54 protein-coding genes and 6 pseudogenes (2 of these 60 cut by a window edge) are annotated in these 56804 nt (G+C 69.5%); 38 read left to right on the top strand and 22 right to left on the bottom strand.

From position 1 onward, the window contains the following. Positions 1-499 carry the 3' portion of a LysE family translocator gene (locus ACI791_RS06280; RefSeq protein ID WP_456585252.1) on the top strand. The gene continues 131 nt to the left of window position 1, outside the view, so only the last 499 of its 630 coding nucleotides appear in the window; the start codon falls outside the window, past its left edge; it ends in the stop codon at positions 497-499. Positions 500-797: 298 nt separating this feature from the next. Next, positions 798-1664 carry a hypothetical protein gene (locus ACI791_RS06275; RefSeq protein ID WP_456585331.1) on the top strand — a complete coding sequence of 289 codons (867 nt, stop codon included), beginning with the start codon at positions 798-800 and terminating at the stop codon, positions 1662-1664. Between the two features lie 13 nt (positions 1665-1677). Here ACI791_RS06275 and ACI791_RS06270 read toward each other — a convergent pair whose 3' ends face one another. The 3 genes from ACI791_RS06270 to ACI791_RS06260 are packed head-to-tail and all read right to left on the bottom strand — an operon-like array spanning position 1678 to position 3899. Then, a complete protein-coding gene (locus ACI791_RS06270) occupies positions 1678-2814 on the bottom strand; it encodes a geranylgeranyl reductase family protein (protein ID WP_456585251.1) in 1137 nt (378 codons plus the stop codon). A gap of 46 nt (positions 2815-2860) precedes the next feature. After that, entirely contained in the window at positions 2861-3433 is a 573-nt protein-coding gene (locus ACI791_RS06265; protein WP_456585250.1) for an LOG family protein, read from the bottom strand. A 7-nt stretch (positions 3434-3440) separates the two neighbouring features. Next, entirely contained in the window at positions 3441-3899 is a 459-nt protein-coding gene (locus tag ACI791_RS06260; protein WP_456585249.1) for a MaoC family dehydratase, read from the bottom strand. 153 nt (positions 3900-4052) lie between these two features. On the opposite strand from ACI791_RS06260, the gene ACI791_RS06255 reads away from it, so the two are divergent. From ACI791_RS06255 to ACI791_RS06225, 7 genes are all read left to right on the top strand, one after another. Then, positions 4053-4529 (top strand): NUDIX domain-containing protein, encoded by a 477-nt coding sequence (locus tag ACI791_RS06255; RefSeq protein WP_456585248.1) that lies wholly within the window; start codon positions 4053-4055, stop codon positions 4527-4529. Between the two features lie 190 nt (positions 4530-4719). Continuing rightward, positions 4720-5607 carry a 1,4-dihydroxy-2-naphthoyl-CoA synthase gene (locus ACI791_RS06250; protein WP_456585247.1) on the top strand — a complete coding sequence of 296 codons (888 nt, stop codon included), beginning with the start codon at positions 4720-4722 and terminating at the stop codon, positions 5605-5607. A 14-nt stretch (positions 5608-5621) separates the two neighbouring features. After that, positions 5622-5954 (top strand): hypothetical protein, encoded by a 333-nt coding sequence (locus ACI791_RS06245; protein WP_456585246.1) that lies wholly within the window; start codon positions 5622-5624, stop codon positions 5952-5954. 137 nt (positions 5955-6091) lie between these two features. After that, entirely contained in the window at positions 6092-6685 is a 594-nt protein-coding gene (locus ACI791_RS06240) for a TetR-like C-terminal domain-containing protein (protein ID WP_456585245.1), read from the top strand. A gap of 46 nt (positions 6686-6731) precedes the next feature. Next, positions 6732-7109 (top strand): alcohol dehydrogenase catalytic domain-containing protein, encoded by a 378-nt coding sequence (locus ACI791_RS06235; RefSeq protein ID WP_456585244.1) that lies wholly within the window; start codon positions 6732-6734, stop codon positions 7107-7109. Next, positions 7073-7204: a hypothetical protein gene (locus tag ACI791_RS06230; protein WP_456585243.1), complete on the top strand. Its 132-nt coding sequence runs from the start codon at positions 7073-7075 to the stop codon at positions 7202-7204. The genes ACI791_RS06235 and ACI791_RS06230 overlap by 37 nt, the downstream gene beginning before the upstream one ends. A gap of 42 nt (positions 7205-7246) precedes the next feature. Beyond that, on the top strand, positions 7247-7918 hold the full coding sequence (locus tag ACI791_RS06225; protein WP_456585242.1) for an HAD family hydrolase: 672 nt from the start codon (positions 7247-7249) through the stop codon (positions 7916-7918). Positions 7919-8074: 156 nt separating this feature from the next. On the opposite strand, the gene ACI791_RS06220 is transcribed toward ACI791_RS06225, so the two are convergent. Then, a complete protein-coding gene (locus ACI791_RS06220) occupies positions 8075-8914 on the bottom strand; it encodes a glycerophosphodiester phosphodiesterase (RefSeq protein ID WP_456585241.1) in 840 nt (279 codons plus the stop codon). Positions 8915-9009: 95 nt separating this feature from the next. Beyond that, on the bottom strand, positions 9010-9975 hold the full coding sequence (locus tag ACI791_RS06215) for a glucosyl-3-phosphoglycerate synthase (RefSeq protein WP_456585240.1): 966 nt from the start codon (positions 9973-9975) through the stop codon (positions 9010-9012). A 201-nt stretch (positions 9976-10176) separates the two neighbouring features. Between ACI791_RS06215 and ACI791_RS06210 the strand changes: the two genes are divergently transcribed. From ACI791_RS06210 to ACI791_RS06155, 12 genes and pseudogenes are all read left to right on the top strand, one after another. Continuing rightward, positions 10177-10413 (top strand): hypothetical protein, encoded by a 237-nt coding sequence (locus tag ACI791_RS06210; protein WP_456585239.1) that lies wholly within the window; start codon positions 10177-10179, stop codon positions 10411-10413. Positions 10414-10443: 30 nt separating this feature from the next. Beyond that, positions 10444-10683: a hypothetical protein gene (locus ACI791_RS06205; RefSeq protein WP_456585238.1), complete on the top strand. Its 240-nt coding sequence runs from the start codon at positions 10444-10446 to the stop codon at positions 10681-10683. Between the two features lie 191 nt (positions 10684-10874). Then, positions 10875-14168: pseudogene (gene fdh / locus ACI791_RS06200) on the top strand (formate dehydrogenase). Positions 14169-14196: 28 nt separating this feature from the next. Continuing rightward, a complete protein-coding gene (locus tag ACI791_RS06195; protein WP_456585237.1) occupies positions 14197-15261 on the top strand; it encodes a 4Fe-4S dicluster domain-containing protein in 1065 nt (354 codons plus the stop codon). 1 nt (position 15262) lies between these two features. Beyond that, on the top strand, positions 15263-16324 hold the full coding sequence (gene nrfD, locus ACI791_RS06190) for an NrfD/PsrC family molybdoenzyme membrane anchor subunit (protein WP_456585236.1): 1062 nt from the start codon (positions 15263-15265) through the stop codon (positions 16322-16324). A gap of 936 nt (positions 16325-17260) precedes the next feature. Further along, a complete protein-coding gene (locus tag ACI791_RS06185) occupies positions 17261-18094 on the top strand; it encodes a glycosyltransferase (RefSeq protein WP_456585235.1) in 834 nt (277 codons plus the stop codon). Next, the gene (locus ACI791_RS06180; RefSeq protein WP_456585234.1) at positions 18088-19509 is read left to right on the top strand and encodes a glycosyltransferase family 4 protein; all 1422 of its coding nucleotides are present in this window, start codon (positions 18088-18090) and stop codon (positions 19507-19509) included. Before ACI791_RS06185 ends, ACI791_RS06180 begins: the two co-directional genes overlap by 7 nt. A 73-nt stretch (positions 19510-19582) precedes the next feature. Beyond that, positions 19583-21133 carry a hypothetical protein gene (locus tag ACI791_RS06175; RefSeq protein ID WP_456585233.1) on the top strand — a complete coding sequence of 517 codons (1551 nt, stop codon included), beginning with the start codon at positions 19583-19585 and terminating at the stop codon, positions 21131-21133. 371 nt (positions 21134-21504) lie between these two features. Continuing rightward, complete coding sequence (locus tag ACI791_RS06170) at positions 21505-21870, top strand: DNRLRE domain-containing protein (RefSeq protein WP_456585232.1); 366 nt, start codon at positions 21505-21507, stop codon at positions 21868-21870. A 177-nt stretch (positions 21871-22047) separates the two neighbouring features. After that, positions 22048-22509, top strand: a pseudogene (locus tag ACI791_RS06165) (beta-galactosidase); the annotation flags it as partial. Positions 22510-22702: 193 nt separating this feature from the next. Beyond that, a complete protein-coding gene (locus ACI791_RS06160; protein WP_456585337.1) occupies positions 22703-23284 on the top strand; it encodes a hypothetical protein in 582 nt (193 codons plus the stop codon). A gap of 672 nt (positions 23285-23956) precedes the next feature. Further along, positions 23957-24940 (top strand): IS30 family transposase, encoded by a 984-nt coding sequence (locus ACI791_RS06155; RefSeq protein WP_456585330.1) that lies wholly within the window; start codon positions 23957-23959, stop codon positions 24938-24940. Between the two features lie 67 nt (positions 24941-25007). On the opposite strand, the gene ACI791_RS06150 is transcribed toward ACI791_RS06155, so the two are convergent. Further along, entirely contained in the window at positions 25008-26315 is a 1308-nt protein-coding gene (locus ACI791_RS06150) for a metallophosphoesterase (RefSeq protein WP_456585231.1), read from the bottom strand. 458 nt (positions 26316-26773) lie between these two features. On the opposite strand from ACI791_RS06150, the gene ACI791_RS06145 reads away from it, so the two are divergent. From ACI791_RS06145 to ACI791_RS06130, 4 genes are all read left to right on the top strand, one after another. Further along, positions 26774-27526, top strand: coding sequence for a glycosyltransferase family 4 protein (locus ACI791_RS06145; protein WP_456585230.1), 753 nt, complete (start codon positions 26774-26776; stop codon positions 27524-27526). A gap of 163 nt (positions 27527-27689) precedes the next feature. Next, positions 27690-29096 carry an oligosaccharide flippase family protein gene (locus ACI791_RS06140; RefSeq protein WP_456585229.1) on the top strand — a complete coding sequence of 469 codons (1407 nt, stop codon included), beginning with the start codon at positions 27690-27692 and terminating at the stop codon, positions 29094-29096. Beyond that, positions 28991-30280, top strand: a complete 1290-nt coding sequence (locus tag ACI791_RS06135; RefSeq protein ID WP_456585228.1) for a glycosyltransferase family 4 protein — start codon at positions 28991-28993, stop codon at positions 30278-30280. Before ACI791_RS06140 ends, ACI791_RS06135 begins: the two co-directional genes overlap by 106 nt. A gap of 102 nt (positions 30281-30382) precedes the next feature. Then, complete coding sequence (locus tag ACI791_RS06130; protein ID WP_456585227.1) at positions 30383-31858, top strand: ArnT family glycosyltransferase; 1476 nt, start codon at positions 30383-30385, stop codon at positions 31856-31858. Positions 31859-31915: 57 nt separating this feature from the next. Here ACI791_RS06130 and ACI791_RS06125 read toward each other — a convergent pair whose 3' ends face one another. From ACI791_RS06125 to ACI791_RS06100, 6 genes and pseudogenes are all read right to left on the bottom strand, one after another. Beyond that, entirely contained in the window at positions 31916-32938 is a 1023-nt protein-coding gene (locus tag ACI791_RS06125) for a hypothetical protein (protein WP_456585226.1), read from the bottom strand. Between the two features lie 377 nt (positions 32939-33315). Continuing rightward, positions 33316-33801 (bottom strand): metal-dependent hydrolase, encoded by a 486-nt coding sequence (locus ACI791_RS06120; protein WP_456585225.1) that lies wholly within the window; start codon positions 33799-33801, stop codon positions 33316-33318. Positions 33802-34391: 590 nt separating this feature from the next. Beyond that, a pseudogene (locus ACI791_RS06115) lies at positions 34392-35390 on the bottom strand (IS481 family transposase). A 110-nt stretch (positions 35391-35500) separates the two neighbouring features. Next, positions 35501-36292: a hypothetical protein gene (locus tag ACI791_RS06110; protein WP_456585224.1), complete on the bottom strand. Its 792-nt coding sequence runs from the start codon at positions 36290-36292 to the stop codon at positions 35501-35503. Between the two features lies 1 nt (position 36293). Continuing rightward, positions 36294-36686, bottom strand: a complete 393-nt coding sequence (locus ACI791_RS06105) for an S-adenosylmethionine decarboxylase (RefSeq protein WP_456585223.1) — start codon at positions 36684-36686, stop codon at positions 36294-36296. Positions 36687-36774: 88 nt separating this feature from the next. Continuing rightward, positions 36775-39093 (bottom strand): putative bifunctional diguanylate cyclase/phosphodiesterase, encoded by a 2319-nt coding sequence (locus ACI791_RS06100; RefSeq protein WP_456585222.1) that lies wholly within the window; start codon positions 39091-39093, stop codon positions 36775-36777. A gap of 74 nt (positions 39094-39167) precedes the next feature. Between ACI791_RS06100 and ACI791_RS06095 the strand changes: the two genes are divergently transcribed. From ACI791_RS06095 to ACI791_RS06070, 6 genes are all read left to right on the top strand, one after another. Beyond that, a complete protein-coding gene (locus ACI791_RS06095) occupies positions 39168-39620 on the top strand; it encodes a hypothetical protein (RefSeq protein WP_456585221.1) in 453 nt (150 codons plus the stop codon). A 356-nt stretch (positions 39621-39976) separates the two neighbouring features. After that, on the top strand, positions 39977-40174 hold the full coding sequence (locus ACI791_RS06090; RefSeq protein ID WP_456585220.1) for a hypothetical protein: 198 nt from the start codon (positions 39977-39979) through the stop codon (positions 40172-40174). Between the two features lie 36 nt (positions 40175-40210). Continuing rightward, positions 40211-40678 (top strand): hypothetical protein, encoded by a 468-nt coding sequence (locus tag ACI791_RS06085; protein WP_456585219.1) that lies wholly within the window; start codon positions 40211-40213, stop codon positions 40676-40678. 36 nt (positions 40679-40714) lie between these two features. After that, positions 40715-41068, top strand: coding sequence for a hypothetical protein (locus tag ACI791_RS06080; protein ID WP_456585218.1), 354 nt, complete (start codon positions 40715-40717; stop codon positions 41066-41068). A gap of 154 nt (positions 41069-41222) precedes the next feature. After that, complete coding sequence (locus tag ACI791_RS06075; protein WP_456585217.1) at positions 41223-42173, top strand: glycosyltransferase family 2 protein; 951 nt, start codon at positions 41223-41225, stop codon at positions 42171-42173. A gap of 27 nt (positions 42174-42200) precedes the next feature. Beyond that, on the top strand, positions 42201-42680 hold the full coding sequence (locus ACI791_RS06070) for a hypothetical protein (RefSeq protein ID WP_456585216.1): 480 nt from the start codon (positions 42201-42203) through the stop codon (positions 42678-42680). On the opposite strand, the gene ACI791_RS06065 is transcribed toward ACI791_RS06070, so the two are convergent. Together ACI791_RS06065 and ACI791_RS06060 are read right to left on the bottom strand one after the other, a co-directional pair. Next, positions 42665-43000: a glycoside hydrolase family 16 protein gene (locus tag ACI791_RS06065; RefSeq protein WP_456585215.1), complete on the bottom strand. Its 336-nt coding sequence runs from the start codon at positions 42998-43000 to the stop codon at positions 42665-42667. The genes ACI791_RS06070 and ACI791_RS06065 overlap by 16 nt on opposite strands. 43 nt (positions 43001-43043) lie before the next feature. Beyond that, positions 43044-43484: pseudogene (locus tag ACI791_RS06060) on the bottom strand (glycoside hydrolase family 16 protein); the annotation flags it as partial. Between the two features lie 551 nt (positions 43485-44035). Here ACI791_RS06060 and ACI791_RS06055 point away from each other — a divergent pair. Both ACI791_RS06055 and ACI791_RS06050 read left to right on the top strand, forming a co-directional pair. Continuing rightward, positions 44036-44251: a hypothetical protein gene (locus tag ACI791_RS06055; protein ID WP_456585214.1), complete on the top strand. Its 216-nt coding sequence runs from the start codon at positions 44036-44038 to the stop codon at positions 44249-44251. Between the two features lie 155 nt (positions 44252-44406). Next, positions 44407-45894 (top strand): hypothetical protein, encoded by a 1488-nt coding sequence (locus tag ACI791_RS06050; protein ID WP_456585213.1) that lies wholly within the window; start codon positions 44407-44409, stop codon positions 45892-45894. Between the two features lie 600 nt (positions 45895-46494). Here the strand turns inward: ACI791_RS06050 and ACI791_RS06045 are convergent. The 6 genes from ACI791_RS06045 to ACI791_RS06020 all read right to left on the bottom strand — a co-directional run bounded on the left by ACI791_RS06045 (position 46495) and on the right by ACI791_RS06020 (position 52266). Next, the gene (locus tag ACI791_RS06045) at positions 46495-47793 is read right to left on the bottom strand and encodes an oligosaccharide flippase family protein (protein ID WP_456585212.1); all 1299 of its coding nucleotides are present in this window, start codon (positions 47791-47793) and stop codon (positions 46495-46497) included. After that, entirely contained in the window at positions 47790-48623 is an 834-nt protein-coding gene (locus tag ACI791_RS06040) for a hypothetical protein (protein ID WP_456585211.1), read from the bottom strand. Before ACI791_RS06040 ends, ACI791_RS06045 begins: the two co-directional genes overlap by 4 nt. A 94-nt stretch (positions 48624-48717) precedes the next feature. Further along, positions 48718-49635: a DUF6492 family protein gene (locus ACI791_RS06035; protein ID WP_456585210.1), complete on the bottom strand. Its 918-nt coding sequence runs from the start codon at positions 49633-49635 to the stop codon at positions 48718-48720. Beyond that, positions 49632-50228 (bottom strand): glycosyltransferase, encoded by a 597-nt coding sequence (locus ACI791_RS06030; protein WP_456585209.1) that lies wholly within the window; start codon positions 50226-50228, stop codon positions 49632-49634. Before ACI791_RS06030 ends, ACI791_RS06035 begins: the two co-directional genes overlap by 4 nt. Positions 50229-50828: 600 nt before the next feature. After that, a complete protein-coding gene (locus ACI791_RS06025) occupies positions 50829-51737 on the bottom strand; it encodes a glycosyltransferase family 2 protein (RefSeq protein ID WP_456585208.1) in 909 nt (302 codons plus the stop codon). After that, positions 51730-52266 carry a WecB/TagA/CpsF family glycosyltransferase gene (locus ACI791_RS06020; protein ID WP_456585329.1) on the bottom strand — a complete coding sequence of 179 codons (537 nt, stop codon included), beginning with the start codon at positions 52264-52266 and terminating at the stop codon, positions 51730-51732. Before ACI791_RS06020 ends, ACI791_RS06025 begins: the two co-directional genes overlap by 8 nt. On the opposite strand from ACI791_RS06020, the gene ACI791_RS06015 reads away from it, so the two are divergent. After that, positions 52237-52410 (top strand): hypothetical protein, encoded by a 174-nt coding sequence (locus ACI791_RS06015; protein ID WP_456585336.1) that lies wholly within the window; start codon positions 52237-52239, stop codon positions 52408-52410. The genes ACI791_RS06020 and ACI791_RS06015 overlap by 30 nt on opposite strands. A gap of 101 nt (positions 52411-52511) precedes the next feature. On the opposite strand, the gene ACI791_RS06010 is transcribed toward ACI791_RS06015, so the two are convergent. Then, positions 52512-53579: a glycosyltransferase gene (locus tag ACI791_RS06010; RefSeq protein WP_456585207.1), complete on the bottom strand. Its 1068-nt coding sequence runs from the start codon at positions 53577-53579 to the stop codon at positions 52512-52514. Between the two features lie 252 nt (positions 53580-53831). Then, complete coding sequence (locus ACI791_RS06005) at positions 53832-54623, bottom strand: FkbM family methyltransferase (RefSeq protein ID WP_456585206.1); 792 nt, start codon at positions 54621-54623, stop codon at positions 53832-53834. 141 nt (positions 54624-54764) lie between these two features. On the opposite strand from ACI791_RS06005, the gene ACI791_RS06000 reads away from it, so the two are divergent. The 4 genes and pseudogenes from ACI791_RS06000 to ACI791_RS05985 all read left to right on the top strand — a co-directional run. After that, positions 54765-55070 (top strand): transposase, encoded by a 306-nt coding sequence (locus ACI791_RS06000; RefSeq protein ID WP_456585205.1) that lies wholly within the window; start codon positions 54765-54767, stop codon positions 55068-55070. Between the two features lie 105 nt (positions 55071-55175). Next, a pseudogene (locus ACI791_RS05995) lies at positions 55176-55851 on the top strand (IS30 family transposase); the annotation flags it as partial. A 7-nt stretch (positions 55852-55858) separates the two neighbouring features. Continuing rightward, positions 55859-56154, top strand: a pseudogene (locus ACI791_RS05990) (integrase core domain-containing protein); the annotation flags it as partial. A 168-nt stretch (positions 56155-56322) separates the two neighbouring features. Next, positions 56323-56804, top strand: partial view of a polysaccharide biosynthesis tyrosine autokinase gene (locus tag ACI791_RS05985; RefSeq protein WP_456585204.1) — the 5' portion only. 1018 nt of this gene lie beyond the right edge of the window; the window shows 482 of its 1500 coding nt (coding positions 1-482); it begins with the start codon at positions 56323-56325; its stop codon lies beyond the right edge, outside the window.

Raw genomic sequence — 56804 nt, 5'->3', positions numbered from 1 at the left:
CGGCGTCGCCGGCGCAGCCGCAGTGCAGGGCATCGCCGCCGTCGCGGGCCTCGGTGCGGCGATCACCCATGCGCAGCCGCTGTTCCGGGCGATCACCTGGGCGGGCATCGCCTACCTGCTCCTGCTGGCCGCCCAGGCGATCCGGTCGGCGGTCGTCGCGACGTACCCGCCCCTCGACCACGGGACCACCGCTCCGAGCCGGGCCGCGTCGTCCGGCTGGCGGGAGGGCTTCCTGGTCAACATCACCAACCCGAAGGTGCTCGTCTTCTACCTCGCGGTGCTCCCGCAGTTCCTCGGCCCGCACTCCGGACCCGTCGCGATGGGCACGCTGTCCCTCACGCACGCGGCGCTGACGTTGCTGTACCTGCTGCTCCTGGTCGCCGGACTGCACCGGGCCCGGCATGTCCTCGGCCGTCGCCGAGTGCGCCGATCGCTCGATGCGGTCACGGCGGCCGCGCTGCTCGGCTTCGGGATCCGGCTGGTCGCACAGAGCCCGTAGGCCGGGGGCCGGACCCGCCCGCGGCACCCGTCCCGACATGCCGGGCGAGCCCGCCGTACGGGGATGACCGCACGCACGCGAAGGCGCGTCCGCGCTGGTCAGGGCAGCACTTGTCGACATGGCGGTGTCGCGGGGAAGGGGTCACCGGGCGCCGCGGGGGCCGGTCGCAACGATCGGGTGACGGCCGGTTCCGGGATGTCCCGGAACCGGCCGTCCGCGCCGGTGCGGCGACGTAGCTTCGCTCCTGACCGCGGTACTTCCCCGCCGCGCGAACGCACCGAGGAGCACCCACGTGATCATGGACGCGATGCTGCTGTGGCCGACCGTCGCGGTTGTCGGATTCCTCCTCTGCACCGCTGTGGTGGTCGCCCTGGGCGCCAGCTCCACCGCCCGCTACGAGTACGCGCGCGCCGGGGCGCAGCAGAGCGCGCAGCGCTCGGCCGCCCGCACCGCCGGCACCCACCCGGCGGGGCGCCGGGCCGCAGCCCACGCCGGCGGGAGCGCGCAGCCGCCGGCCCGCCGGGAGTCGGTCGTCCTCGCCGCCGAGCCGGTGCCGGCGACCGCGGCCGCCGCCCCGGCGTCCGCGCCCGCCGCCCCGGCGGCCCCCGCGCTCGGGTGGCTGATGGTCGACGACGCGGCGCGGGTGCTGGCCGGCCCGTTCGACGACCGGATCGACGCCGAGTGGGCCGCCCTCGCCGGCGGCCTGCCCCCCGTCGCCGTCGCCGTCTTCGGCCTTCCGCGCCCCGACGGGACCGTCGCTCCCCGGCCCACCCCGGCCGACCAGGCGTGGCTGGCCGAGCTCGGCGACCAGCTGGACCGGCTGCCCGAGGACTGGGACGCGCTGCTCACCGACACCGACCCGCTGACCACCCTGGTGGTGGAGGTCGCCGCGGCGCTGGCCGAGGCGGGGATGCCGCTGTACGACGCCGCCTCGGGTGCCTCGGCCGGTGGCGTCTGCCTGGTGCCCGAGACCGGCTCCTGCGGTGTGCTGGTCAGCTGGCGGACGCACGACCGGATGAGCGTCCTGGGCTCCCGTGGGGAGTCGGCGCAGACCGCGGTGCAGGAGCTGATGAACACCGCGGTCGCCGACACCCTCGCCGAGCTCGGGTTCGTCGTCCAGACCTCCGGATCCACCGGGGTCACGCTGGTGACGGCGCTGCGCTGACCGGCGCGGGGCTCTACTCCTCCGCCGACGCCGGCGGGCGCAGGTGGCGGGCGGCGCCGGCCAGCGCCGGCAGGGTCAGCCGGCCGTCGGCCAGCCCCAGCACCACCACGTCGTCGAACACCCGCTGGGACGCCGCGGCGGCCCGGAAGACCGCGTCCATGAACACCGGCCAGCGGCTGAGACCCGACGCCACGGAGGAGTGCCTCAGGTGGCGGCCGAGCCGGCCGGCCAGCGCCCGCCGGTAGACTGCACCGGCGTCCGCGCCGGAGCCGGCGGCCCCGCCGGCCAGCGCACCGGAGAGGACGGCGTAGAAGATGCCCTCGCCGGTGAGCGGGTTGATCAGCGACGCCGCGTCGCCGGCCAGCAGGACCCGGCCGTCGGGCTGGCGCGGGCGGCCGGTGCTCAGCGGCAGCCGGTGCGCGCGGAGCTCGTCGACCACCACCCCGGGCAGCAGGCGCTGCAACCCGTCGACGAGGGCGGCGCGCGTGGCCCCGCCGGAGACCAGCTCGCCGTACCCCACGTTGGCCCGCCCGTCCCCGAGCGGGAACGACCAGGCGTAGGCCGGCCACCGCTGCTCGGTCGTGGTGATGACCTGGACGCCGCGCTGCCCGGGCGGCTCGGGTGCGTAGCCCCGGATGGCGACGGCCAGCTGGTCGGGGCGGTTGCGACCGACGTCCAGGGCGCGGCGGACCACCGACTCCGCGCCGTCGGCGCCGATCAGGACCCCGGCCGTGACGGAACCGTCCACCTCGACGGCGTCGGGGTGGACCACGACGGACCGGACCACCTGGCGGCGCAGCACCGCCCCGGCCTCCTGGGCGGCCGCGATCAGCCGCGCGTCGAGCACCGCCCGGGGAATCACGTACGAGGGCCGGGCGGTGGCCCGCTCGACCGTCGCGCCGCCGGGGGAGCGCAGCCGCAGCCGGGGCACGGCCGGACAGCCGTCGGTGACCGTCGTGGGATCCACGCCGAGCCGGGCGAGGACGTCGAGCGCCTCCGCGGCGATGCCGTCGCCGCACACCTTGTCGCGGGGGAAGTCGGCCCGGTCGAGCACCAGCACGCGGGCCGAGGGGCGGGCCCGCCGGGCGGCCAGTGCGGCGGCTGCGCCGGCCGGCCCCCCGCCGACGACGACGACGTCCCAGTGCTCCACGGCCCCGACGCTAGGCAGCCTGGCGGCCGGGCGCACGCCCCGCCGATCAAGGCGGCGGCGGGGCGGTCCACTTCCGCGCTGGGTGCCGGTAACCCTCGGTGAACTCCAGCAGCGCGCCCGCGTCCTGCACCACGCCCAGCGCATCGAGCCGGGCGCCGTCCAGGTAGCCGTCGTCGACCATGCGCCGCAGCTGGGCCAGCAGCGGCTGCCAGAACCCGTCGACGTCGAGCAGGGCGGTGGGCTTGGCGTGCAGCCCGAGCATCCCCCACGTCCAGGCCTCGAACAGCTCCTCGAGCGTGCCGGCCGCGCCGGGCAGCGCGACGAACGCGTCGGAGAGCTCGGCCATGCGGGCCTTGCGCTCGTGCATCGAGTGCACGACCTCCAGCCGCGGCAGACCCGGATGGGCCAGCTCGTCGTCGACCAGGTGCTGCGGGATGACCCCGACCACCTCGCCGCCGGCGGCCAGCGCGGCGTCGGCGACCACGCCCATCATCCCGACGTGCCCGCCGCCGTAGACGATCCCGACGCCGGCCCTCGCCAGCCCGGTGGCGAAGGCCGCGGCGGCCTCGGCGTGCGCGGGCGGACCGGCGTGGGACCCGGTGAAGACGGCGATCCGCACGCGCGGATCAGCCGCGGTAGTAGCGGAAGACCGGCTCGGCGATGCAGACCGGCTTGTCGCCGCCCTCGCGCTCGATGACGGCGGCCAGCGTCACCTGCAGGCCGCCGGCCACCTCCTCGACCGACTTCGCGGTCGCGGTGAGCCGCACCCGGGAGCCGACCGGCACCGGGGACGGGAAGCGCACCTTGTTCAGGCCGTAGTTGACGGCCATCACCGTGTCGGAGACGGCGAGGACCTGCCCCGAGAGCGTGGCGAGCAGCGACAGCGTGAGGTAGCCGTGGGCGATCGGGCCGCCGAAGGGGCTCTCGGCCTTGGCGCGCTCGACGTCGACGTGGATCCACTGGTGGTCGCCGGTCGCGTCGGCGAAGAGGTTCACGTGCTCCTGGGTGACCTCGTGCCAGTCGCTGGTGCCCAGCTGGGTGCCGACGAGTCCGGGGACCTCGGCCATGGTGGTGGTGGTGCTCATGCGCGCAATTCCTCCGTCGGACGTGCGGATGCCTCCCTGCAACCTAGTCCCGCGGGACGTCGGTCTCTGCTTCGCAGGGGGAGCAGAGACCGACGGCCCGCAGGACACCCCCTGGCCTCGCGGGGAGGCCGCGGGACCGGGTTCACTGGGCGGGTGCTCGCCTCGACCGACGGCTGGACCGCCTGCAGCCATGGGCACCGCCACTGGGGGCGGGCGGGCGCCGCCGGCCTGCTCATCCACCGCGACGGCCCCGACGGCGTCGAGCTGCTGCTGCAGCACCGGGCCTGGTGGTCCCACCACGGCGGTACCTGGGGGACGCCGGGTGGCGCGCTGCACACCGGCGAGTCGCCGGCCGCCGGTGCGCTGCGCGAGGTGGGGGAGGAGCTCGGCCTCGCCCCCGGCGACGTCGTCCTGGGCGCGCAATCGGTCGACGACCACGGCGGCTGGGCGTACACGACGGTGCTGGCCCGGCCGGCGCGGCCGTTCGAGGCGTCGGACCTCCGGCTGGACGGCGAGAGCGACGGCGTGGCGTGGGTCCCCCTCGCCGGGCTCGTCGCCGTGCAGCTGCACCCGGGCCTGGCCGCCTCCCTCGACCGGCTCCGCCCACTTCTCGCGGGCGACGACGCGTAGACCGGGGTGGCGCGGGGCACAGGCGGTGCCGATGCCCCGCCCCGGCGGAGCTGCGTCCCCCCACGACGAAGGAGCCGGCCCTGTTCCGCCACCGCGCATCCCGGACCGCACACCGCGGGACCGCGTCCGCCCTGGCGGCCGGTGACCCGGCGGCCGCGAGGGCCCCCGGCGAGGGCGTTAGGTTCGGCGCATGAGCGCGCGCGACGACGTCTCCGAGATCTTCGACAGCTCCGCGTGGCGGCCGGTCGAGGGCTTCGACTTCGCCGACATCACCTACCACCGGGCCGTCGACGCCGGCGTCGTCCGCATCGCCTTCGACCGGCCCGAGGTGCGCAACGCCTTCCGGCCGCAGAGCGTCGACGAGCTGATCACCGCCCTGGAGCACGCCCGGCTGTCCACCGACGTCGGCTGCGTGATTCTCACCGGGAACGGGCCCAGCCCGAAGGACGGCGGCTGGGCGTTCTGCTCCGGTGGCGACCAGCGGGTGCGCGGGAAGTACGGCTACGAGCACGCGCAGGGCTCGAGTGGCCGGCTGCACATCCTGGAGGCCCAGCGGCTGATCCGCTTCATGCCCAAGGTGGTCATCTGCGTCGTCCCCGGGTGGGCGGCCGGTGGCGGGCACAGCCTGCACGTCGTCTCCGACCTCACGCTCGCCAGCGCCGAGCACGCCCGCTTCAAGCAGACCGACGCCGACGTCGGCAGCTTCGACGGCGGCTTCGGGTCGGCGTACCTGGCGCGGCAGGTCGGGCAGAAGTTCGCCCGGGAGATCTTCTTCCTCGGCGAGGAGTACACCGCCGCGGACGCCCACGCCATGGGCATGGTCAATCGCGTGGTTCCGCACGCGGAGCTCGAGGCCACCGCCCTGGAGTGGGGGAAGACGATCGTGGCGAAGTCGCCCACCGCGCAGCGGATGCTCAAGTACTCCTTCAACCTGATCGACGACGGCCTGGTCGGCCAGCAGCTGTTCGCCGGTGAGACCACGCGGCTGGCCTACATGGCCGAGGAGGCCGTCGAGGGCCGGGACGCCTTCCTCGAGAAGCGTGACCCCGACTTCACCCGTTTCCCCTGGCACGTCTGAACGAGGAGGACCGCATGATCGTCGAGGTGGTGACGGGCGCCGACGAGCGTCCGGAGGCGCGGGTGGTCGACGTCGACGACCTCGGTCGGCTGCACCTGGCACTGGGCGCCGTGACCGACGAGGAGGCCGCCGAGGCCCTCGAGCGTTCCGGACTGGGCCGGCTGCGGGACGCGGACACCGCGGTCCTCGACGTGGCCGCGCTGCGGGCGGCCGCGGAGCCGCGGGCGAGCGCGGAGAACTGGTCGACCCGGTGGGACGCGATGATCGGCGGCGCCCGCGGCAAGGGCTGGCTGTCCGCGGACGGGGCCACCCTCCAGGTGCGCGTGGAGAGCGCCGCAGGCGCCTGAGCAGGGCAGCCGCCGCCGGGCCACCCGGTCCGCCCCGGGTAAGTAGCTGTAACCCAAAGGCATCAAATCGTTGTGGTCGCACCGCTGAGCAGCAAGTATGTGCGGGTGCATACGACGAGCCGGGACGGAACGATGTCATGAGCGGCACCCCGGGGCGGCCGCTCAGTGCGGAGCTGTCCGAGCAGCTGCTCGCCGTGGCCGTCGACATCCTGGCCGAGGAGGGGTGGGGGCGGCTCAACAGCGACCGCGTCGCCGCCCGCGCCCGCGCGGGCAAGGCGGGCATCTACCGCCGGTGGCCCACGATGGCGGCGCTCGCCCGCGCGGCGGTGAGCCGGTTGGAGCTGGTGGTGCTCCCCGAGGACGGCGGCTCGATGCGCGCCGATCTGCTGGGGCTGCTCACCGAACGCTGGTCGCAGCCGCTGAACCGCGAGGAGCGGGCGGTGGCGAGCCTGGTCGGCGCGGCCCGGCACGACGAGGAGCTGCGCGCGGGCCTGGACGAGGCGCTCGTCCGGCCGCTGGAGGCGGCCGTGCAGGAGATCGGCGCGCGCGCCCAGCGACGGGGCGAGGGCGTCCGGCTCGAGCGGCTGCGGCTGCTGAGTTCGGTGCTCGAGGCATTCTGGTGGCAGCGCTACCGGATGCCCGAGCCGTTCGCCGCCGAGCAGATCGGATGCCTCGTCGACGAGGTGCTGGTGCCGCTGCTGCGGCCGGCCGGGGAGACCGTCGCCGCCTGAGCGCCGGAGCCGCCAGGCACGATGACCGGTGGTCAGCCCGGCTCCGATGCCGACGGCGCCCGACCACGACCCGAGGAGCAGCCGCCCGGTGCGGACGAGAGCTGCGGTACTGCGCGAGCCGGAGACCGAGTACGAGATCGTCGAGTTGGAGGTCCTCGACCCCGGCCCGGGCGAGGTGCTGGTCGAGATGGCCGACGCCGGGCTCTGCCACTCCGACGAGCACCTGCGGCACGCCAACCCCGGCGGGCGGTACCCCATCGTCGGCGGACACGAGGGCTCCGGCGTCGTCCAGGCCGTCGGGGCCGGCGTGACCGGGGTGGCCCCCGGCGACCACGTCGTCACCAGCTTCCTGCCCGCCTGCGGGCACTGCCGGTACTGCGCCCCCGGATGCACGAGGAGGGCCGGCTGGAGCTCGACCGGCTGATCACCCGCCGGTACTCCCTCGACGAGGTCGACCAGGGCTACCGCGACCAGGCGGCCGGCGAGACGGTCCGCGGCCTCCTCGTCCACTCCGGCTGACCCCAGGGTTCAGGCGCGGCGGCGGTGGGCAGCCCGTGGCGCATGAGCTCCCCGCGCATCGCCGTCCTCGACGTCGACGGCACCCTCGTCGACACCAACTACCAGCACGCCCTGGCCTGGTACCGGGCCCTGCGGTCGCTGGGGGAGACGTTCCCGGTCTGGCGGATCCACCGGCTGATCGGCATGGGCGGCGACCGGCTGCCGGCCGCGCTCGGGGGCGACGACGTCGAGGAGCGCATCGGCGACCAGGCCCGCGAGCGGTGGACCGAGGAGTTCGACCGGCTGATCGACGAGGTGGCGCCGCTGCCCGGTGCCCGTGAGCTGGTCCAGGCGTTGCGCGAGCGCGGTCACCGCGTGGTGCTGGCCAGCTCGGGCAAGGCCAAGCACGTCGACCACTCGCTGGACCTGCTCGACCTGCGGGACCTGGCCGAGGCCTGGACCACCAGCGACGACGTCGAGTCGAGCAAACCCGCGCCCGACCTGCTCGAGGTGGCGCTGGAGAAGTTGGGCGAGCCCGCGGACGCGCCGAGCGTGATGATCGGCGACTCCGTCTTCGACGTGGAGGCGGCGAGGAAGGCCGGGATGCCGGCGCTGGTCGTGCGGTCCGGGGGGTTCGGCGACGAGGAACTGCGCGACGCCGGTGCGCTCGACGTCTTCGACACCCCTGGTGACCTCGCGGCGGCGCTGGACCGGCTGGACCTCTCCGCCGGCTGACCGGATCCCGCGCCGGGGTCCGGTGGTCTGCCCCACGGACAGTCGGTCTCTGCTTACCCCGGTAAGCAGAGACCGACTGTCTCCGGATGCACCGCCCGGCCCGCAGCCTCACGCTCGTGGCGGCTCCGCCGGTCGCTGCCCGCTCTCGGCCGGCCGTCAGGCTGCGGGGGTGGTTCCGCGGCCCAGCCGGCGGAGCGCCTCCTCCGGCCGGTCGGTGATGACCGCGTCGACGCCGAGGCCGACCAGGAAGTCGATGTCGGCGGCCGTGTTCGCCGTCCACACGACGACCTCCTTGCCGGCGGCCTGCGCCGCCGCCACGTACCCCGGATCGGCGCGCAGCAGCGCCAGCCCCGGGCCGACGGCGCTCATCGAGCCCGCCAGCAGCTCGGTGCGCACCGGGCGCAGCCGCTTCCCGATGAGCTGCACGGTGGGCACGCCGGGGGCGAGCGCGTGGACGCGGCGCACCGCGAGCTGGGAGAAGCTCATCACCCGGAACGCCGGCTTCCCGCTCCACTCCGCCGGACGGTCGCCCTGCAGGAGGCCGTAGCGGCGCAGTGACCGCACCAGCTCCTGCTCCACGCGGTTGGTGTGCCGGGTCGGGTGCTTGGTCTCGATGGCGAGTCGGACGGGCTCGGGCGTCGCGGTGACGTACTCGAGCAACCGGTCCAGGGTGAGCACCAGACCGTTCTCGACGTCGGGCTCGTCGGTGACGGCGGTGATCGTGTCGTCCTTCCACCGGTCCAGCCGGCCGCGCCGGGCGCCGAAGCGGAACTGCTCCAGCTCGGCGAGGTGCAGGGCGGAGACGATGCCGCGGCCGTTCGAGGTGTGCCGGACCCGCCGGTCGTGGACGCAGACGAGCACGCCGTCGCGGGTCATCCGGACGTCGCACTCCACCGCGTCGGCGCCGAGGACGGCTGCGTTCCGGTACGCGGCCAGCGTGTGCTCGGGCGCCTCCGCGGTGGCCCCGCGGTGGGCGACGACCTCGGGCCCGCTCACCGGTGCGGACGGGAGGGACGACGGGCGGGACGGTCGAGCGGCACGCGGGGATCATCCCCGCTCGCGGCGGGCTCCGCGACCGAGGGTGCGAGCGGTCAGCCGGCGAGGCGGGCGCGGTACTCGGGGACGGTGGCCATCGGCGGGCGCTCGTCGACGGCGACGGCGCTGGTACGGGGCACGAAACCCGCGCCGTCGTGCCGGAACTGGGTGAGCAGCCCGCTCGGCTCGCGCTCGGCAGCGGCGCGGGCGAGCACGGTCGCGACGACCTGCCCGGCCATCTCGCCGAGCGCCTCGACGCTCTGCGATGTGTGCCGGCGCTCGCCGAGGTCCACCTGGGCGAGCGAGGAGAGCCCGCCCCGCCGCAGCAGGTCGACGAGCAGGCCGACCTCCACCCCGTAGGCGGAGACGAACGGCACCTGCTCGAGGGCGGAGCGCCGGCCGGCGTACTCCCCGCCCAGGGGCTGGACGAAGCCGGCGAGCTCGGGCCACAGCGCGTTGAGCAGCGGGCGGGCGGTCAGCTCGGTCACCCGGCCCCCGCCGGCCGGCTGCTCCACGCCGCCGACCTGGAGGGGGCGGGTGTAGCAGCCCTTGACGTAGTCGACCTGCGGGTCGGTGAGCAGCGGGCCGAGCAGGCCGGGCACGTAGTGGGCGACGTCGCCGAGCAGGTCGGCATCGAGGAAGACGACGAGGTCGCCGGTGGTGGCGGCCAGCGACTTCCAGAGCGCCTCCCCCTTGCCGCGGCGGGTGCCGTGGCCGGGGAGCAGGTCGGTGGTGGCGACGACGTCGGCGCCGGCGGCCCGGGCGACGGCGGCGGTGGCATCGGTGCTGTCGGAGTCCACGACCACGAGCTCGTCGACCAGGGGCACCTCGCGCACCCAGCGGGCGTGCAGGTCGGCGACGAGCCGGCCGACCGTCGCCTCCTCGTTGCGGGCGGGCAGGACGACGCTGACCCGGTGGCCCGCGTGGCGCTTGGCCTGCAACAGGGCGACCGGATCGAGCTGCGCGAGGGAGCGCGCGGCGGTGGTGCGGTCGGCGAACCAGGCGCGGGCGTCAGGTCTCACGCCCACACTGTCGACCAGCCGGAACGCCCGCACCAGCGTGCCACCCTGCTGTTCACCAGGCCGTCACAGGACCTTTCCCGGCCGCCGCGCGACCACCATCCCGCCAGCGGGCCCGGCGCCGACGCCGAGCGGGGTCCCGGCCGGGTCGGGTCCCGACCGGGTCGAGTCGCGGCGCCGCCGGGCAGCCCCCACGATGCGGGCATGACCTCAGGGCAGCTGCCCGACCGGGGGCCCCTCCCGCACGTCAGGGGCGAGCAGCGACGGCGGGTGGCGCTGCTGCTCGAGACCGCCGACGTCCTGGCGGAGCGGGCCCGGCGCACCGACGACCTCGTCCAGGCCCAGGTGCTGCGGCGCCGGTCGGCGCAGCGCCGCGCGCAGGCGGCCCGCCTCGCGGCCGGCGACGGGCACCCGGCGGGGCGTGGCACCGACCGCGCCTGAACGCCACTCCATTGCCGCTACGGTTGGTCGATGCTCCGCTGGCTGTGCGCCCTCGTCGCGGGAGCGGTGGTGTCCGGCTTCGCCTTCCTGCTGATCACCGGTCAGTACAGCAACGACGGTCCGGTGCTGCTGAGGCTGAGCGGCGACCACGGGCTGCACGCCGGCGACCTGTTCGTCCTGGCGGGGTGGGCGGTCGCCGTCCTCGCGCTGCTCGCGCTCGCCGCGATGCCGGCCCGGCGCCCCGGCAGCGAGCTCCCGCCCCGCGGCTGACGCCCCGTTCCCGACCACCTGCTGACCACCGTCTCCTTCCCTCGGGCGCGGGTGATGGGCTGCGCCGGCAGTCCAGCGCCCCGGCGTCCACGTTCACCGCAGCTCAGCGCGGCGTCGTCCGGGGGAGTCGCGGAGCAGACACCGGGCCCGTCAGCGCGCCGCGCCGCGGATCGGGTGGCAGAGTGACGCGTGTGAAGACCTGGCTCGAGAGCTGGCCGGTGTACCGGCAGCTCACCGGTTCGGACCCGTTCGGGCGTGGCGTGGCCGCGCGCAGCAAGGCGACGGAGGCCGTGGTGTCGCGCACCGCGACCGCCGACCGCGTCGTGAAGAGCGTCTGCCCGTACTGCGCCGTCGGCTGCGCGCAGAACGTCTACGTGCAGGACGAGAAGATCGTCCAGATCGAGGGCGACCCGGACTCGCCGATCAACCGCGGCCGGCTGTGCCCCAAGGGCTCGGCCAGCAAGCAGCTGGTGACCAGCCCGACGCGCCAGACCACGGTGAGGTACCGCCGTCCCTACGGGACGGAGTGGGAAGACCTGGACCTCGACACGGCGATGGAGATGATCGCCGACCGCGTCCTGGAGGCCCGTCGCAAGGGTTGGCAGGACACCGATGACGCGGGCCGGCGGCTCGGCCGGACGATGGGGATAGCGAGCCTCGGAGGGGCGACCCTCGACAACGAGGAGAACTACCTCATGAAGAAGCTCTACAGCGCTCTGGGCGCGATCCAGATCGAGAACCAGGCGCGCATATAGCACTCTTCGACGGTGCCCGGTCTGGGCGCCTCGTTCGGTCGTGGCGGTGCCACGAACACCCAGCAGGACCTCTCGAACGCCGACTGCATCGTCATCGAGGGTTCGAACATGGCCGAGTGCCACCCGGTGGGGTTCCAGTGGGTGGTCGAGGCCAAGGCCCGCGGTGCCAAGGTCATCCACATCGACCCGCGGTTCACCCGCACCAGCGCGATCGCCGACCTGCACGTCCCTCTGCGGATGGGCACCGACATCGCCTTCCTCGGTGGGCTGATCAACCATGTGCTGAGCAACGACCTGTACTTCAAGGAGTACGTGGCCGCCTACACCAACGCGGCCGCGATCGTCAGTGCGGACTTCGTCGACTCGGAGGACCTCGACGGCCTGTTCTCCGGCTACGACCCGGAGACCGGCACCTACGACGAGTCCAGCTGGCAGTACGAGCCGGAGGAGGCGCCGCACTCGGGCTCCGACGACCCGGCCGAGGCCGCCGAGCAGCAGCGCATCGAGCAGGACCCGAGCGTCCAGCGGGCCGACCACGCCCAGGCCGCCGGCAGCGGTGGGCCGCCGATCGCCAGCAAGCCCAAGCGCGACGACACGCTCCAGCACCCGCGCTCGGTGTTCCAGATCCTCAAGCGGCACTACGCCCGCTACACGCCGGAGATGGTGGCCGAGGTCTGCGGCATCGAGCCGGCGGTGTTCGAGCAGGTCGCCCGGTGGGTCACCGAGAACAGCAACCGCGAGCGGACCACGGCGTGGGTGTACTCGGTGGGCTGGACACAGCACAGCGTCGGCGCCCAGTACATCCGCACCTGCTCGATCCTGCAGCTGCTGCTGGGCAACATCGGCCGCCCGGGCGGCGGCATCCTGGCGCTGCGCGGCCACGCGAGCATCCAGGGCTCCACCGACGTCCCGACGCTGTTCAACATCCTGCCCGGCTACCTGCCGATGCCCCACGCCCTGCAGCACCAGACGCTGGAGGACTACGTCGCCGACGCCGCCGGCAAGGCCGGCTTCTGGGGCAACAAGCCGTCCTACATGGTGAGCCTGCTCAAGGCCTGGTGGGGCGATGCGGCGACGGCGGAGAACGACTTCGCCTTCGACTACCTGCCCAGGATCAACGGCGACCACAGCTCGTACCGCACGATCGCCGACATGATCGAGGGCAAGGTCTCCGGCTACTTCCTGGTCGGGGAGAACCCCACGGTCGGGCACCCGAACGGCCGGATGAACCGGTTCGGCCTGGCCAACCTCGACTGGCTCGTCGTCCGCGACCTGCAGATGATCGAGTCGGCGACCTTCTGGAACGAGTCGCCGGAGATCGAGACCGGGGAGCTGGCCCCCGAGACGATCGGCACCGAGGTCTTCTTCATGCCGGCGGCCACGCACGTGGAGAAGGAAGGCACCTTCACCCAGACCCAGCGGGTGCTGCAGTGGCGGGACAAGGCGGTCGATCCGCCGAACGACGCCCGCAGCGACCTGTGGTTCTACTTCCACCTGGGCCGCATCCTGCGGGAGAAGCTGAAGGACTCCACCGACCCCCGCGACCGTCCGCTGCTCGACCTCACGTGGGACTACCCGACCCACGGCCCCGAGGGGGAGCCCAGCGCCGAGCACGTGCTTCGCGAGATCAACGGCACCGGGCCCGACGGGCGGGCGCTGTCGTCCTACATGCAGATGAAGGACGACGGCTCGACGACCGGCGGCTGCTGGATCTACTGCGGCGTCTACGCCGACGAGGTCAACCAGGCCGCGCGCCGGAAGCCAGCCGACGAGCAGGGCCCCGCCGCCCTCGAGTGGGGCTGGGCCTGGCCGCTCAACCGGCGCATCCTCTACAACCGCGCCTCGGCCGACCTGGACGGCAAGCCGTGGAGCGAACGGAAGAAGTACGTGTACTGGGACGAGGCCGCCGGTGAGTGGACCGGTCTCGACGTTCCCGACTTCGAGAAGAACAAGCGGCCGGACTACGTGCCGCCGGAGGGTGCCAGGGCGCAGGACGCCCTCGCCGGAAACGACCCGTTCGTCATGCAGGGCGACGGGAAGGGCTGGCTGTACGCGCCGGCGGGGCTGGTCGACGGCCCGCTGCCGACGCACTACGAGCCGGTCGAGTCGGTGGTCGAGAACCCCCTGTACCAGCAGCAGGCGAACCCGACCGTCCAGCGCATTCCGGGGCCGTGGAACCGGGAGAACCCGTCGCGCAGCGAGATCTTCCCGTTCCAGGTGACCACCTACCGGCTCACCGAGCACCACACGGCCGGCGCGATGAGCCGCACGCTGCCCTACCTCGCCGAACTGCAGCCGGAGTTCTTCGTCGAGGTCAGCCCGGAGCTGGCGGCGCTGCGCGGGCTCACCCACGGCGACTACGCCACGCTGGTCAGCGCCCGGACGGCGATCGAGGCGAAGGTGCTGGTGACCGAGCGGATGCGGCCGATCAGGCTGCGCGACGGCCAGGTCGTGCACCAGATCGGCATGCCCTACCACTGGTCCTACAACGGCATCTCCACCGGCGACTCGGCCAACGACCTGCTGGGCATCGTGCTCGACGCGAACACGCACATCCAGGAGGACAAGGTCAGCACCGCCGACATCGTCCCCGGCCGGCGCCCGCGCGGCCCGGAGCTCCTCGAGTTCGTGGAGGACTACCGCCGGCGGGCCGGGGTGGAGTCCGGGCGGGTGGGGGTCAACGGCCGCGATCCGGTCGCCGCCGACGCCGGAGAAGGGTCGACCCTGTGAGAACTCCGATCGCAGCGAAGGGCGCGGCATGACGATCAGCTCGGCGAGCGCGGCGTTCACCGGCCACGACCCCGGTAACCGGCTGTACGGTCCGGTGCCCGACGTGACCGGTCAGTCCGGGTACGAGGACGACCACCCCAAGCGGGTCGGGTTCTTCACCGACACCTCGGTGTGCATCGGCTGCAAGGCCTGCGAGGTGGCCTGCAAGGAGTGGAACACCCTCCCGATGGACGACTCCCACGGCGTGCGGGACGCGATCGGGATGTCCGGGATGTCCTACGACAACACCGGCCAGCTGGGTGCGAACTCGTGGCGGCACGTGGCCTTCATCGAGCAGAGCCGCGCCGTCGACCTGCCGATGCCCACCTTCGGCCGGCCGGGGGACGACCGGCAGGGCAGCGGTCCGTCGCCGGCGGAAGCCGGGGAGGACGTGAGCCTGGCGAACGCCCAGCAGAGCAGCGTGCTCAACGCCGAGGCGCTCAGCGAGTTCGACCCGCAGACCGGCCAGAGCGGCGCGGACAAGCAGGTCCGCTGGCTGATGAGCTCCGACGTCTGCAAGCACTGCACGCACGCCGGCTGCCTCGACGTCTGCCCGACCGGGGCGTTGTTCCGCACCGAGTTCGGCACCGTGGTCGTGCAGGGGGACATCTGCAACGGCTGCGGCTACTGCGTGGCGGCCTGCCCGTACGGCGTGATCGACCAGCGCAAGGACGACGGCCGGGTCTTCAAGTGCACGATGTGCTACGACCGGCTCACCGATGGCAAGGAGCCGGCCTGTGCGACGGCCTGCCCCACCCAGTCGATCCAGTTCGGCGACCTCGACGAGCTGCAGGCCCGGGCGGACGCGCGGCTGGCGACGCTCAAGGAGCAGGGCGTGGAGACCGCCCGGCTGTACGGGCGGGACGAGCATGACGGCGTCGGCGGGGACGGGGCGTTCTTCCTGCTGCTCGACGAGCCGGAGGTGTACGGCCTGCCGCCGGACCCGATCGTGACGACGCGGGACCTGCCGGCGATGTGGAAGGCGGCCGGCAAGGCCGCGGCGATGATGGTCGGGGTCGCCGTCACGGCGATCGTCGGCTCGCGGCGGAGGTGACATGACCGGCGGGATCACCAGTCCGGGCTCAGGCTGGCGCCAGGCCGACCGCGGCCCGGCGACGCAGCGCACCGGCAAGAAGAAGCGGCGCGGCGGCGGGTGGCGGGGCCGCGGCGAGGTCTCGATGGTCGACGACGTCGAGTTCACCTCCTACTACGGCCGCCAGATCGTGAAGACGCCGGTGTGGAAGTCGCCGGACGTGCCGCTGTACCTGTTCCTGGGCGGGGCGGCCGGGTCCTCGGCGATCCTCGGCGCGCTGGCCGACGTCACCGGCCGGCCGACGCTGACGAAGGTGTCCCGGCTGACCGCCGGCGCCGGGTCGATCGCGTCGGTGGGCTGGCTGATCCACGACCTCGGGCGGCCCGAGCGCTTCCTGCACATGCTGCGGGTGTTCAAGGTGACCTCGCCGCTGTCGGTGGGCACGTACATCCTGGCGCCGTTCAGCGCGGCGGCCGGGGCGACGGCGGCGGTGGAGCTGCTGGGCTGGTTCCCGCGGCTGAAGCGGTTCGGCGGCGTGGTGTCCGCGCTGTTCGGCGGGCCGCTGGCCACCTACACCGGGGTGCTGCTGGCCAACACGGCGGTGCCGTCGTGGCACGCGGCGCACACGCAGCTGCCCTACGTCTTCGGTGGCTCGGCGATGGCCGCCGGCGGGGGCATCACGATGATGTTCACGCCGGTGGAGGAGGCCGGGCCGGCCCGGAAGATGGCGATGGCCGGTGCCGCGATCGAGCTGGCCGTGGTGCACAAGGTGGAGAACGACCACGGCATCGTCAGCGAGCCGTTCCACGAGGGCCGGCCCGGAACGTTCATGCGGGCGGCCCGGACGTGCACCGCGGTGGGGGCCGGGCTGACCGCCGTCGCCGGGCGCACCCGGCTGGGGGCCATCGCGTCGGGGACGTTGCTGGCCGCGGGGTCACTGCTCACCCGCTTCGGCGTCTTCGAGGCCGGCATCGCCAGCACCAAGGACCCGAAGTACGTGGTGGTGCCCCAGCGCCTGCGCCTGGCGGCGCGCGAGGCGGGCCGGCCGGTCGGCGACGGAGCATCGAGCACCATCACCCGCTGACCGGCTCCACGACGGGTGCACAGCCCGGGCCCCGGGGCCTTCGACGCCGAGCTGGCTGGCCCGCGCCCGCGGGTACACCGTCGTCCCACAGCGGGAGCGGTTGGCGGCGGGGGACGCCGGTCGTCCGGCGGCGACAGGCAGCCGCGCTCGGTCGTCCGCAGAGGGCCGGTACCCGAGCAACGTGCGGCGGTCGACCGGGTCTGAGGGTCGGTCACACGCGGCCGTTGTCGGTGACCTGTTGCCAGATCATGTCGTCGGGCACGGCATCCTTCCGCAGGTCGTCAACCTTGCTCACCTCCGACGATGCTCATGTTCGGTGCCTTCTGCGGGTCACGATCATGATCATGTCCGGGAGCGGCCAGGCGTCCACCGCTCACGGACCTCGCACTGGCCGTGGTCGGCGGTCCGACACACCCTGCCTGGCAGTTACGTCAGAACGCCTCTCGCCGCAGGGTCGCTGCTGAACCGCGTCTTCCAGGCCAGCACGGCCAGCGCCTGCGGCGACGGTGCCCCGTCGTGCCCCCCAGTGGCAATGGATGGCTGCCGGCTGAACGTGCGCGTCGACGGCGACTCGCCGATCGGTCCAGGATGTGCGAATGGCGATCGTCGGCTGCGACGGATCCATGGCCGCTCCTCACTCTGACACCCACGTCATGTCCGATGAACCCAGATGCGAGGCCGTAGGCCTCCAAAGGTACGCCACTCAGCGTAATCAGACCAGATCGTTCCGAAATGATGGTCACCGGCCTACCTGCCAACTTCCCCCAAGTTTCACCACTGAACGTAGTCGCATGAGGCCTTGTTGGCCATGGCACACCGCCGGTTCATCGTTGCGCTACCAACAGGCAACCTCTCCGTTGTGCCCTATCGAAAGCCGTGGTGAAGTCCTTTCCCTCACGCGGGGTGGAGCGCCGGTGGAGGCCTGAGGAGGAAATCGTGGCACCGTCCAACAGTGGGCTTGATGTTGCAACCGATGAAAAGCGAGGAGCGTCAGGTTCCACAGCGTGGTCCCTCTTCGCCAGGACGATCCGTCCGGCGGTGGATCTCGAGGTGGTCATCCCTGTCCTCAACGAAGAGGCGCGGCTGCCGCGGACCCTTGACCGGACGCTCGAGTATCTCGCGGCGCAGTCGTACTCGTCGGCCGTCGTGGTGGTCGACAACGGCAGTGTGGACGGGACCAGCGAGGTCGTGCGGGCAGCAATGGGTGGTTCGGTCCCGGTGCACCTGATCGGCTGCCAGCGGGCGGGCAAGGGGAGTGCCGTGCGGCGCGGCTTCGCAACAGGCCGGTCCCGTTACGTCGGCTTCATGGATGCCGACCTGGCGACGCCGATCGAAGCCCTCGACCAGGTCGTGCCCCTCCTCGTCTCCGGCGCTTCCGCGGTGATCGCGTCCCGGTACCACGCGTCCGCCTATCAGGCGGTGCGCCAGCCCGCGCTGCGGAGGATCGGTAGCACCGCCTTCCGGCTGGCCGCCAGGTCGGTGGTCCCGGGGCTGAGCGATACCCAGTGCGGCTTCAAGTTCTTCTCAGGTCCTGTAGCCCGACGGGTCTCCGCGGACTGCCAGTTGTCGGGGTTCAGTTTCGACGTCGAGTTCCTGGGCCGGGTGTTGGCGGCCGGTCACAAGGTGGTGGAGTTCCCGGTCGTGTGGACAGATGTCGAGGGCTCGACCTTCCATCCACTGCAGCACGGTCTTGCCAGCTTCCGGGATACCGCTCAGCTGCGACGTCTGCTCGCGGCTAAGAAGCTCCAAGCAGTACCGGCTTCATGCTGAAAGACCTCGCGGGCTGCCGAGTCCTCCTCCTCAACTGGCGAGACCGCAGTCATCCGCTGGCGGGTGGGGCCGAGGTGTACTGCGAAGAGATCGGTCAGCGCTTCGCTGCTGCCGGCGCAGCTGTGACGCTGTTGACGACGAGGTACAGCGGCGCGGCCGGCCGGGAGAGACGGCGCGGGATCGACATCCTGCGCCGTGGCAGCAAGTACAGCATCTACGTCGAAGCCGTCAAGCACCTACTCCTCGGGCGCAACGACTATGACGTGGTGGTGGATTTCCAGAACGGCATTCCGTTCTTCTCGCCGTTGTTCGTCCCACGCCGCACGGCCGTCGTCCTCGTCGTCCATCACGTCCACCAGGACCAGTTTGCCCTCCACTTCTCGCGGCCGCTGCGCACCCTGGGTCGCTTTCTCGAAGGCCCGGTCAGCCGATGGGTGTACGGGCGTCGGCCGGTCGTGACCGTGTCCCCGTCTACGCGCCGGGAAGTGAGGAAGCGCCTGCGCCTTCGAGGTCCCGCCTACATCGTGCCCAACGGTGTGAGTGGCATCCCAGATGCCCTGAGCGAGGGAGAACCCGCGTCCCCGTTGCCTCGGTCCGCCCACCCTCGCATCGCAGTGGTGAGCCGTCTGGTCGCGCACAAGCGTCTTCACCTGCTGATCGAGGCCCTGCCTGGGCTTCGTCGGACGTGGCCGGGACTGCACGTAGACATCGCCGGAGACGGGCCGGCCCGGCCGTCGCTGGAGGAACGGGCACGTGCGGTCGGCGCGGACGCCTATGTGACTTTTCACGGGTTCGTCCCCGAGGCCGAACGGCTGAGCCTGCTCGGGCGGGCATGGCTGACCGTGTGCCCGTCGCAAGCGGAGGGCTGGGGCCTCACCGTCCTCGAGGCGAACTCGGTGGGGGTGCCGGCGGTCGCGTTCAAAGTCGTGGGGCTCCGCGATGCCATCGTCAACGGCGTGACCGGGTGGCTCGTGCCTCCGGACGGCACGCTCGAGGACACGATCGATCGAGCGTTGCGGCGACTGGAGGAGCCGGAGGTGGCTGAGTCGATCAGTCACGCGTGCCTGGGCTGGTCCGCGAGCTTCTCGTGGGACGCCACCGCCGAACGGCTGGCCGGCATCCTCGCCGCTGAGGTCGCCCGGTTGCGCAACCCGGCCGCCAGGGGACGTGCAGTGTCCGACGTCGCCGTTCGCGTGGAGCTCGGTCTCGACATGGCGTCCGAAGTGGCGGATCGAATTCCCCGGGTTCTCCGGCGTACAGACTTGTGGTGGCGACGCGACGACCGGGTGAGCCTTCTGCTCATGGGGTGCGATGAATCCGGGGCCGAGCGGGCCTTGGACCGAATCGGGGCGGTCCAGGTCCTCGACGTGGCCGTCGCCGACGGTGGCGATCTGCTGGTCGGGTGTGGTCCGTGACTGCGTGCAAGACGCCGGCGACTGACATGGTGGGGACTGGCAGAGGGTGAGCCGCGCTGGTCCGAAGGGACCCATGAGCACCGTCATCGCGGCCGCCTGGCCCGGCAGAAATCCAGCGGAGTTCGACCCTGACCGTGTGGAGCAGGTGCGGGCGCTGGCGAAGCTGAACCAGGTCGAAGGTGCTGTTGCCCGCCACTATCGGGACTGGCTGTCCGACGACGTCGCCACAGTGGACGAGGCGACGGCGGCCTTCGATGCGAACCTCGAGGAGGCAGCAACTCTTCTTGACCTAGCCGGGATTCGACCGATCCTGATCAAGTGCGTCCCCGGGGTCGACCACGTCTACTCCAACTTCGACTTGGTGGTAGGCGACTCGCTCCCGGAGGCGGTCCAGGCTCTGGCCGGTTGGGGAATCCGGACCTCGACCCATCCTCTCGAACACTCGAAGGTGTTGGTGTACCCCGCCGCTGGGCCGGCGGCACATCTGCACACCGCGGCAGCCTGGTGGGACGTGCCGGCAGTCGACACGGAGCGATTGCGCGCCCGTGCCACCGGGACCGGGCCTTGGCTGATCCCTGCCGAGTCAGATCAGCTCCGCATCTGGGTGGCGCATGCGGTGTTCCAGAACCTGGCCTTTGACCTGTCGGAACTTCTTGCCCTGCGGTCGCTGCTCCGTCAGGACGTGATCGACGCTGCGGCACTCGAATGCCGACGCGAGGGCTGGGAGGGGCCATATCGGCGGGCGTTGCGCGTGGCCGAGCGCACGGTGGACATGCTCGACCGGGGGGAGAACCCCCCTCTCCCAGTTGCGCTACCGGTGCGCGACTCGCTCGCCATCGCAGAACACGTCCGTTACCTGGCGACCGCCGGCCAACCTCGTGCGGCGCTGCGAGAACTCGTCCTGCGTGCACCGCTTGTCCTCGCCAAGAAGCGGCGGGCACGGAGGAACGCGGCACTGGCGAGCGCCGATCCGGCGCCCGCTGCCGCGGTGGTCGTGGGGTTCTCCGGCCCCGATGGATCCGGCAAGTCGAGTCTTGTGGAGGCCGTTGCTCGGGCGGCGGAACGGCAGGGGGCGGTGGTTCGGCGTACCTATCTCTTCGGCTGCGTGGTGTGTCGAAACGTTCGTGCGCCGGCTTTGAGCGGAGGTGCCCTCTCCGGGCGCGGCGCCGTCGGACGGCGCGCGGATCACGCAACTCCTCGAGCTGTCCTGACCCCGGCACAGATCGTGCACGCCTACGTGGACCTGCTTGAGTCGAAAGGGCGTCTGTGGTGGTCCGTTCGGCAGGCTCAGCGGGCACAGGCTCGCGACGGGCGCCTCGGTTATGTGCTCGCGGACCGGACGCCTCTGGACAGCATGGTGAAACACGATCTCCCCGCAGGCCGCGCGCTGGATCGGTGGAGGTCGCTCGCCGGCCGGTTCACCATGATCGCAGTCCTCGACGCGCCGAGCGAGGTCCTCTCTCGGCGGGACGGGCAGCACCGCGCGGACGATCTCGAGGTCGCCAGGTCGCGTTTCCGTCACCGGTCGAAGGAGATGGACAACGTCGTCCACCTGGCGTCGGGCGACGCGAGCAGCGAGGTCCTGGCAATCGGTCTGCTCAGCCGACTCCAGTCTCCTGACTGAGTGCTGGTCGCTCCGCCAACCTGCTCTCGCCGCGCGGGCCCGGTGCTGCATCGGCTCGTGTGAGCTGCTCGACGCTTCCCAATGTCGTCACAGTTGTCGCATCAGACGCATTGACCACACGAGCTGCAGTGTAACAACTATGTAGCGTGCACAATCGGCAGGACAAGTAGGCGCGAGCCGTCTCATCCATGTGTCCTGACCCTCGCTGTCATAGCGATATCCGCGCCGGGAGGAACATTCGGGAAATTCATGTCCCTGCTGCATTCCACCATCGCTGCCACCGCCTGTGCGATGACCATTGCGTCCGGGTTCGTTATCTCCGGGATCGCCGACGCCGCCACGGCCACGTACGACGCCGTTGCAGATACGTCGTGCAAGCCGACCGTCCCGCCGCCCGCTTCGGCAGTGCTCCCCGCTGGTCGGTTGACGGGCAGCCGGCCGGACGTCGCGAAGCGTTGCTCCGCTTCGGCGTGCGCGTACCGACTGGTCAGGAGGTGCGGTCGGCGATGTTGCGCACGTACCCGACCTCGAAGGTTCCCGCAGGGCGCATATCGGTGCATGCAGCCGACGGCGACTGGGACGAGACGACGACCTGGCTGACATCACCGTTGCCGGGCGCCTGGATAGCCGACTCGAGCGTGGTGGAGGGGTGGGTGGAGTGGGACGTGACCACTGCCGTAGCGGCGGCAGGGGGTCCGGTCAACCTGTTGCTGCGGTCGTTGGTCGACGAGCGGTGAAACCTGGCCAGCCGGGAGCACCCGACCGGCGAGCGCCACCCTCAGCTGGTCATCGAGACGGAGTCCGCCGATCAGCCGTCCGCGACACCCGTACTCACCCCGTCGTCCGTTCCGGCGACCTCGTCGGCACAGGCGGGTGAGGCTACGACCAGCGCCCAGGCTCCCGCTTCCACCCCGGTGCCCTCGGAGTCGAACTCGCAGGCGCCGTCCACGACGAATGCGGCTCCAGCCGGCCCGGCGGCGACCACTGGCGCGAGTGAGTCGACGGCCGCCCGCGGGAGCGTGACCCCCGTTCGCAGGTACGGCACGCTCCAAAGCACGACCTCTCGACTGGCGGACAACGTTGCAGCGGGCATCAATCTGGTCACCCTCGACGTGTCCTGGAAGCGCTTCGAGGCAGTCGAAGGACAGGTCAGCGCGACCTACCTGGCCGAGCTCCTCGACCGGCTGCGCCAGTTCCGTGCCCAAGGCGTGGATGTCGTGCTCAACATGGGAGTGCACCATCCCCCGGACTGGATCTTTGCCTATCCGAACAGCCGGTTCGTCAACCAGCACGGAGACGTCTACGCGCCCACCCAGACCGGCAAGAAGATCGCCAACATGGTCTTCAACCAGGTGCTGCGCGATAAGCAGGAGCGGTATGTGACGAGTCTCTTCGGCGCTCTGGGCACCGACTTCTACACGGTCCGTCTCGGTGGAGGCTGGTTCGGGGAATTGCACTACCCCGAACGGGACTACAACGGTCGGACGAATGGCTATTGGGCCTACGACGCCGTCGCCAGGGGGCCGTTGAAGGCCTTCCGCCCGGCATCCCGGCCAACCCCGCCGCCGGATGGGTCCCGGCACGCCCTCGCCCAACAACGAGTCGGCCCGCCTCTTCATCGAGTGGTACCTCGCGAGCCTGGACAACTATCAGGGCTGGCAGATCGCCGTGGCCCGCAGATCGTTTCCTGGCCGACTCTTCATGCTCTACCCCTCGTGGGGCATCCGGCCGGGACAGGTAGAGGCAGCGGTTGGGCAGGACCTGTCAGGGCAGACGCCGTTGGAGCTCACCGGCAAGATCCAGGAGGGCAACGACTTCGCGCGGTTCGTCGGCGGGATCGAGGACCCGGGCGTCGTCGTCTACACGACGTGGCTCAACGCGGACGCCTCCGGAGACAGTGGTACGGACCCACGACGCTGGAGCTTGATCAAGTACCTCACCACGCTCGCAGCAGACCGCCCGGTGCCCCTGGCTGTCTCCGGTGAGAACGGCGGGCGGGACACACCGGCCGAGATGCACCTGGTCTTCCAACAGGCCCGCAGATACGACCTGGAGGCCCTGGTCTGGGCTTTCGAGTCGGACCTGTACGGCACGAGGTACGCATCGATCGGCGACCCCGCCGGCGAGATCGCGAGTGACAGGCCGTCCTGACCGGATCCTCCGTCGCTGTGCCTCTGGGAACCGCGGCGCAGCTCCGACAGGCTCCCTTCGGTCGGATGAGATGTCGGACGTCGTACGCGCCGCGACAAACACCCTCCAAATCGACGCCATCTCCGTCGGCGCCCGCCGGGAGGACTGTGCCGAGCCCAGCATGAGGCCCGAAGGGCCAGTCAGCCGACGATGCCGACCGTGTCGAACGGGGAGATGAACGGGCTCGCCGCTGACGAGGATTGGCTGTGCAGGTGGCTGATCGTTGAGCGGCGTCGGTGCACCGTCCCGATACACGCGGTATCCCGCGATGGGTTTCGCCCCGGCCGTGCTCGGCGACCAGGTCAAGGACACCTGGTCGAGTCCGAGGCGGCACTGGCGCGGAGGTCCGACGGTGTCAACGACGGTCCAAAGCTGACCCTCTAGCGACGGGCGGGTTCCCCGGCTTGTCGCAACACTCCTGGTATGCGAGGGGTGTGCGAGTGGGACGGCGGGGCCGGAAGCGTCAACTTGATCTCGAGTCCGAGTACTGGAAGCTCCTGGAGTCCGGCGTGGGCACCGTCGCCGCCTGCAAGCTGCTGAGCATCGGCCGCAAGACCGGCTACCGGTGGCGAGCGGAGAACGGCGGGCTGCCACCGGCCCGGCTGGCCGAATCAGCCCCGCTCCGGCCGCTACCTGTCCCTGCTCGAGCGGCAGCGCATCGCCAGCCTGCGCGACCGCGGCCTCGGGGTATGCGAGATCAGCCGCCGACTGGGCCGCTCGGCCTCAACGATCAGCCGGGAGCTGCGTCGCCACCTGCGACCGCACGACCGCGGCATCTACGACGGCGACCTGGCCCACGCCCGTGCCCGTGAACGCCTTCGTCGGCCGCGACGGCCGCTGCTGTCCCGTGAGCCGGAGCTGCGGCAGATCGTGCAGGACAAGCTCAAGGAGGAGGAGTGGAGTCCGGCGCAGATTGCGGCGGATCTACGGGAGGCCTATCCCGATCGGCCGGAGTGGAATCTGTGCCACGAGACCATCTACCAGGCCCTCTACCACGGCGGAAAAAGCGGCCTGAGCAGGGCGTTCACCAAGAAGCTGCGCACTGGACGCCCGCTGCGCAAGCGCCGGCGCAGCCCGATGGCGCGCACGCCGCGCTTCGTCGCGCCGGGCCGACTGCTGCACGAGCGCCCGGCGGTGGTCGAGGAGCGCGCTCGGATCGGCGACTGGGAGGGAGACCTGATGGTCGGCCGGGCCAGCCGCTCGGCGATCGGCACCTTGGTCGACCGGCGCACCGGCTACCTGCGACTGGTGCACCTGCCCCACGGGCACAGCGCGGAGCGGCTGCGCGTCGCCATGCTGCCGGTCCTCACCGATCTGCCCGCCCTCGCCCGGCAAACGCTGATTTGGGACCAGGGTTCGGAGATGGCCTATCACCACCTGCTGGAGGAGTACTTCGCCGACGGCATCTTCTTCGCCCCGCCGGCCAGGCCGTGGCTGCGGGGTACGAACGAGAACACCAACGGCCTGCTCCGCCAGTACTTCCCCAAGGGCAGCGACCTGCGAGCGTTCACGCTCGACGACCTGCGGACCGTCGAGGACCGGATCAACGGCCGACCGTGCAAGCGCCTCAGCTGGCGGAGCCCCGCCCATGTGATGGAGGCCGAACTGGCAGGCTGAACCCGTCAGCGTTGCGACGACCACGCGAATCCGCCGTGGAACCCGCCCGTCGCCAGGGGGTCAGCTTTCAGGCGCCGTCGACAGACGGGACCGACGGAGGCGATGCCGAGTGACAGTTGATCGAGCCGCCATCGGTCCAACTCGACCCGGCAACGGGAACGAAGTTGTAGTCGTAGCTCGATTCGTGCAGCGCAAGCCGCAGAACACCGAATGTGGAACTTTGCCCGACCTCGCGGTTGGGCGCAGGGGTCGACGCAGATACGAGCGTGCTACCACCTGTACCGACGACGAACTGTCGAGGGCCCTGCGGGTTCACCACTCCACCAGACGACTGAGGTGCGAATCGTTCGTAGATGTGGTTGTGGCCGCTCAGGACGATGTCCGCGCCGAACTCCTCGAGAGCCTGCCAGAAGGCCTTGAGCCGCGTGTCACCGCCCGCGGAGCTAAACATCGGTCGGTGCCAGTAGGCGAGCGTGCAGCGGTTGGGGTGTGCAGCAAGATCCGCGCGCAGCCACTGCTCCTGCGGTGATCCGGCACCGCACCCTCCGACATAGGAGCACTCGGAGTTCAGCGCGATGATGTGCCACGCGCCGATGTCCCATGAGTAGTAGCCCTTCGAGCGCTCGCCCGCCGCGGTGCCGAAGTAGTCGTAGTAGCCGGACGCAGCGTCGGTCGCGTACTCGTGGTTCCCGGGAATTGGGTGGCTGATCGACCTATGACGTCCCCATGAGGGGTCGTAGACCGTCTGGTAGGCAGGCAGGCTCGCATCGTCGTGCATCTGGTCGCCGAGGGGCAGCACGGCATCCGGCTGCAGCGCGCCTATGAGGTCCGCCGTGTCGCCGTACCGGCATGAGTCCGAGGTCCTGGCCCTACCGGGAGCGCATCCGATGTCCCCTGCGGCCACCAGCACAGGATCAGCGGCCAAGCCCTCTGGCGCTGCGGCCAAGCCCTCTGGCGCTGCGGCCAAGCCCTCTGGCGCTGCGGCCAAGCCCTCTGGCGCTGCGGCCAAGCCCTCTGGCGCTGCGGCCGGGCGCGATGGCGCTGCGGCCGGGCGCGATGGCACTGCGACGGAGAAGCCGGCCACCACGAGGGCGGCTGCCGCCAGCAGTCGGACCGCCGTGCTGAAGGCCCGGAGTCCCAGCGGGCGGACCGACCTCTTCCGATGCCGCGCACCCTTGAAAGAGTGGGTGCATGCCAGCGGGCGTGCACCGCTGGGAACCGACCTGTGTGCCACCGGTCCGATGCCTCTCCGCTGTCGTTCCGAGCCACCGGACGGGTGGCATCGAAATCGGAACGTACGGGAGACCGGTCCCCAGCAACATAGGTTGCACCCATCAATGGGCGAGGAGTCAGGAAAGTTGAGTTCATGGCTCATCGAGATGGCACGGGGTCACCGCAGGATTACGCACAGCTTCCAGAGCAGCCGCCTGCGTCTGCTCAAGTGGAGTACCGCATGCTGTCCCGATGGTCGGCCGCTGAATATGGATGGCCCTTGAGCGGAGCGGGAGCATGCGACAGGTTCTTCTTCTGACCAGTCATCCCATCGACGGTCGCGACGGCGCGGACAAGGCCGTGGCCGTCGCGCTCGCCAGCGGCATACCCGAGGTCCGCTTCACTTACTTCAGCCGCGTCTTGCAGCCTCGTCCCGCACCCGGTCGGCGGATCCCAATTCTGTCCCGGCAGTCCCGTCCAGGTCCCTTCGTGCGTGCGCAGACCGCATTGCTGGGTTCCGCCCTCGGACGCACCACGGATCTAGTGCATGTCGTGATGACCGTGGGTCCGCAATTCGCTTCGTGGTCCCGATCCCCCCTCATGCCTCGGCGACGACCCCTCGTGCTGACCGTCCCGGGCGTCGTGTCGTCGGGGGCCCTCGTGGACAGTCGTCCGGCCGATGTGGCGGTCGCCTTCTCCGAGAAGACGGCGACGTGGCTGACGTCTGCTGGGTACCCGGACGTCCGGGTCGTCCCTCCGGGCGTCGACCTCGAGCGGTGGAGGCGTGAGCCCCGGCAGACCAATGACCGGCCAGTTCTGTTCTTCGCCGGACACACGAGCCAGAACGGCGGAATTCGGGAGGCCATCGAGGTCGCCGCCCGAGTGGAGGCGAGCGGAAGGTCGGTGCATCTCCTCGCGGCCATGCGCACGCGTCGTGGACAGCAGACCGGTGAGGAGCTGGCTGCCGTGGCGTCCATGGCTCGCGCAGCCGGCCTGACCTCAGTCGAGGTCCACGGCAGGGTCCATTCCATGCCCGCGCTCGTCAGGCGCGCGGACGTGGTCCTCTTCGTCCCACCGGTCTTGGAGGGAGGCAAGGCGGACCTGCCGCTGGTGGTCCTGGAGGCGCTCGCCGCCGGGCGCCCCGCTGTCACCACCCAGCTGCCCCAGATGCGGGCGCTGAGCTCGATCACGGATCAGGTTCCAGTCGGCCAACTGGACCGCGCCGCCGAGGCAGTCTGCGCGCTGCTCCAGGACCCGGGCCTCTGGGAACGCCGGGCGGATCTCGGACGTCAGACCGTCGAGCGGGACTACAGCTGGGCGCGGATGTGCCGGACCTACCTCGAGCTGTACGAGGAGCTCACACCCAGCGTCTGACGTCTGGGCTACGCAGTCGAGCGAGAGCCACTCGATCGGCAGGTCGACGGCCACGGTGGGTGTGAGCTCCTTCGGACGAGGTGGCGCGATTGCGCCAGTCGTTAGCCTTTGGCCGAACGCTCGTGCAGGGCGACTGGCAGCACCGCCGGAGGAGGGACGTCGCTTGACCAGGACCACCGGTGCGGTTGCAGCGGCCACGAGCACCCGTGGCGGTCGACCCGCCCGGACGCACGCCTATCTCTCCGCGGCGTACGTGGCCACCGGGATCGCAAACTACGGCTTCGCCATCGCCCTGGTCAACGTTCTCACCAGCGACGACTACGCCCGGTTCTCCGCCGCCCAAGCTGTGATCCTGATCGCGACGACCGTGGCTGGCGCGGCGATCCCGTGGCTGGTCGCCCGGGAGGTCGCCGCCGCGGGTGACGACCTCGTCCGGCGCCGTCGCGCTGTCGGGTTCGGCCTCGTCGTCAACGGTGCGGCCGGTCTCCTTGCCGCGGTTCTTGCCGCCGTCGTGTGCGCCCCGTTCGCCACGCCCGCCCAGCTGGCCATCGTGTGCGTGGCCGTCACCCTGCCCTTCGTCGCTGCGACCGCTCAAGGCTGGGCGCAGGGGCGCGGCCGGTACGGACAGTTGTCCGCGATGATGTTGACCCATGTGCTCGTCAAGGTCGCGAGCGGGTTCCTGCTCGCGCTCGGTTACAGCACCACCGGAGCCTTGGCCGGCAGCGCCATCGGCGCCGCGGTGGTGGCTGTGGCAGGTCTCTATCTCATGCGCGGCGACCTCGCGAAGGTCGGGAACGTTCGACGGGCCGGCGCTCTGTGGAAGGGCGCTGTCGGCATGGCTGTACTGAGCACGGCCGTCACCTTCATGGCCTCCGTCGACGCTCTGGTGGTGGTTCTCGTCGCTCCGGACGATCCGGACGTCGGTGCGTACCAGTTGGCCAACGTGATCGGACGCATCCCGCTGTTCCTGGCCGCACCCTTGGCTCTGACGGTGTTCCCGCGCCTGGCCGGCCGGCCGGGGGACCTCGAGCCCCTGGTGGTCGAGCTACGACGGCTCTGCGTGCTCGTCGTCCCGTTGTGGGCGGCGCTCGCGACAGTTCCCGATGCCCTGGGGCGCGGTTGGGTGCCCGGTGGCTACACGGCGGTCCTCGATCTGCTGCCGCTCACCGCGACGAACGGGCTCGCCTGCTGCCTTCTGACCCTCCTGGTGACGCGGCACAAGGCCCAGATGTCGAAGTCGACGCTGTGGCTCTGGATCGGCGCTTCGGGGCTCATGCTTCTCCTCGTCACGGCCGGCGGTCTGCTGGGTGACGTTCGAGGACTGGCCTGGGCCGCAGCCCTCGGGGCCTGCGCGGTCGCCGTTGCCATGTGGTTGGTCGTGGTTGGGCACCGGCGAGTCCTGCAGCGCACGGGCTGGGTGAGCGTCCCCCTCGGAGCGGCAGCCCTGCTCGCGCTGACCCAGCCATGGCCACCCCTCTGGCTGCTGACCGGGCTCGCCCTCGCACCGCTCGTGCTCACCGCCGGCTTCGGAGCGCTTCCCATCCGACGACTCCGGGTGGACCCCCGTTGAGGCTCCTGCTTCTGGGGCTCGAGGATCCCCGTCGTCCCGGCGCCGGAGGCGGCTCCGCGCGCAACCACCACGTCAACAGGCGGCTCGTGCAACGGGGCTACGCAGTCCGGGTTCTGGTAGCGCGCTACGCCGGATGCGAAGACCGGATCGAAGATGGCGTGGAGTACGTCCACGTCGGCCTGCCCCTTGGTTACCGGCCCAGTTTGGTGGCCTACCTCCTCGCCCTGCCGGCTGCCGCGCGCCGTCACACCCAGATATGGGGTCCGGACGTCGTCGCGGAGGAGTTCGCCCCGCCGGTATCGAGTCTCAGTCCCGGTCGTTGGATCGGCAGGCCGACCGTAGGCCTCGTTCACGGCTTCTTCGCAGAGGAGAAAGCGCGTGAGTACCACCTCCCGCGGCGGCCTCTGCAGGCCCTGGAACGGCTCGGCTGCAACAGCCATTCACACCTGGTGACCAACTCCGAGGACGTCGCCAGAGACTTGGAGATTATTGCTCCGGAGACCCCAGTCGTCATCTGTGGCACGGGTCTCGACCATGAGCTCATCGACGCGAGCCTCCCGGCCGGAGAGAGCCGGCTCCGGCTCACCGAGCCCGGTCACCTCGTCTACCTGGGGCGGCTGGAGCTCCGCCAGAAGGGGCTGGACCTGCTGCTTCAGGCCCTGACGATGACGGCCGCAGCCGGATACAGGGTGACCATCGCCGGTGACGGCCCAGACCGAGCGAGGATCGAGCAGGAGGCCGAGCTATTGGGCCTGTCGACTCGGTTGACTTTCGTAGGCCGGGTGACCGGGGCGGCGAAATGGCGCCTGCTGGCGTCGGCGCAATGCATGTTGATGCCATCTCGATACGAAACCTACGGAACTGCTGCTCTGGAGTCCCTCGCGGCCGGGACACCGGTCCTCTGCTTCGACATCCCCAACCTGCGGCACACCGTGCGTCCCGGGACCGGTCGACAGGTGGCCTCGTACCGGGTGGAGGAGTTCGCAGCCGCGATCGATGAGGTGCTGGCGGACATGGCCTGGTGCGTAGCGGCCGGTCGGCGAGGCATGGAAGAGGCTGAGCGACACGACTGGGAGGAGGTTGCCTCCGAACATGATGCGGTCTACCGCGCCGCCGAAGCTGGGATCGTGGTGACCACGGACGACCACAGGCGCCCGGTGCGGCCGTTCGAAGCAGGTGGGTGAGTGCTCGTCGGTACGGAGGACGGGGCATCCCATGACACACAAGAGAACGCGGCGCAGAACGGATGGTTGCGTCGTCTCTTGCTGCCGCATACGTGGTGGTGGATGGCCGCAGTGGCCCTGGTGGGGTGGGCGGCACTCCTGCGCTTGACGTCCTACGGCAGCGCGTACGAGCTCTTCGTCGACGAAATCACCTACGCCAGGATCTCCGAGAGTGTCGAAGCTCAGGGCGACCTCCTGCTGTACGGCAGGCCCTTCTTCCTGCATCCGCCGCTGTACTTCCTGACGCAGGGGAGCGTCCTCGAGCTGTTCGAGACGAACAGCGACGTGTTCGTGCTCGTGGACACCCTTCGGCTCTCCAACATCGCCATCTCGTTGCTGGTCGCTGTCGCGCTCTGCGCGCTCCTGGTTCGCTCAGCGGGCCCGGCGGCGGGCCTCCTGGCACTTGCCCTGTACGCCATCGACCCTTTCATGAACCGCTACAACGGACGGGTCATGATCGAGACACTGGTGGCCTTGTGGGTCGTGCTCGGATACCTGGCCCTCACCTTCGCCAGGTCACCGCGCCACGGGAGGCATGCAGTCAATCCCGCGCCGCATGCCGAGCGGCGACCCTTGGTCGTGGGAGTGATCAGCGGTCTCTTCTTCGGCTGCGCCGCACTCACGAAGGAAACGTCGGTGGCGCTGTACGTCGTACCGCTACTGGTTTCGGCGGTCTGGCCCAGGGTGCTGTCCCGCTACGTCTCCGTGATCGCCCTGCTGACCACGGTCGCGACGTACTGCGTCTACCCCGTCACAGTCCTGCTCTCCGGCCGCTGGCCGCAGTACTTCGAGCAGAAGTTCCGGGGGATCCAGCGAATGGTCGGCATCGTCCAGGAGACGGGCTTCAACCGACCCGAGGCCCCGAGTTTCATCGGGCGGCTCCTCGCCAACGTCCCCCTATTGGGCGGGTCCTACGTGCTGATCGGCCTAGGGGTCCTCGCGGCTGTGGTGCTCGCGCGGCGAGGCGACCCGAGGATGCAGTTGCTGTCGCTGTGGTTCGCCGGCGCGGCTGCGCTGCTGGCCTACCAGATGCTCTTCGGCACGCTCGAAGAGCACATGTTCTTCTACCTCGTCCTTCCGTCGTTGGCTACGGTCCCGGCTGCATGCCCGGTCCTGCTCCGGGGCTCGTCAACGCGAGGGCACCGCTCCCGCGTGACGAGGGCAGCGGTGGGGATCGTGCTGGTCGCCCTCGTGGCAGTGAATGCGGTGTCCTGGTCCAGGACGAACCTTGAGAGGGACGACGGCTTCCGGATGATGACCGCGTGGATTCGCGAGAACGTGGAGCCCAGCACGAGGATCGCAGCCTTGGCGGACACGAGCCAGTTCCTGCTGCGCGGCTACGGCGTGCTCAGCGAGCCGGATCCGGCGGAACTGGAAAGGCTCGGCGCTGAGTACGTCGTCACGAGCTCGGCCCAGGTTGAGCGCGGCTATGGCCGGGCGACTCCCGCGACTGTCGACTGGCTCAGGACGAATGCCGACATCGTTTACCAGCGGTACACGCGCACCTCCGGAAACTTGATCGTCTGGCGGCTGCGGTAGACGTCGCGGCTTCGGTCCGTGGGGCCCGCTCGGCGTCCGTCGACAGTCTTGAGGCTCCTAGCGCAGCCGCTCCCCGGGCATCGGCGGTTCCCAGTGACCGGTCTCGATGGCACGCGAGAGCATGTCGAGGTCGGTGTCGCTGATGACGTCCCGGTCCTTGGCGTCCAACCAGAACAGGCCGGCCATCCTGAGATCTCGTATGCGTCTCATGCACAAGTTCATCTCCGCGGCCCCGTCGTCCCCGGAGTTTTCGCCCCACACGGCCATGCCGTGCTGACGCCCTAGTTGCGTCAGGTATGCCGCCGGGCTCGTCGGGAGGTCCGTGGTTTCTTCTCGCGCATCGAGCCAAGTGGTGCACAGCGCCACGCCCGGCGCGGCGTAGCGGTCAGCCTGCCGCGCCCAGTCGAGCCCTGCCGCGAGCGTTCCTCGGACCTCGGGGCGCGAGGTCCCGTTAAGCCGCCCTGCCACAGCGTTGGCGATGTCCCCGGGGCGTATCCCCCAGGACGGCTGGAGGACCAGCAGCTGGGGCCGCTCGCCGAACAGCTCGCGATACGTCTGGATCTGCCAGGAGCCGTAGCCGCACAGGGACTCGAGATACCAGTCGAGGAAGCTTGCGGCATCCTCCTCGCTACCACTGCCCGGTCGGAACCCCGGGGTAGGCGAGTCCGCCTGCGCCGCCGGTCCGTACGCCCAGTAGCGGTTGGAGGGACCGGGAGGCCCCGACTGCGGATACCGCAACTCATCTCGGCCCATCCCGCCCACCCTGAGCCCGGCCAGGTCGACCCCCTCGAGGCGTTCGGCGAGTCGACCGAGATAGCGTTCTTGAGCATTCCTCACGCGAAGGTTCCACACCGCGTCGGCAGGATCGTTGCCTGCCCCTCCGGACCACGTCTGCCCGTGCTGGTCGACGAAAGAGGTACCTCCGGGCAGCTCCCGAACCCAGTTCGGAGCGAACTGCAGCCCTGTGCCCAGCGAGACCCGGAGGCCGGCGTCCTCCGCCGCTCGGCAGCGCGAGATCGTGTGTGCGATGTAGGCATCGTCCAGACCCGGTCCATCGGGCTCGGCGTCCGTCCACGCCATCGTTATGGTCACCGCGCTGGCACCCGCCGCTCGAACACCGGCGTACTGATCGGGAGTGGCCCGCAGCACTCCGAAGACAGGCCGAGAGAGTTCTCGATAGTCCCACGGGCCCCGCTGAGCGCTGCGCTCGAGCGAGAGATATCCCAGTCCCGCACTGCCTATCCCGGCCGCAGCGGCTCCGATGAGCAGGGTGCGTCGGGAGAACCGCCGACGGTCGCCGGAGACGTAATCGTCTCGTTGCTCGCCGGTCGGGGGATCTCGACGGCCTTCCATGGTGCGACAACCTCCTCCGCGTCGAGTAGTGGATCCCATAGTCCCCTACATCTTGAGCAGTGGGCATCGTGCACCCATCCGGCGCAGGGGCCAGGCGGTCCGCTTCAGTCGGACCCTCGCCTGCTGCGCTGCCGGGATCGCACGGCCAAGAGGGTCGCCAGCGCGGTCAGACCGCTCAGGACGGCGAGATGAGCTCCCCAGGGATAACCGACAGCCTCTGGACTCATCGGCCACAGCAGCGGCACTCCCGGGCCGGTGGCGAGGTCCCGGAAGAGGTGCAGGGAGACGCCGACCGCGAGGCATCGAACCGGGGTGCGGATCCTTCGCACGGCACTCAGCGCCATGAGCGCCAGGATGGTTGCGAGTGAATGCGTGATCGGGCGACTCCCGTCGCCGTCGATGCCCTCCCAACCCAGGTAGGAAGGCAGGTGGTCCACGTCGATCGCGACCGAGCCGGCGAGGACCCACACCACCTCCCTAGTTGATCTACCACGGCCCAGGGCTGCCACGACCAGCCACGCAGTCAAGAGGTGGGCCGGCTCGTCCAGTGCGCCCACCACCGGTAAGGGCCACCGCCCGGACTCGATCATGGCCGTAGCGGCAACGATCGCCAGCAGCGCTGCAGGGGGAGCTAGCGGCTGTCCTAGGAGCAGTCGCTCCGGCGCCGCTCGTGGATGTGGTGCGATGAGGACTCCTCGGTGTCGGCGTCGTGCCGGGGACGGCCTCGCCGCCCTCCGCATTTGTGGCCGGCAGCCTCAGCACGCTGCCGCGGCCTGTGCGCCGTCACTCTGCTCCTGCGTCGGCTTGAGGGCACTCCCGACCGTCATTGACACCGACGAGGCATCGCCGATGGGCCACTCGCTCGGTGCGGCGACAGCGGTGACCCCGTGCCGGCGCGGTCCCGAGACGCCACGGCCGCCCGGGCGGCGAAGGGCGGGCTCGGGGTGGGAGCTTCCGGCGCAGCCCATCGTTCGTGCCGGGAGGGAGGGGGGCGTCAGGCTGGCCCGGGGTGGGCTGGGGTCAGGCGCACCTCCCGCCTCTGGACACCGGGACCTGCGGCACGGGAGCGCATGGGGCGCTGGCCCTCGACGTGAGCGGCTCGCCTCCGACAGAGGTCTCGCCCGGACGATCAACCCTCGGAGACGCGAGAAGGACTAGTTGTCGCGACCAGACAGGTTGTTCACGCGGCGAGGCGGCTGATCGGTGGGCGACCTCTGAGGGCGGAGTGGCTGCGGGCAGTGTTGTAGTGCTCCAGCCAGCTGTCCAGGGCGGCGGTGCGCTGGTCGTTGCTGGTCCAGGCGGTGGCGTAGGCACCACTCGGTGCGCAGGGTGCGGTTGAACCGCTCGGCCTTGCCGTTGGTCCACGGTCGGCCGGGCTGGATGAACCGGCGGCCGAGGCCCAGCTCGGCGCAGGCGGCGGCCCAGGCGTGGCCGCGGCGGTAGCTCATCGCGTTGTCGGTCAGGACCCGCTCGACGGTGACGTCATGGGCGGCGAACCAGGTTGCTGCGCGGCGCAGGAACCCGGCGCAGGCGTCCACCCGCTCGTCGGGCAGAACCTCGACGTAGGCCAGCCGGGAGTGGTCGTCGATGGCCACGTGCACGCAGTCGAAGCCGATGGGCACCGGCTTGTGTCGGTGGTCGACCGTTGCCTGCCTGCCTGCCTGCCTGCCTGCCTGCCTGCCTGCCGGCCGTGCACTCGCCAGCCGCCGCCGTCGGGGATCCGGCCGAGCTTCATGACGTCGACGTGCAGCAGATCCCCGGGCTGCTCGCGCTCATACCGGCGGTCGCTGTGTCGCCGGCCGCGCAGCAGCTCGCCGGTGAGGCGATCCACCTCGGCCAGCCGGGGCAGTCCCGCGCGGGCGATCACCACGCCGATCGTGGAAGCCGCCAGTCCCAAAATCGCCGCCAGCCGCAGCGGCCCAGCGTGGTGCTCGACGCGGGCGGCCACGATCGCCGCTGTCGTCTCTGGCGAGGTCTTCCGGGGCGACCGATGCGGCCGGGAGGATCGGTCGAGCAGCCCGGCCTCGCCCTCGGTGCGCCAGCGACGCACCCACTTGTAGACCGTCTGCCGGTTCATGCCGAGCTGCCTGGCGACCTCACCGGGGCGGTGACCGGCCAGGACACCGGCGACGATCAGCTTGCGGGCATACAGGGTCGTGCGGGCGTTAGCGTGGGCCACAGAGACCTCCGGTTGGGATTGGTGACGTCAAGCACCACCACGCCTGCCGGAGGTCTCCTTCGTGATCAAGCCACCACGCCGACTGTCAACAACGTCCGTGGTCGCTACAACTAGTAGGCGCCCGGCGGGAGGGACAGTTCCGTGCGGCGGGACGTCGGGGGTCGCCAGCCGGTGGTGTCCCGGAGGGGCACCTCCAGGACCTCCGGCTCGGCCGCTCCCACGAGGGCGCCGCGGGTCGCCGCCAGGTCGGCCGGATCGACGGAGATCGAGCGGAACACGCCGTGGTCCAGCGCCGGCGCGAGGTCCGGACGGGCTGCGTACACCTCCTCCTCCGCCGTCGCCACGACGAAGACGCACGGTGTGCTGGCGGGGGAGCCCAGGTAGGGCTGGGAGGTCGCCCCTGGCATCGCGTGCCAGGGCAGGCCCATCGCGCGGACCAACCGGTGCACCCGGTCGTCCAGGATGGTGACCATGCCCGGAACGCCGCAGTTGCGCGCGTACCGCCAGATGCCGTGGCACAGCGCGACGCTGACCTCGGCGCCCGCCGCGCCGGCGCGGTAGCGGGGATCCACGGCCAGGCTCGCCACGTCCCACACCGTCGGCGGAGTGAGGCCGGCCTCGCCGAGGCTGTCCGCCACGGGGAGGTGCCACGGGTCGCCGGCGACGTCGATCAGGGTCTTCACCGGGCTGGCGGCGGCGGTGATGAGCCGGGCGGTGCCCACGGCGGTGCCGGCCTCGTCGTCGATCACCGCGATGAACCGCGACCGCGCCTCGAACGGGCCGTACTCCTGCTCCAGGAGCTCCGGCGTGTTGCCGAACGCCTGCAGGAACACCCGGGCCTCGACCTGTCGTGCGGCCTCCCGCTCCTCGGGGGAGTGCGCCACGAGCAGTCGCAGGGTCATGTCAGAAGGACTTCGCGACGACGGTGCGGGCGGCGAAGAAGTCGGCGGTGAACGCCACCGCGACGTCCGGGTCGAACGTCTTGCAGGTGTAGACGTCCACCGAGAAGAACAGCCGTGGCTGCTCCCAGGCGTAGAAGTGCGCGCCCGACGTCTCCCAGTGGATCCAGCCGGCCCAGCCGTACAGGTCGGAGCGGTGCGTCACCGGCTCGAGGAGCTGCACCATGTCCACCTCGCGGGACAGCGCCGAGAGGTACGTGCGGATCTGGGCGTCGTCCACCGGCGAGGCCGGGATGCCCTCGATCACCAGCCGCTGGCGGACGATCTCGGGTGCGAGGTTTCGCCAGGGGACGGAACGGATCCGCGGAAGGTCTGGGGCGGGGGAGGATGGCGTCACACGCACATAGTGTCCAGCCGGGCGCGGAGTGTGCTGATCTTCTCCGGCGTGTCGTCCCAGCCGCACGGGGCCCGGAGCTTCCGGCAGGTCAGTCGCGCGCCGGGCCCTGGCTCAACTCGGGGATCAGCTCGGCGTCGACGAGCCCGGAGTCCGACGCGGCCAGCCACCGCAGGAAGTCGTCGACCGGCATGGGACGGGCGATGGCGTATCCCTGGGCGACGTCGCAGCCGAGGCGGGCGAGCGTGGCGCCGGTGGCGAGGGTCTCGACCCCCTCGGCCACCAGGCTCAAGCCGAGGGCGTGGGCGAGCGCGACGGTGCTCTGCACGATCGCCGCCGCCCGGGGATCGCGGTCGACGTCGGCGGTCAGGCTGCGATCGAGCTTCAGCTCGTCGGCCGGCAGGTGTCGCAGGTAGGCCAGCGAGCTGTAGCCCGTGCCGTAGTCGTCGATCGACGTCCGGACACCCGACCGGCGCAGGGTGCCGAGCACCGTGCGGCCGCGCTCGGGGTCGGCCATGAGGGTGTCCTCGACGAGCTCCAGGGTGAGCGCCCGCGCGGGCAGGCCGTGCCGGTGCAGCGCGGCGGCGACCTTTCCGGCCAGGTCGAGGTCGGTGACGTTCGCCGCCGACAGGTTCACCGACACCGGCACCTCGCGGTCGGGCCACCAGCGGGCGGCCGCCGTGAGCGCCAGTTCGAGCACCCGGTCGGTTAGCGGGCGCAGGAGGCCCGCCTGCTCGGCCGCCGGCAGCAGGAGGGCGGGCGAGAGCAGCCCTCGGGTGGGGTGGTTCCACCGCACCAGCGCCTCGGCGCCCACGACCCGGCCGTCGCGCAGGTCCATCTGCGGCTGGAGGAAGACGCAGAGCTCGTCCCCGGCGAGCGCGGTCCGCAGCTCCTCCATGGTGCGCAGCCGGTCGCTGCCGGCGGTGCCCGTGACCGGGTCGGGCACGTAGACGTGTACTCCCTCGCGGCCGCGCTTGGCGCGGTACATGGCCACGTCGGCGCAGTGCAGCAGCTCCTGGACGGTCGTCGCCGGCGCCGGGGTGGTCGCGACGCCGATGCTGACGCCGACGTGCAGCCGGACGTCGGCCACCGTGAACGGGGTGAGCAGCAGGCCGCGCAGCCGCTCGGCGAGCGCGCGCGCCTCGGCGGTCTCCGCGGCGGGCATCAGGACGGCGAACTCGTCGCCGCCGAGCCGGGCCAGGACGTCGTCGGCACGCAGCGAGCCGCGCAGCCGCGGGCCGATCTGGCGCAGCAGGTCGTCACCGGCGGAGTGGCCGAGGCTGTCGTTGATCTCCTTGAAGCCGTCGAGGTCAAGCAGCAGGAGCGCGGCGGGCCGCTCCTGGCCGGCCGAGGTGACGACGCGCTGGGCGTGCTCGAGCAGGGCGCGGCGGTTGGCGAGCCCGGTGAGCTCGTCGGTCCGCGACTCGAGCTTGATCTGGTTGTACCCGCGGACCTCGCGGAAGGTCACGGCGATGCGGACGACGCCGGCCAGCACGCAGCCGATGGCGAACCAGCCCGCGATGTCCGGCACGGGCTGCGCCCACGGGCTGAGCACGACGAGGCTGGCCACGAGGCAGGCCAGCGGCACCGCGAGCAGCCGCCAGCCGATGCGTGAGCCGGTGCTGCTCAGGCGGCGCGGTGGTTCGGTCGCCCCCTCCGCGGCGGCGGCCGCCAGGACGACGGTGGCGAGCCAGCCCAGCTCGAGCGGGCCGCCGTCGACATAACTGCCCTGCACCTTGAGGGCGAACAGGACCAGGTCCGAGACGCAGATGAACCCCAGCCCTGCGCCGAGCAGCACGAAGGTGCGGTCCAGGCGCACGCCGAGGATGCCGCCGACGGCCATGACGACGGCGATGAGCAGGATCGTCGTGGTCGGTGCCACGAGGTCGATCGCGGCGACCGGCGTCTCGCCCGGGCCGGTGAGGAGGTAGGGGCCGAGCAGGAAGGCGACCCCGGCGGAGAGGCTGCCGAGGGCGGCCACGAGGCCGTCGAGCCACATGCTGGGGTGGAAGCGCGGCACCCGCGCGCGGATGAGCACGACGACCGGCACGTACATCACCAGGTAGGCCGCGAACGAGACCACGTGCGAGAGCGTGGAGGACGGTTCGTTCCCCGCCAGGCCGGCGGAGAGCACGCGCAGCGCGTTGCCCGCCGCGCCCAGCACCAGCGCGACGGCGAGCGCGGCCCAGGCGACCCGCTCCGTCCGGACCCGCCGGGCCGCCAGCACGCACGCCGCCGCGGCGGCGAGGTAGGGGAGGTTGTAGAGGACGACGTCGTACGTCCGGTCCCACGCCGCGCCGGCCGGGCGCGGTCCGATCCCGGTGGCGAAGAGCGCGACCAGCCCGATCGTCAGGAACAGCGCATGGCCGGCGCGTGGCCGCGTGGCCGCCTCCTGCTCTCGCTCGTCCATGGGAGGACCATCGGCTGCGGAACGGGCGGAGTCCATCGGTGCAGGCCCCCGGATCACCCGGAGGGGGTGCGTCGGTGGACCGGTTCCGGCGGTGCCGGCCGGCGCGCACGGTCACGAGCGGTCCCTCGACTGCCGATGACTCCCGTGTGGAGAACTCACACGGGCACGCAGAGCTGCTGCCCCGGCTGATCGGTCAGGGTGCCGCCCCGGAGCCGGCCCCCGCGCCGATGGGTGTCACCGTCCTCTTCCGCAGTGCAGGGGCTGCCGGTTACGGCCGCCATGCGGCGCCGCCGTCCGCCTACGGGCCGTCCGATCTCCATCGCCTGCTCCCCGAGCCGCCCACCGGGTGCCCCGCGACTGAAGAGGCCGACTCCGGCGACGCGCCGGTGGAGGTGATCGACGACGCGGTCGAAGCCGAGCTCGTCGCCGCGGGCGGTGTCGATACCGGTGACCGGTCGGTGGACGAGGTGTCGACGAAGACGACGGGCTTCTGGGCGCGTCTGCGCCTGTCTCCCAAGGCGGCATGACGCGCCGGCGGTGGACCACCCGGCCGAGGAATCGGCCCCCGGAGGCGGGCGAACGACCAGCCCGTCGACCATCGACTGTTGAGCGGCAACCGCGTCGTTGACGGCGCACGTCTCGACGCCGCAGCGCCGCTCTCGAGCCATGCCGGCTCGGTGCCGGTGGGTGTGCCGTCGGCTCAAGCCGGGCGGCAACTCCGAACGCGGGCTGCTCGACGCCGGCCGTACGTCCGCCCGCATCGATCGGCCCAGCCTCTGGGCGGGTGGCTGCGATGACACCGTGCGGGCGGCCACGTCGGTACTGTCGGCTGGTCCACGAGCCGGCCGGCGTCGGGTACCGACCCGCCACGGACGACCTGTTCGTGTCCGGCGACGACAAGGACCGGATCTTCCAAATCCGGCCCGGGCCTGACGGCCGGCACGGGACGTCCGACGAAACGGTCACCTCCTTCTCCACGCGCGGGATCGGCAACAACCGTCCCGAGGACGGCGCCGTGGACCTGAAGTTCACCAGGGACGGCAATCTGCTGGTCATCGACGGCACCAACAAGGAGGTCTAGCTGTACGGGCCAGGAACCGACGGCGTCTTCAACGGGGTGGCCCCGGCGGGCGACGACACGGCGACGCACTTCGACGTTGAGCGGCACGGCGCGATGGACCCCGAGGGCATCGCCTACCGCGCGGGCCGGGACACCCTCCTCGTGCTGGACAGCCAGAGCAAGCAGGTCTACGAGATCGACCGGCAGGGAACGCTGCTCAACATCGTAAAGATCACCGCCGCGCAGCCGCGCGCGGCCGCCGGCATCGCCATGGCACCGGTGAGCGACGGCTCCAGCGCCTTGAACATGTACAGCGTCGACCGGGGCGTGGACAACTGGAACCGTCCGGACGAGAACGACGGGCGCTTCTACGGGATGGCCGTGACCTTCCCGCCCTTGACCGCCCCCCGCGGAGAACGGGGTCCAGTGGTGAATGCCGGTCCGGATGGTGCGGTGACGTTGCCGGATGCGGTGTCCTTGGCCGGGTCGGTGTCGATGACGGGCTGCCGGAGGGGTCGTCGGTGAGTGCGCCGTGGTCGGTGGTGAGCGGGCCGGGGACGGTTGACGTTCGCCGACGCCGACGCCGACGCCGACGCCGACGCCGGCGCGGCCGCGACGACGGCGACGTTCTCGGCGGCGGGGAGCTACGTGCTGCGGTTGACGGCGACCGATGGGGAGCTCCCGGCGCAGGACGAGGTGTCGGTGACCGTCTCGGAGGAGGCCCCGCCGCAAACCGGGACGGTCGAGGGCCCGCTCCGCCGTGCCAGCAATGACGTCGGTCATCCGATGACCCGGCGGGAACGCGCCCTCTGGTGGGCGTCGATGACCGTGGGCATCCTCGGTCTCGCGCTCTTCGCGCGGTTCTGGTTTGATCCCGCCCGGATCGAGGAGGCTTCGCCGCACGCGCTGCGGTGAGTGGTCGTCACACTGTTCGTCCTGCTCACGCTCGTCGTGTGGCACCGGATCGTCATGGACGGGCTCGGTAACGTGCTCAGCCGCCGCCTGCCCCGGTACACGCCCCCGCCGCCTCCCGAGCCCGGCCTGTGCGTCGCGTTCATCACCAACGTTCGTGCCCTCGAGCGAGCCGCTGTCCATGCTGGCCACGACGCTCGAGGCGATGCTCGCGGCGGAGTACCCGCACGACACCTGGGCGCTCGACGAGGGCGACGACCCGGACGCGCGGGAACTGTGCCGACAGCTCGGCGTGCGCCACTTCAGCCGGAAGGGCGTCGCCCGGTGGAACCAGCCGCAGGGCCGGTTCGCTGCGCGGACCAAGGGCGGCAACCACAACGCCTGGTACGAGGCCCACGGCCACGAGTACGACGTCGTCGCACAGATCGACACCGACTTCGTCGCCCGTCCGGACTTCCTGACCGCGACCCTCGGCTACTTCCGGGACGAGCGGACCGGCTGGGTGATCACTCCGCAGGTGTACGGCAACACCGACACCCTCGTCGCCCGCGGCGCGGCACAGCAGCAGTTCACCTTCTACGGCCCGCTTCTGCGGGGCATGAGCGCCCGCGGCATGGCCATGATGCTCGGCGCGAACCACGTCGCCCGGGTGGCGGCCCTGTGGTCGGTCGGCTGGTACGAGGGCCACATCACCGAGGACCTCGCCACCGGCATCAAGCTGCACGCCGCCGGATGGCGCAGCCACTACGTCCCGCGGACGCTGGCCGTCGGTGAGGGTCCGTCCACCTGGCTGGCGTACTTCAACCAGCAGGCACGCTGGGCCTACGGGTGCTTCGCGCTGCTGTTCCAGGTCACCCCGCGCCAGCTCGGGAAGCTGGGTGCGGGCCGAGGGGCGCTGTACCTGTGGCTGCGGCAGAACTACTTCAGCGGGGTGGCGTTCGTCCTCGGCGCGGCGCTCATCGCCTTCTACTTCGCGACCGGGATCGCGCCCGCCGCGATCCCGCTGCTCCCGCTGGTGGTCTGCTACGCGCCCTACCTGGTCTGGCGGCAGGCGCACACCTTCTGGTTGCAGCGCTTCAACGCGCGGCCGGAGCAGGAGAGCGGCTAGCTCTGGCCGGGACGGCTGGTCGGCACGGTGGTCCAGCCCGTGTACGCGCTGGCCCTGGCCTACGTCCCGGTGGGACGGCGGCTCGTCTTCAGGGTCACGCCCAAGGGCGTCGGCGGGGAGCGCCTCACCCCCCTGGCCGTGTTCCGGCAGCACCTGGTGCTCGCCGTCCTCATGGCGACCGCCATCGTGTGCGGAATCATCCTGGGTCACATGGGCTGGCCGATGATGGCGTGGGGCACGGCCATCGTGGTCGCGCTGGCCGCCGTGCCCTTCGCGGAACTGCCCAGCCGGGTCGCCGTCGCGATGGCGGGGCGTCGGTCGGCGCTCGGGACGGCGGGACGTCGCCGGGTCCGCTTCCAGGGCAACCGGGTTGTGCTGGCCGGCGGGCCGGACGCTGCTGCCGGGCAGGTGCCGCTGAACCACGTGGCCGTGCCGGTGCCGCAGGGGCCGGAGCGCGGCGTGGCGGCCCCGTCCGCAGTGGGCGAGCGGGCTCAGTCCGGCGCGTAGACCCGCACCCAGTCCACGAGCATGGTCGCGGTGCGGGGCGTGGATGCGTCCGGGGGGCCGGGTAGCCGGCCCCCCACCGCGACGTTGAGCAGTACGTACTGCGGGCTGTCGAACGGCCAGGCCCCGCCCTCGGGGACGTCGTCCCGGGTGACCGTGCCGGTGACGCGGCCGTCGATGGAGAAGGTGATCCGGTCGGCCGACCAGTCGGCGCCGTAGACGTGGATGTCCTCGGAGAGGGGTTCGTCGACGGGGGTGGCGATCGTCTGCAGCCAGTTGGTGCCGTCGGGAAGGGGGGCCGTGCACCGTCTGCAGGGCCTCACTGGCGTCGCCGATCGACTCGATGAGATCGATCTCGCCGCAGGCCGGCCAGCCGACCTCCTGGATGTCCTGCCCCAGGGTCCAGGCCGCGGGCCAGATCCCGGTTCCGGAGGGCACCCGGGCGCGGACCTCCATCCGACCGCGGTGCCAGGTTCGTTGCCCGAAGGTGGTGATCCGCGCCGACGTCCACCCCGGGTCCTCGACGGGCCCGGTGGCCCGGGCGGTGATGGCGAGGTGGCCCTCGCCGTCGAGCGCCACGTTCGCCGGGTCGTCGGTGTAGGTTTGGAGCTCGTCGTTGCCCCAGCCGCCTCCGCCGAGTTCAGGGGTCCAGACCTCCGGGTCCGGCGGGGCGCCCTCGGGACCGTTGAACTCCTCGGACCACAGCAGGGAGTTGTGCTCGGCACGGTCGGTGCCGCAGCCGGCCAGAGCCGTGACGAGGACGAGTACGCCGGTCACGGCCAGCACCGGCCCGGCTCTGCGCACCATGCCATGGTGCCAGCGGTGCTCCACGCCGGCACCTACGATCACGGCCAGTCGCTGTCGAGGTCCGCTCGCGCGGTCGGGTGATCCACAGCGCACCGGTGCGGGTGAGCACGGCGGGTGCCGCCCGGAAACCTCACTCGCGCCAGTGCCACCCGATCGGGCGAACGTCCGCCGCCCTCGCCCCTCGTTTGATCGCTGTGCGTGCGGGCCGACGGTCCGCCGGGCGTTCCGGCAGCTCGCCGTGCGGGGCAGTGTTGGAGAATGCGCGGCTGGTCTACGACCCGGACATGATCCCCACCGAGCAGGCGCCGGTCACGGTCGCTGCCTGGTGCCGGCAGCGGGCCCGCTGGGCGCAGGGTTGGCTGCAGGTCTCGATCGGCCCCTCGTCGGCTGCCTCCAGGCGCCGCAGCTGTCGCGTCGGCAGCGGTTGGGCGCGCTCGCGCCCCTCGGCTGGGGTGAGGTCTCGCCGTGGCTGACCCCTGGCGATCTGGCCGCTGCTCGCCTAGTCGTTCTGGCTCGACGACACTCCCGGCATTCCGCTCAACGTGTCGTAGATGCTGCTGGCGGTGGCGGTCACCTCCTCGGCCGGGCTGATGCATGACCTGGGTGGCCTACCGGACAACGCCGCTGGCGTACCGCGCGCCGGCCGGCAGTACGTGGCCTGCGCGCTGCTGTCGCAGCTCTGCTACGCGGAGCTGAAGAACGCGGTGGCGCCCGCCGCTGCCGCTGCGCCCGGGGTGCCGGCGACGGCGACGGCGGCCCCAGGGTAGGTCACGGTCGACGTGCGCACGTCCCCGGCGACGCCCAGCGCCTGGCTGTAGGTGTCGGCGTCCGGCTCGCCTCGCAGGAAGCGGCCCCTCTGGGCGAGTGCCTGAGCGGCGGCGGCAACCCTCCGGAGAAGAGAGCGAACGGTACGGTCCTCGGCATGGTGCGGGCGTCGGGTCGTTTCATGGGCGGCGGCGGAGACGCCCGAGTGCGGACACTGTTCGCCGCGATGATGCTTCTGGCCAGCCTTGCCGCTGTCCTAGTATCTACCAAACCGACGCTGGCCCTCGGCGGCGCGACGCTGGCGGCGGTCATTGCCATCTCGACGAGGCCCCGGATTGCCATTGCACTGTGGCTGGCTGTGACGTGCCTAGTCCCGTTTTGGTTGGGCACTGCACCAGTGTTCTACCTGCCACCGTCCACCATAATCGCCGTCTGCCTGGCGCTGGGGATCGTCGGCGCCCGCCGGCGACAGATCCATGCGGCGGACTGGGCAGTCGGCATCTTCCTGCTTCTGGCAGGCCTCGTCGTGGTGGCCGGCGGCGGCAGCCAGGGATCGCTCGCCGCGATGATCTTCCAGTGGGGCTTCGCGTACCTCGTGGCTCGCACGATCGCGGCGGCCGCCGGCGTGCAGTGGACCGCTGACTGGTTCGCCTGGTTGATGGTCGCTGTGGCCGCACTGGGCATAGTCGAGTACCTCTGGCAGTGGCACCCCTTCATGGACCTCGTCGGCCAGAGTTCGTCCGTGAACGGCCTGGCGGCCATCCAGTCGCGGGGCGGTATGGAGCGCAGCGAGTCGACGTTCGGTCACGCGATCGCTTTCGGCGCTGCGCTCGCTGCCGCCATACCGTTCGTCATGGTCATGCAGCGTGGCCGAAAGTGGCGGTTTCTCGCGCTGATGGTGATCTTTGGCGGGCTGCTCGCCGCGGCTAGCCGAGGGCCGTTCCTCGGCGCCGCGTTCACGATCGTCCTGGCGGTCTACGCGCTGAAAAAGCAGATCACCCGTGGCCAGCGCACTGCCTTCATCCTGCTATTTGCCGTGGGGGTGCTGACCGCCCTCCCGTTGGTGCAGAGCATTCAGGCGAGCGCAGGCCTCGATCTGGAACGCAGCACCGACTATCGCTTGTCTGTGTTCTCCCAGGTGGCAGGCGATCTCACGCTGTTCGGGCTCGCCGACTATGTGCGAATCACGGAAATCGGCTTCTTTTACCGCGGGTTCGCATCCGTCGACAACGCCTTCTTGGCGTCGGGCTTGCTCTACGGGGCGGTCGTGATGGCGTTCATGGTGGCCGCCGTCGTGATCGTTGTCTGGCGTTCCCTTGGGCGGCGGGCTACGCCGCCGGAACTTGCGCTCGCGGGTCAGCTGCCGCTTTTCCTCACCGTCGCGTTGATCTCCCAGTATGGGATCGTGATCTGGTTCCTCCTCGGGCTCGCTGTGACCTGGGTGCAGGGCCAACACGAGCAGGCCGCGACTGGGAACGGCCCTGCACGGAGGTGGTGCCGAGGTCGGCGTTCTGTCGAAATGCGTCCGGGGGGCGCTGCCCGGCCAGCGAGAACAGCACGGCGGCCCGGAGGTAGGGGGGACGCCGGCCATGAACTGTCCCGCCTCGGGTTCAGTGGAGGCTCGGAACTGACGCGGCGACGGTAGCCGCCGCGTCAGTTCCGAGCAGCTCAACGACCGCCCCCGCAAGACCCCTCTCTGGTTAGAACCAAACTCGACGCCACCCACCGGATCAGCCGGGCCGCTCATGCAACCCGAGAACACCAGCGCCATCAATACCGGAGGTCTTCACACGAACCCGGGGCGGGACACCAGCGAAGGGGGAACTCCAACGGCCTGGTCGGGTCGATGAGCCGCGTCGGCGGCTGCGGCGACAACGCAGCGGTGGCGTCTTCTCCGCCCTGCAGCAAAGATCGCCTTGGATCAACCGCGCTGGGCGACCCGACACGAGCCACGGCTGGCGATTATTGGTTTGGATCGGACAGACCTTCCCCGCCGACGCGGTCAACGGGGGTGGGTGGCCAGGCCGCGGCAGCGGCGACGTTGAGTGTCTCGTATTCAGTTGGCGCGAGACGGCCGAGGCGGCGTTGCCGCCAAGCGCCTGCTGCCTCCAGGGTTCGACTGGTGCCGGCATTCAGGAGGCACGTTTCGGCTCCGCCGGGACAGTCTTCGAGCGCCATGGACAGCGCCAGCAAGGAGTACGCGGGCGCGCGCTGCGACCGGGCACGTGGCGCATGCCCGTTTGCCTCATCGAGACATCCGACCGAGCGCTAGCAACTGCCGAAGATCGGAGCGCTCGAGTCGCACATAGGCCCACCAATCCAGACCAAGGCGCTTCACCCCATGGAAGTTCCAGGCAAGCGCCACCGCAGTGCCCGCCAGTGTCGCCAGGGATGCACCGACAGCCCCCATGGACGGAGCTAGGGCGAACAGCAGTCCCACGTTGACAATCAGGGCGATCGCAAGGCCAGCGCTCCTTAGACCCGGCCGCCCGGCGGCACTCAGGGCGACCCCAGCCAGGGAACCCGGATTGGTAAGGACTATTGCGACACTAAGGAGAACGAGGCTGGGCACAGCCGCCGTGAAGCCCGCCCCGAAGAGAAAGTATGTGATCGGGTAAGCCGCAATAAGCAAGCATCCACTGACCAGGCCGACAGCGAGAGTGGACACACGAGCAACGCGAGGAATGACATCGAGCCCGCTCTCCCCCCCCGACGCCCGCGTGAAGTACACCTCCCTTAGAATGTTAGTGATCACCGACGGGATTTCCGCTAAGGACACAGCGACTGCGTACAGCCCCAGTTCGGCGACGCCAGCCAGGGGCGCCATAACGCTTTGATCAAGGCGCAGAAGGAGCACGCCTCCTAGCGACCCGAGCCACACACGCCCCCCGTATGAGAACATCTGTCCAGCTGTAGCGACCTCGCGCCACTTCAGAGTTCTCGTGCGCGAGATGCGCAGCTGACCCAGCAGTGGGCAGTAAGCCAGGCCCGCGACAAGCGGAGTGGCCGCAATAACTAGGGCAGCACTAGTGGGAGATAGCCGTTCAGTTAACGACAGGAGGACAACAATTGCGAGCCGCGAAAGCCCGAGGATGAGTCGCTCTAACGCGATCAGGCGCCACCGCCCGAGTCCCGCGCCTATACCCCGCAGCACTCCCAATGCCAATGATGGGACCACAAATAAGGCACAGAGCCGGATGGTCCTACCCAGGGACACAGCATCGCCGGCCAGTGTCTCGGCCCCCATGAAGAGGATCGCGCTACTCACCGCCCCGGCGACAACTGCGACACCAGCGGCGACCGCAATAACGCGAACCGAGAGCAAGCGCTTCGCGGTATAATGAGTAAGACTTTCGGGTATACCCAAGGACGCAAGAGTTACAGCTAGGAGTAGTGGGGCAGTTGCGGCTGCGACATAACCTCGGCCATCTGGACCCAACGACCGAGCGAGAAGGACAGAGAGGACAAGTCCGGATAACGGAACGGCGACCTGCCCCAAGGTGGTCCAACCTATCGCTGCCCTGCGACTTAGAGTCGAGTTCATGAGTACGCGATGCCGGATGGATAGTGAATGCCACACAAAGGCAAATCGGCGGCTATAAGCCGCACCAACTCCTCCTCATACACCGCGGCGGCCTGGATGTCGTTCCCCGCCATCGCGACATTTCCGTGACTCAGAGCGAAATCCTGGGATGAGGGTATCCCAAGGTACTCTACAGACTCGCCGGTAGCTAACCCGAACCGGACTCCTGCCCTGACTCCGTGCGCATGGATCCAAAGATCGTCGGCGCGTGGGCACACAGTCATAAATCCATCTCCGGCGCTCCGCAACGCCTCCTGGAGTGTAGACGGGTAAAGGATCCCGCCGACCCCAGTGAGTATGTGAGCGAACGAAGTGCGACCATCGCGGACGAGATCCCACTCTGAATACGACCGCAGGCCCCCTTGTCCAACCAGGACGTGCTTGGCGCGAGTGCCGTAGGCGCTGTCAGCCCTCTCGGCTGCTGCACTTAATAGCACTCGAAGGAACCATCGGGGGTACATAACATCGTCGTCGATGGTGACCATCGGAAGCCGGAAGTCCGTAGCGCTCGCCACGTACGGATAGTACTTTTTGTGCGGCCCATAATCCTGACACGTTCGCACCTCGAGCCCCCTGCCAATGAGACGCTTAAGCGCACTGGGCAGCGGCCTACCGGTGGCAGTCTCCTCATCCAACCAAAGGATAACTCTTTGGGGCTTGATCGAGCCGCGGGCGATTGACTCGATCGCTAGAGAGACGACATCCAGTCTAGACGGCATCGTCGTCAGCGACAGAACTACTTCATCGGCACCCAGCAGTGGTCTGCAGGAGAATAGGTTCTGGACGCGCAACTCGGCGACCGTGAAGCGCAAGGCTAAGCTCGCACGAATGCGGGCCCACATTGCCCAACTTGCCCTTGCTACTCTGCTTGCAGACCGACCCCTGCTAGAAACCAGAGGACTCATCTCGCCACCGCTCCCTCAACGTACGCACAATGTCCTGCCGGACGTCCAAGGGCGTACCTGACGTCGATTGGATCTGGACGGCATAGGCAGACGCGGAGGATTGGCCGACCAAATCCGCAACACCCTCTCGAGAGAGCGCCGCGGTCTTCCAATATGAAACACAGAGGGAACTAGACGAGTTGTACACCCGACTTGGGTGCACTTGTGCGTACTCGCCGTAAAGGAAGCACTCCGAAAAGGAACGTTCGGAAGCGAGGATGTCCTGCCAACAGCGTTCGCTCGTGCCCGCGAGGTCGTCCAGCAGCATCCGCGTGAGCTCCGGGCTCCAGCTCACGAGTCCGCTTACGTAGTCGGTTCTTTCGTCGGCGTAGCCAAACCTCGATAGCCCGAGCAGCCTCCTGGCAACGGAGCGCCACCTATGCTGCTCAAGCATGCCCTCAGTAAGGCCGTCCGGCGCTGCGTATAGCCGCACGGCCTCTCCTACCTCCAGAGCTTCCTCCCGGATGTCCCTAAAGAAGCAGACGTCAGAGTCGACCAGAAGCGCAACCTTGCTGTCTATCGACGACGCGGCGGCCAGTTTCAGCAGCTGCTGGACTATCCAGCCACGAACTGGCATGTACGGGCGGCGGATATTGAGGTACTGCAGCTTTCTAAGCTTGGCGTTCGGCAATCGCCCGACGAGTCTTCTTAACGGTATCCAGTGGTCGGGGAGGAAATCTTCCGCCGTCCGAAGCACAAGCCGGTCCGACTTGATTCTCTCGAAGAGCGGTAGATCGACCCTTGGAACAATCGCCATGTGCAACGCACCAGCATTCACGTGGGTCCGAACTGAGTCGTGCAGATGACGGAACAGTTCGAAATCCGGCGCGTACGTTGGGGTTATCAGAGTCATGGTCATGATTGGCCGACCTCCCGCAACCATTGATCCGCGGCCGCGCGTCCGTGAAGCCGAGGCAGTGAGCTGAGCACCATTGTTTGATCCGCACTCCCGTCGCAGGCCGTGAGCATGGCTGCTACGAGCTCCTGCACCGAGGCTGCTTCCCGCACTATTACGTGCCCATGGTCTCGCAGCCAGTCCGCGAGCCCCGTACCCCCGGTGGCAATGATGCGACACCCATGAGCCAACCCTTCGGTGATAGGTAGACCTACCTGCTCGGTCCAATAGTTACTGGGCTGCGAGGGGAGGACGAGGATTTGAGCGCTCCGTAGCTGCTCGTGAATGATAAGCGGGGGCGGATCCACGAATAGCTCGACAGCAGCAGACGCATGCGCCCACTTCTGGACTGCGGGAAGGAGGGGCCCTTTACCCACCACTGCCAGCGACGCCTCTGCCACTCGCGAAGACACGGCCTGCCACGCCTCCATAAGTTGCAGGATCCCCTTGCGCTCCTCGAGATGCGCCAAGTAAAGGAACCGGGTCGCCACAGACGGCCGTGCAACCGTCACGCATTCGCAGGGGTGCGGCAGGTGCCATATGATGCGATATTCCATCGCTTCGAGTGCTTGCCGAGCATAGTGCCAGTAGTGGTCAAATGACGCGCTCGTCCCGAACGCGACACGGTCAGCACGCCGGACCATCGAAGTAAGCACCCGCCCGTACACCTGCGTAGCCACAGAGGCAGGCACACGCAGCCGGAGGGCCAAGGCCCGTCCCATGTCGTGGTTTTCAATCGCATAGAAGGTGACAGCAGGTGGTGTCCTGCCAAGACGCTGAACGAGCTTGATCGTGACAAGGATCGCGGCTAGTCGGGGCCATAGCGCGATTGTGGCTGGCTCGTTGATCTCAATGCTACGCGGCTGCCCCCTCAGAAGCATAAGGATTAACATTGCGCAGCTTACCTGTACGGCTTCGCCCGATTGCCCCGGCACTGGGCGATCGTAGCTAGCTTTTGAGTAGAGAAGCAGGCCGTTGGAAGTTGACGAATGCGACGGTTCCAAGTGCGCCCGCCGTGCTGTGTGATAGATACGCCAGTGCTCACCTTTATGGGCCGAGGCGCTTCGCATCGCTGACGTTGCGCTCACTTTACTCACTGGCCTCCTTGTGGGATCGTTCCGCTTCAGTATGTATCCACGTCCCTTTGTGCGCCGCACCTACTGCGAGCTACAAGCGCACTCGTCCGCCCGGGATGCCTGACGCCCGAGTCCGGCTATCGTCCCTCTCAGCAGGGCCATGAGATTGGTCGCCCTAGTGGCATCATGCCGACAGATACTGGCGGCGGCCCGCAAAGTATAGGCAATGGTTGAAGGCAGGAGCCTACGACGTGAACACCCCTGCCCTCGCCAGACGAGGAGCCGATTGCGCGCCTGATAATGGTGGAAAAGCGGAGAGCGGCCGACATCTGACGAGCTTTTCCCCTCGTCATGGCAGGCGTACAGCGTTGAGACCACGCCCATGCGTAAACCCAGGCGTCGGGCCGAGAGGGATAGCTCCACATCCTCCCAGTACATGAACAACCCCTCATTAAGGGGAAGTAGATGCGCGCGCGAGTTCGGCGATAAGGCCAGCACGCATCCTGAGACGAAGTGTGTGGATCGAATACCCCTAACGCCGCGGCTGGGGAGGCGGCCATAGCGATCGTGCCGGATAGCACGCAGGCCGCGATCGTACGAACCGCCGGCAAACCACACGGTCCCGTCTGGCCGCGTGATCGTCGGGGAGAGGATGTCGAAAGGTTCGGCGCACAGCAGTGCGTGAAGTTCCCTCAGGGTTTCGGCGCTTATTGACACATCCGGGTTGCAAAGAATTATGGCTTGAGAATCAGTTATGTGCCTGTTCGCAAGGTTCACACCTGCGGCGAAACCGTCATTGCGATCCGCATGAAGTACCAGGCAGGGCAGTTCGCTCCAAATCCTGTCACTTCTGGCGGTGGGATCATTATTTACGACGACAACGTCGACGCTGTCGGTTAAGCCGGCGACGAGTTGCTTGACAAGGTCTTGGGTGCGATAGCTAACGATGACGACAGTGGCGCCCGCTATCCGGCATAGCGCTTCAGTCATGTGCTCGTCGCTTTAGCAAGACGTAGGGAGCTATCCCCGTGAGAGCAATCGCTGCGCAGTCGAGCAGATAACGCGTCGCAAGCCGCCTAGGCTCTTGTGCGAGCCGAAAGAGCCACTCGGCCTTCAAGCGTGCGACCCAATCAGGACTTCGGCGCTTCCGCCCCGTCACCATGTCGATAGCTCCCCCTACCCCAATGATAAGCCCCGGCACCGCCAGCCTCCGGAGAGATGCGGCGAGCAGTTCACCGTTCGGTGGGGATACGGCCACGAAAGTGACTTGCGGGTTGGCCCGCTTCAGGTCTTCACTAAGGGTTAGCGCCGCCCAATCTTCCCATCTGCCATGATCGCGGAGTACGACCGAATGCCCCGCCCGCAACATGAGTTTTTCGAACGCGTCTCCTGCCTCCCTAGTCGCGCCGATTAGGGCGACGCGCAGCCGAGCGGGAGGCTTCGTGGCAACTTGGAACACATAGTCGGCTCCAGTGACTCGCGTGAGGTGGTGCGCATCGCCTTGAAGGGCTGTCCGAATAGGCCAGCCGTCGGCGGTTACGACATCGGCTTCGTTGAGCGCTCGAAGGAAGCTGGCATTCTTGTTGGCGAGGTATATGTGATGCAGGTTCACAGTTTGGACGCGTCGGGGGACAGTGTCATCACCGCCTACAAGAGCATGTAGTGAAGCCATGTCGTGAATAAGGCGTCCGGGCAAAGAGTCGAGTATCGATGCGGTGCAGCGCCGCCGCGAGCGGATGGATTCAAGAATTCGGATGGGTGTTTTCACGTCGTCGGCGTCAGCGAAACGATCGCTTCGACCACCTCGTCCGGGGAGTCAGCCGGGATGATTCGACCCTCGACTCCAGCGGCTGCCGCGAGCGCCCGCGGAGCGATTACGACTTTAGCGTGCTCGAGTGCCTCCAGCATCTTAACGCTCACACCACTTTCGCCGGTTCCGAATCGCGGCACGACCACTACATCGACTGCATCATAGAAGCTCGACACGGTCGCCACAACGCCGAGGCCTACAACTGAGTCATAGTGGCTCATATCTTCGCTGCCCGCTCCAGCTATCACTACGCGAGGTGCGGCCGTGCCCATGCGCTCCTTGAGTCGAGGGAGAACCTCGTCGAGCAACGAACCTACAGCCCTGCGGTTAGGAGGCCAATCAAGCTTGCCAATGAACCCAATCGTTGATGCCTGCCGCGGCGTTCGGGTGCGCGAACTAGAGTAATGGTGGAGCGGCACCGGAAGGTGGTCGGCAGCAACACCCCACGCCTGGAGTCTGATGACATCGTGCCGCGATAGCGCCAGCACACGCCCCGGACGCTTCACCAGTCGACGTTCCAACCGCTCCAGTCTCCTGGTATCGCGCATGAGTCGCAATACACGTGGGCTGTACTCCTGGGACAGTTGGGAATCTAGGTTGTGCGCGACGTGCACGTCAACCTCGACATTAGCGACACTCGACAATAGGAGGGCGGGCCACTGACTCGTTATGAGCGTGTCGTACTGATCGATATGAGCGCGCAATCGCCTTGCGAGTGCAGTCCAGCCTGGGGCGTGGGTGAACTTCGCTGCCAAGTATGGCTCGCCAGTCCGAAGCATTCGAACGCCCGTGGCTGCTAAGCTGCGCGGGCGTCTACGCACCGACAATGGGATGTCGCCTTGATCTCCGTCAACGACGGCCATGACGCGAACCTGACTTACGGCACGAATCTGCTCTAAAATCCGAGTGTCTACCCAGGCGGCCCCCCCTCGGCAGGCATCGCCGGGACTGTAGGTCGTCAGATAAAGCACGCGCCCCTGCGCCAAGGCGAGCAGTTGCGCGAGTTGGTTGCTGCCATTCACGTGGAACTCCAAGAGGTGCGTAGGCGTCGACATGGTACTGGGCGTCTGGGCTACTGGTGGTAACCATGCCGTCTCGTTGATATGTCGGAGCGCCTGGTCGACGCTATCCGGGAGCTCAGGCCGTTCGACTGGGATAAGCGCCTCGACGGAGATGCGCGGTTGTGAGCAGACACAGAAGGACGCCAGGGTATGCATAAGGTCTCCACCCGCAGGCCTCCGAAGGGGGCGGCAGAAGCCAGCACCTTTTGGAATCTAGTAGCGACGGCGAATCTTCTCCTGAAGGCCGCTTGGAAGCGCCCTAAAGCTCCTCCGCAAGATGCGCCGCATCGCATACTTACTCGCCAAGACCCACAGGCGCCCTACGAAGAATGGTCGGAGTCTGCGTCCTGGCGGGGCGTATAGGAAGGTGTCGGTCGAGGCAAGGTTGGCTGGAATACGCCAGTATCCGAGCGCGCGGAGCGTCGCGTAGGTCTCATCTGACCCAGATCGCGCCTCGGCAATTATATAGGGGCTGCAGCGCTGTATCGTTGCAATGGATCCTGTTACCACCTCCGCCTCGCTCCCCTCCACGTCAATCTTGATGAGGGCGCACTCTTCAAGGCGGAGATCGTCGAGCGGGATGATCTCAACCTTTCCGTCTTCTTGCTGTTGCACTGCGACTGCCCCCATGTTTCCGTCGATTAGGTTCTGCAAAGAACCTCGACCATTTCGTCTACCGAGAGCCACGCCTTTTACGTGCACCAGGGCCTCTAGGTGATTGAGGGCTATGTTTCTCTCGAGATAGCCACGCGTGGCCTCGTTCGGCTCGAACGCGGTAACCCGGCGACCGCTAAGTCCCCAGTACGTCGTGTGGTTGCCGATATTGGCTCCGACGTCCAGAATGTGGTCCCCCGGCGCGGTAAGCGCGACAACTGCTGCCAGGAGCTCGTGCTCATACGGCCGTGACGTGGCAGCAATACTATTGGCGATGTGGTCATTGGCCGGGATGGCGAGCTGGTAGCCGCCCCAAGGCGACTGGACCTCTACTAGGTCTGGCGGCGTCATGGGGCAACCCTACGGGGCCATCCAGCATGTATCTCAGGACCGATGCCCCGGTCGTGGGGCGGTGCGCGGGGTCAAGCCCGGTGGCGTGGTGTCCCGCCCCGGGTGTGATGGAGGCTCTCAATCCACGTGAGGATGAGATTCATGGCGACACCGAGGAAGTACCCCGACGAGCTTCGGGAGCGGGCGACCCGGATGGCGGTCGAGGCGCGGCGTGATCCGGCGACCCGGACGGGGGCGTTAAGGCGGATCGGCGAGCAACTGGGCATCAACCCGGAGACGCTGCGAAACTGGATGTTTCAGGCCGAGATCGACGAGGGCCACCGGCCGGGCACCACGACCGATGACGCCACCCGGCTGGCCGAACTCGAACGCGAGGTTCGCGAGCTGCGCCGAGCGAAGGCGATCTTGAAGAGCGCGTCGGCTTTCTTCGCGTCAATGCCAGCATGAGAGGAGCCCGGCGGGGCTCGCTCGTTTCTTCGCTGCCCCGGCTGCGTCCGGTGGCTTGTCCAGCGATGTGCGGCCCCGCCGGGCTCCCGCCCGGTGGCTGCGCGGCTTGATAGGAGCCTGCTCTCCGCTCGATTGAGGCGTGCCGCGCCCCCGGTGCTCGACCGGTCCATCAAGCCGCAGGGTCACGTCACCGCCGAGGTCGTGCTCAGCGAGCGGCCGGCCGAGGCCGAGGACCGCGCGGTCCCAGGGCACTGGGAGGGCGACCTCATCATCGGCCTGAACCGGTCCGCGATCGGCACCGTCGTGGAGCGCACCAGCCGCTACACGCTGCTGGTCCACCTGCCGCGCCTGCCCGGGCACGGCCTCGTCCCGCCGGTCAAGAACGGGCCTCCGCTCGGCGGCTACGGCGCAATTGCGATGAAGGACGCCCTCACCACGACGATAAGCACGATGCCGGCGGACTTGCTGCGGTCGCTGACCTGGGACCGTGGCAAGGAGCTGTCCGCACACGCGCAGTTCAAGGTCGACACCGGCATCGCCGTCTACTTCGCCGACCCGCACTCACCCTGGCAGCGCGGCACGAACGAGAACACCAACGGCCTGCTGCGCCAGTACTTCCCCAAGGGCACCGACCTGTCCCGCTGGACCTTGCAGGACCTTCTCGCCGTCCAGGCCGCGGTCAACAGCAGGCCCGGAAGGTCCTCGACTGGAAGACCCCTGCAGAGGTCCTGGCGAACACCTACGCTCACCGCACCAGGTAGGTGTTGCAACCACCGGTTGAGGCCAGGCAGTACGTCGCCGTGCGGTACACCCAGCGCCTGGCCGAGGCCGGCGCGGTCGCCTCGGTCGGCTCTACCGGTGACAGCTACGACAACGCACTGGCCGAGGCCTTCAACTCGCTGTTAAGGCCGAACTGGTGCGCAACAAGGGTCCGTGGAAGGGCATCGACGACCTGGAGATCGCCGTCGCCGAGTACATCGACTGGTGCAACCACCGACGCCTGCACGGCGAGATCGGCCTGATCCCACCGGCCGAGCACCAGGACACCGGCACAACACCGCGGCGGCTACCGTCGCCGCGTTAGTTCCGAGCCTCCACTGAACCCGAGGCGGCACAGATGGCCGTGTACACCTAGCGGCGATTCCAGACTCCCGCGCGACTGGTTGTACGCTAGGTCAGTACGCAGGAACGCTCAGTTCAGCCATGGACGGCGCTCGCCCCCTCTGCTCCGCCTGATTGTGAGGCCCGGCCCGTGGAACTGAAGGACGTCGTCCAAGCGCTGCGCACCGGTTGGTGGCTGCTCCTCGTGGGTTGTTTGCTGGGGCTCGCTGCGGCGGGTGTCGTGACCTGGCAGACCACGCCGCTCTACTCATCGAGCACCCAGTTGTTCGTCTCGACGATCGGCACCGACGACACCTCGACGGCCTACCAGGGCAACCTCTTCTCCCAGCAGCGGGTCACCTCCTACGTGCAGCTGCTCACCGGTGAGCAGGTCGCCGGCCGGGTCGTCGAGGAGCTGCAGCTGGAGGAGTCGCCGGGCGAGCTGGCGGAGTCGGTCTCGGCCGGCGCCATCTCCGACACCGTCCTGCTCGACGTCACCGTGACCCGCCCGTCGGCGACCGAGGCCCGCGACATCGCTGCGGTCATCGGTGAGCAGTTCACCGACCTGGTCACCGAGCTCGAGACACCTGAGGGCGCAAGTGCCTCGACGGTGAAGGTGACGGTCACCGAGGT

Source organism: Blastococcus sp. SYSU DS0973, assembly GCF_054051055.1.
The sequence above is the reverse complement of the archived record's forward strand: the minus strand, read 5'-3'. Positions and strand labels throughout refer to the sequence as shown.

Coding starts and splice junctions, on each gene's coding strand:
- ACI791_RS06275 (WP_456585331.1), top strand. CDS start 798: ATGGACGCGATGCTGCTGTGGCCGACCGTCGCGGTTGTCGGATTCCTC.
- ACI791_RS06260 (WP_456585249.1), bottom strand. CDS start 3,899: ATGAGCACCACCACCACCATGGCCGAGGTCCCCGGACTCGTCGGCACC.
- ACI791_RS06250 (WP_456585247.1), top strand. CDS start 4,720: ATGAGCGCGCGCGACGACGTCTCCGAGATCTTCGACAGCTCCGCGTGG.
- ACI791_RS06245 (WP_456585246.1), top strand. CDS start 5,622: ATGATCGTCGAGGTGGTGACGGGCGCCGACGAGCGTCCGGAGGCGCGG.
- ACI791_RS06240 (WP_456585245.1), top strand. CDS start 6,092: ATGAGCGGCACCCCGGGGCGGCCGCTCAGTGCGGAGCTGTCCGAGCAG.
- ACI791_RS06235 (WP_456585244.1), top strand. CDS start 6,732: ATGCCGACGGCGCCCGACCACGACCCGAGGAGCAGCCGCCCGGTGCGG.
- ACI791_RS06230 (WP_456585243.1), top strand. CDS start 7,073: ATGCACGAGGAGGGCCGGCTGGAGCTCGACCGGCTGATCACCCGCCGG.
- ACI791_RS06225 (WP_456585242.1), top strand. CDS start 7,247: ATGAGCTCCCCGCGCATCGCCGTCCTCGACGTCGACGGCACCCTCGTC.
- ACI791_RS06210 (WP_456585239.1), top strand. CDS start 10,177: ATGACCTCAGGGCAGCTGCCCGACCGGGGGCCCCTCCCGCACGTCAGG.
- ACI791_RS06205 (WP_456585238.1), top strand. CDS start 10,444: ATGCTCCGCTGGCTGTGCGCCCTCGTCGCGGGAGCGGTGGTGTCCGGC.
- ACI791_RS06195 (WP_456585237.1), top strand. CDS start 14,197: ATGACGATCAGCTCGGCGAGCGCGGCGTTCACCGGCCACGACCCCGGT.
- nrfD (WP_456585236.1), top strand. CDS start 15,263: ATGACCGGCGGGATCACCAGTCCGGGCTCAGGCTGGCGCCAGGCCGAC.
- ACI791_RS06180 (WP_456585234.1), top strand. CDS start 18,088: ATGCTGAAAGACCTCGCGGGCTGCCGAGTCCTCCTCCTCAACTGGCGA.
- ACI791_RS06175 (WP_456585233.1), top strand. CDS start 19,583: ATGAGCACCGTCATCGCGGCCGCCTGGCCCGGCAGAAATCCAGCGGAG.
- ACI791_RS06160 (WP_456585337.1), top strand. CDS start 22,703: ATGGGTCCCGGCACGCCCTCGCCCAACAACGAGTCGGCCCGCCTCTTC.
- ACI791_RS06150 (WP_456585231.1), bottom strand. CDS start 26,315: ATGAGCCATGAACTCAACTTTCCTGACTCCTCGCCCATTGATGGGTGC.
- ACI791_RS06135 (WP_456585228.1), top strand. CDS start 28,991: ATGGCCACCCCTCTGGCTGCTGACCGGGCTCGCCCTCGCACCGCTCGT.
- ACI791_RS06130 (WP_456585227.1), top strand. CDS start 30,383: ATGGCCGCAGTGGCCCTGGTGGGGTGGGCGGCACTCCTGCGCTTGACG.
- ACI791_RS06125 (WP_456585226.1), bottom strand. CDS start 32,938: ATGGCGTGGACGGACGCCGAGCCCGATGGACCGGGTCTGGACGATGCC.
- ACI791_RS06120 (WP_456585225.1), bottom strand. CDS start 33,801: ATGATCGAGTCCGGGCGGTGGCCCTTACCGGTGGTGGGCGCACTGGAC.
- ACI791_RS06110 (WP_456585224.1), bottom strand. CDS start 36,292: ATGACCCTGCGACTGCTCGTGGCGCACTCCCCCGAGGAGCGGGAGGCC.
- ACI791_RS06100 (WP_456585222.1), bottom strand. CDS start 39,093: ATGGACGAGCGAGAGCAGGAGGCGGCCACGCGGCCACGCGCCGGCCAT.
- ACI791_RS06055 (WP_456585214.1), top strand. CDS start 44,036: ATGCTGCTGGCGGTGGCGGTCACCTCCTCGGCCGGGCTGATGCATGAC.
- ACI791_RS06050 (WP_456585213.1), top strand. CDS start 44,407: ATGGTGCGGGCGTCGGGTCGTTTCATGGGCGGCGGCGGAGACGCCCGA.
- ACI791_RS06045 (WP_456585212.1), bottom strand. CDS start 47,793: ATGAACTCGACTCTAAGTCGCAGGGCAGCGATAGGTTGGACCACCTTG.
- ACI791_RS06035 (WP_456585210.1), bottom strand. CDS start 49,635: ATGACCATGACTCTGATAACCCCAACGTACGCGCCGGATTTCGAACTG.
- ACI791_RS06030 (WP_456585209.1), bottom strand. CDS start 50,228: ATGGAATATCGCATCATATGGCACCTGCCGCACCCCTGCGAATGCGTG.
- ACI791_RS06025 (WP_456585208.1), bottom strand. CDS start 51,737: ATGACTGAAGCGCTATGCCGGATAGCGGGCGCCACTGTCGTCATCGTT.
- ACI791_RS06005 (WP_456585206.1), bottom strand. CDS start 54,623: ATGACGCCGCCAGACCTAGTAGAGGTCCAGTCGCCTTGGGGCGGCTAC.
- ACI791_RS06000 (WP_456585205.1), top strand. CDS start 54,765: ATGGCGACACCGAGGAAGTACCCCGACGAGCTTCGGGAGCGGGCGACC.